This window comes from Stenotrophomonas sp. INTA L402-1, assembly GCF_059295135.1.
The window spans coordinates 1-57,671 of sequence record NZ_JCAFWP010000004.1 but is presented as its reverse complement, the minus strand read 5'-3'; the positions used below and the strand labels follow the sequence as shown (position 1 = coordinate 57,671).

45 protein-coding genes (1 of these 45 running past the window's edge) are annotated in these 57,671 nt (G+C 67.1%); 35 read left to right on the top strand and 10 right to left on the bottom strand.

All coding sequences use genetic code 11. From position 1 onward, the window contains the following. Positions 1-523 carry the 5' portion of a hypothetical protein gene (locus tag AC5O77_RS04945; RefSeq protein ID WP_010484059.1) on the bottom strand. 122 nt of this gene lie to the left of the window's left edge, so 523 of the gene's 645 nt are visible here — the first part of the coding sequence; its start codon is at positions 521-523; its stop codon lies beyond the left edge, outside the window. A 271-nt stretch (positions 524-794) separates the two neighbouring features. Then, positions 795-3,218 (bottom strand): penicillin-binding protein 1A, encoded by a 2,424-nt coding sequence (locus AC5O77_RS04940; protein WP_478057681.1) that lies wholly within the window; start codon positions 3,216-3,218, stop codon positions 795-797. A gap of 219 nt (positions 3,219-3,437) precedes the next feature. On the opposite strand from AC5O77_RS04940, the gene AC5O77_RS04935 reads away from it, so the two are divergent. From AC5O77_RS04935 to tkt, 13 genes are all read left to right on the top strand, one after another. Further along, positions 3,438-4,496 (top strand): pilus assembly protein PilM, encoded by a 1,059-nt coding sequence (locus AC5O77_RS04935; RefSeq protein ID WP_010484061.1) that lies wholly within the window; start codon positions 3,438-3,440, stop codon positions 4,494-4,496. Further along, the gene (locus tag AC5O77_RS04930) at positions 4,496-5,374 is read left to right on the top strand and encodes a PilN domain-containing protein (RefSeq protein WP_478057682.1); all 879 of its coding nucleotides are present in this window, start codon (positions 4,496-4,498) and stop codon (positions 5,372-5,374) included. The genes AC5O77_RS04935 and AC5O77_RS04930 overlap by 1 nt, the downstream gene beginning before the upstream one ends. Continuing rightward, the gene (locus tag AC5O77_RS04925) at positions 5,371-6,027 is read left to right on the top strand and encodes a type IV pilus inner membrane component PilO (protein WP_049400744.1); all 657 of its coding nucleotides are present in this window, start codon (positions 5,371-5,373) and stop codon (positions 6,025-6,027) included. The genes AC5O77_RS04930 and AC5O77_RS04925 overlap by 4 nt, the downstream gene beginning before the upstream one ends. A 26-nt stretch (positions 6,028-6,053) precedes the next feature. After that, positions 6,054-6,560 carry a pilus assembly protein PilP gene (locus tag AC5O77_RS04920; protein WP_010484064.1) on the top strand — a complete coding sequence of 169 codons (507 nt, stop codon included), beginning with the start codon at positions 6,054-6,056 and terminating at the stop codon, positions 6,558-6,560. A 21-nt stretch (positions 6,561-6,581) separates the two neighbouring features. Continuing rightward, the gene (locus tag AC5O77_RS04915; RefSeq protein ID WP_317217859.1) at positions 6,582-8,549 is read left to right on the top strand and encodes a type IV pilus secretin PilQ; all 1,968 of its coding nucleotides are present in this window, start codon (positions 6,582-6,584) and stop codon (positions 8,547-8,549) included. Between the two features lie 196 nt (positions 8,550-8,745). After that, positions 8,746-9,771, top strand: coding sequence for an AAA family ATPase (locus AC5O77_RS04910; protein WP_478057683.1), 1,026 nt, complete (start codon positions 8,746-8,748; stop codon positions 9,769-9,771). 8 nt (positions 9,772-9,779) lie between these two features. Further along, complete coding sequence (locus AC5O77_RS04905) at positions 9,780-10,709, top strand: DUF58 domain-containing protein (RefSeq protein WP_478057684.1); 930 nt, start codon at positions 9,780-9,782, stop codon at positions 10,707-10,709. Then, entirely contained in the window at positions 10,706-11,155 is a 450-nt protein-coding gene (locus AC5O77_RS04900) for a DUF4381 family protein (RefSeq protein ID WP_012511972.1), read from the top strand. The genes AC5O77_RS04905 and AC5O77_RS04900 overlap by 4 nt, the downstream gene beginning before the upstream one ends. Further along, positions 11,152-12,156: a vWA domain-containing protein gene (locus AC5O77_RS04895; RefSeq protein WP_478057685.1), complete on the top strand. Its 1,005-nt coding sequence runs from the start codon at positions 11,152-11,154 to the stop codon at positions 12,154-12,156. Before AC5O77_RS04900 ends, AC5O77_RS04895 begins: the two co-directional genes overlap by 4 nt. After that, positions 12,153-13,991, top strand: a complete 1,839-nt coding sequence (locus AC5O77_RS04890) for a tetratricopeptide repeat protein (protein ID WP_478057686.1) — start codon at positions 12,153-12,155, stop codon at positions 13,989-13,991. Before AC5O77_RS04895 ends, AC5O77_RS04890 begins: the two co-directional genes overlap by 4 nt. Continuing rightward, a complete protein-coding gene (locus tag AC5O77_RS04885; protein ID WP_494506547.1) occupies positions 13,988-15,703 on the top strand; it encodes a BatD family protein in 1,716 nt (571 codons plus the stop codon). The genes AC5O77_RS04890 and AC5O77_RS04885 overlap by 4 nt, the downstream gene beginning before the upstream one ends. Positions 15,704-15,760: 57 nt before the next feature. Beyond that, entirely contained in the window at positions 15,761-17,080 is a 1,320-nt protein-coding gene (locus AC5O77_RS04880) for a dicarboxylate/amino acid:cation symporter (protein WP_032127858.1), read from the top strand. 198 nt (positions 17,081-17,278) lie between these two features. Next, entirely contained in the window at positions 17,279-19,276 is a 1,998-nt protein-coding gene (gene tkt, locus AC5O77_RS04875) for a transketolase (RefSeq protein WP_478057688.1), read from the top strand. 127 nt (positions 19,277-19,403) lie between these two features. On the opposite strand, the gene AC5O77_RS04870 is transcribed toward tkt, so the two are convergent. Both AC5O77_RS04870 and AC5O77_RS04865 read right to left on the bottom strand, forming a co-directional pair. After that, on the bottom strand, positions 19,404-21,356 hold the full coding sequence (locus tag AC5O77_RS04870) for an acetyl-CoA hydrolase/transferase C-terminal domain-containing protein (RefSeq protein WP_478057689.1): 1,953 nt from the start codon (positions 21,354-21,356) through the stop codon (positions 19,404-19,406). 34 nt (positions 21,357-21,390) lie between these two features. Next, complete coding sequence (locus tag AC5O77_RS04865; protein WP_032127861.1) at positions 21,391-21,948, bottom strand: flavin reductase family protein; 558 nt, start codon at positions 21,946-21,948, stop codon at positions 21,391-21,393. Between the two features lie 118 nt (positions 21,949-22,066). Here AC5O77_RS04865 and AC5O77_RS04860 point away from each other — a divergent pair, with 118 nt between their 5' ends. The 3 genes from AC5O77_RS04860 to AC5O77_RS04850 are packed head-to-tail and all read left to right on the top strand — an operon-like array spanning position 22,067 to position 24,226. Beyond that, positions 22,067-22,432, top strand: coding sequence for a BlaI/MecI/CopY family transcriptional regulator (locus tag AC5O77_RS04860; RefSeq protein WP_014648244.1), 366 nt, complete (start codon positions 22,067-22,069; stop codon positions 22,430-22,432). Beyond that, positions 22,425-23,666, top strand: coding sequence for a M56 family metallopeptidase (locus AC5O77_RS04855; protein ID WP_478057690.1), 1,242 nt, complete (start codon positions 22,425-22,427; stop codon positions 23,664-23,666). Before AC5O77_RS04860 ends, AC5O77_RS04855 begins: the two co-directional genes overlap by 8 nt. After that, complete coding sequence (locus tag AC5O77_RS04850) at positions 23,663-24,226, top strand: hypothetical protein (protein WP_032127863.1); 564 nt, start codon at positions 23,663-23,665, stop codon at positions 24,224-24,226. Before AC5O77_RS04855 ends, AC5O77_RS04850 begins: the two co-directional genes overlap by 4 nt. 57 nt (positions 24,227-24,283) lie before the next feature. Here AC5O77_RS04850 and AC5O77_RS04845 read toward each other — a convergent pair whose 3' ends face one another. The 3 genes from AC5O77_RS04845 to AC5O77_RS04835 all read right to left on the bottom strand — a co-directional run bounded on the left by AC5O77_RS04845 (position 24,284) and on the right by AC5O77_RS04835 (position 27,091). Further along, positions 24,284-25,084, bottom strand: coding sequence for an MBL fold metallo-hydrolase (locus AC5O77_RS04845; RefSeq protein WP_478057691.1), 801 nt, complete (start codon positions 25,082-25,084; stop codon positions 24,284-24,286). Between the two features lie 11 nt (positions 25,085-25,095). Further along, entirely contained in the window at positions 25,096-25,914 is an 819-nt protein-coding gene (locus AC5O77_RS04840) for a S1/P1 nuclease (protein ID WP_049437097.1), read from the bottom strand. A gap of 547 nt (positions 25,915-26,461) precedes the next feature. Further along, positions 26,462-27,091 carry an OmpW/AlkL family protein gene (locus AC5O77_RS04835; RefSeq protein WP_478057692.1) on the bottom strand — a complete coding sequence of 210 codons (630 nt, stop codon included), beginning with the start codon at positions 27,089-27,091 and terminating at the stop codon, positions 26,462-26,464. 193 nt (positions 27,092-27,284) lie between these two features. Here AC5O77_RS04835 and gap point away from each other — a divergent pair, with 193 nt between their 5' ends. The 8 genes from gap (at position 27,285) to AC5O77_RS04795 (ending at position 39,123) form a co-directional block, all read left to right on the top strand. Then, positions 27,285-28,289, top strand: coding sequence for a type I glyceraldehyde-3-phosphate dehydrogenase (gene gap, locus AC5O77_RS04830; RefSeq protein WP_032127866.1), 1,005 nt, complete (start codon positions 27,285-27,287; stop codon positions 28,287-28,289). Between the two features lie 125 nt (positions 28,290-28,414). Then, on the top strand, positions 28,415-31,090 hold the full coding sequence (locus AC5O77_RS04825) for a DUF2339 domain-containing protein (RefSeq protein ID WP_494506546.1): 2,676 nt from the start codon (positions 28,415-28,417) through the stop codon (positions 31,088-31,090). Then, on the top strand, positions 31,087-32,463 hold the full coding sequence (locus AC5O77_RS04820) for a DUF3999 domain-containing protein (RefSeq protein WP_049422663.1): 1,377 nt from the start codon (positions 31,087-31,089) through the stop codon (positions 32,461-32,463). Before AC5O77_RS04825 ends, AC5O77_RS04820 begins: the two co-directional genes overlap by 4 nt. 673 nt (positions 32,464-33,136) lie before the next feature. Further along, positions 33,137-34,312: a phosphoglycerate kinase gene (locus AC5O77_RS04815; protein WP_032127869.1), complete on the top strand. Its 1,176-nt coding sequence runs from the start codon at positions 33,137-33,139 to the stop codon at positions 34,310-34,312. Next, positions 34,309-34,962, top strand: coding sequence for an HAD-IA family hydrolase (locus AC5O77_RS04810; protein ID WP_478057694.1), 654 nt, complete (start codon positions 34,309-34,311; stop codon positions 34,960-34,962). The genes AC5O77_RS04815 and AC5O77_RS04810 overlap by 4 nt, the downstream gene beginning before the upstream one ends. 215 nt (positions 34,963-35,177) lie before the next feature. Continuing rightward, positions 35,178-36,644 (top strand): pyruvate kinase, encoded by a 1,467-nt coding sequence (gene pyk / locus AC5O77_RS04805; protein WP_032127871.1) that lies wholly within the window; start codon positions 35,178-35,180, stop codon positions 36,642-36,644. Between the two features lie 196 nt (positions 36,645-36,840). After that, positions 36,841-37,845, top strand: coding sequence for a class I fructose-bisphosphate aldolase (locus AC5O77_RS04800; RefSeq protein ID WP_010481439.1), 1,005 nt, complete (start codon positions 36,841-36,843; stop codon positions 37,843-37,845). A 129-nt stretch (positions 37,846-37,974) separates the two neighbouring features. Next, entirely contained in the window at positions 37,975-39,123 is a 1,149-nt protein-coding gene (locus AC5O77_RS04795; RefSeq protein WP_049400593.1) for a hypothetical protein, read from the top strand. 91 nt (positions 39,124-39,214) lie between these two features. On the opposite strand, the gene AC5O77_RS04790 is transcribed toward AC5O77_RS04795, so the two are convergent. Next, positions 39,215-39,814 carry an O-acetyl-ADP-ribose deacetylase gene (locus AC5O77_RS04790; protein ID WP_032127873.1) on the bottom strand — a complete coding sequence of 200 codons (600 nt, stop codon included), beginning with the start codon at positions 39,812-39,814 and terminating at the stop codon, positions 39,215-39,217. 275 nt (positions 39,815-40,089) lie between these two features. Further along, positions 40,090-41,049, bottom strand: coding sequence for a cysteine synthase A (cysK, locus tag AC5O77_RS04785; protein ID WP_014038293.1), 960 nt, complete (start codon positions 41,047-41,049; stop codon positions 40,090-40,092). 207 nt (positions 41,050-41,256) lie between these two features. Here cysK and AC5O77_RS04780 point away from each other — a divergent pair, with 207 nt between their 5' ends. The 10 genes from AC5O77_RS04780 (at position 41,257) to AC5O77_RS04735 (ending at position 55,694) form a co-directional block, all read left to right on the top strand. Next, positions 41,257-42,240: a LysR family transcriptional regulator gene (locus AC5O77_RS04780; RefSeq protein WP_043403003.1), complete on the top strand. Its 984-nt coding sequence runs from the start codon at positions 41,257-41,259 to the stop codon at positions 42,238-42,240. A 629-nt stretch (positions 42,241-42,869) separates the two neighbouring features. Further along, the gene (locus AC5O77_RS04775; protein WP_494506545.1) at positions 42,870-43,301 is read left to right on the top strand and encodes a DUF2946 domain-containing protein; all 432 of its coding nucleotides are present in this window, start codon (positions 42,870-42,872) and stop codon (positions 43,299-43,301) included. Positions 43,302-43,373: 72 nt separating this feature from the next. After that, on the top strand, positions 43,374-45,437 hold the full coding sequence (locus AC5O77_RS04770; protein ID WP_494506544.1) for a TonB-dependent copper receptor: 2,064 nt from the start codon (positions 43,374-43,376) through the stop codon (positions 45,435-45,437). Positions 45,438-45,713: 276 nt separating this feature from the next. Beyond that, positions 45,714-46,820 (top strand): efflux RND transporter periplasmic adaptor subunit, encoded by a 1,107-nt coding sequence (locus AC5O77_RS04765; RefSeq protein WP_032130214.1) that lies wholly within the window; start codon positions 45,714-45,716, stop codon positions 46,818-46,820. Beyond that, complete coding sequence (locus AC5O77_RS04760) at positions 46,817-49,942, top strand: efflux RND transporter permease subunit (RefSeq protein ID WP_478057697.1); 3,126 nt, start codon at positions 46,817-46,819, stop codon at positions 49,940-49,942. The genes AC5O77_RS04765 and AC5O77_RS04760 overlap by 4 nt, the downstream gene beginning before the upstream one ends. Continuing rightward, positions 49,935-50,474, top strand: a complete 540-nt coding sequence (locus AC5O77_RS04755; protein ID WP_121504476.1) for a GNAT family N-acetyltransferase — start codon at positions 49,935-49,937, stop codon at positions 50,472-50,474. The genes AC5O77_RS04760 and AC5O77_RS04755 overlap by 8 nt, the downstream gene beginning before the upstream one ends. Positions 50,475-50,652: 178 nt before the next feature. Beyond that, on the top strand, positions 50,653-52,173 hold the full coding sequence (locus AC5O77_RS04750) for an alanine/glycine:cation symporter family protein (protein ID WP_478057698.1): 1,521 nt from the start codon (positions 50,653-50,655) through the stop codon (positions 52,171-52,173). Then, the gene (locus AC5O77_RS04745; protein WP_494506543.1) at positions 52,166-53,002 is read left to right on the top strand and encodes a TrmH family RNA methyltransferase; all 837 of its coding nucleotides are present in this window, start codon (positions 52,166-52,168) and stop codon (positions 53,000-53,002) included. Before AC5O77_RS04750 ends, AC5O77_RS04745 begins: the two co-directional genes overlap by 8 nt. A gap of 237 nt (positions 53,003-53,239) precedes the next feature. Next, positions 53,240-54,232 (top strand): hypothetical protein, encoded by a 993-nt coding sequence (locus tag AC5O77_RS04740; RefSeq protein WP_478057699.1) that lies wholly within the window; start codon positions 53,240-53,242, stop codon positions 54,230-54,232. A 10-nt stretch (positions 54,233-54,242) separates the two neighbouring features. Beyond that, entirely contained in the window at positions 54,243-55,694 is a 1,452-nt protein-coding gene (locus AC5O77_RS04735; protein WP_049399972.1) for an alanine/glycine:cation symporter family protein, read from the top strand. A gap of 163 nt (positions 55,695-55,857) precedes the next feature. Here the strand turns inward: AC5O77_RS04735 and AC5O77_RS04730 are convergent, their stop codons facing one another. Further along, positions 55,858-57,279 (bottom strand): M28 family peptidase, encoded by a 1,422-nt coding sequence (locus tag AC5O77_RS04730; protein WP_478057701.1) that lies wholly within the window; start codon positions 57,277-57,279, stop codon positions 55,858-55,860. A gap of 204 nt (positions 57,280-57,483) precedes the next feature. Here AC5O77_RS04730 and AC5O77_RS04725 point away from each other — a divergent pair. Continuing rightward, positions 57,484-57,671, top strand: a 188-nt coding sequence (locus tag AC5O77_RS04725; RefSeq protein ID WP_494506555.1) for a transposase domain-containing protein, incomplete at its 3' end; no start/stop codon positions are given.

Below are 57,671 nucleotides of genomic sequence, written 5' to 3'. Positions count from 1 at the left end.
ACGGCAACACCGCCAGGTCGAAGGTCAGCTCCTCGGCACTGAACACCCACACCGGCACATCCAGGCAGCGTTCGCGGTCCATGCGCAGGCGGCGCGTCCGCGACTCGGCGGGGATGCCGTGTTCGTCCAGGAAGCGGTGCACGGCTTCCGGGTCGTCACTGTGCAGGTGCAGCTGCACGGGGCTGTTGGCGTCGGCGGTGCCGTCCAGCACGGGACCGGCCAGGCGCGGGGAGAAGCCGTGCAGGAACTCCAGCGCGCGCATCGCGGCTTCACGGCGGCGCTGCAGTTCGTTGCCGTGCTGGGGCCCGGAGAACAGCCGCTGGTACTCGCGCAGGGCGTCTTCGATCTCGGTATTGCGGGGCAGGGAGGCATCGTCGTGAATGCCGAGCCGGCTGGCGGCCTTCAACTTGGCCTGGTGGTAGTCGCGGATGCCGCCTTCGGCCATCAGGCGGGCGGCTTCGTGGGCGAGGCGGTGGCGCCGCTCGCGGGTCTGGCTGGCAGCATGCTGACGGGCGCGATGCATGCGATGACTCCCTGTTGCGACCTGGCTACAGACTAGCGCACGGATGTGACATCTGCGTGGGTATGGCGGATGCAACCGCTTTGGTGGGTGCCGACCTTGGTCGGCACGGGGTGCCAACCGAGGTTGGCGGCTACCAGGGCAGCATCGGTGCCAACCAAGGTTGGCAGCTACCAGAGCCGCATCGGTGCCAACCGAGGTTGGCGGCTACCAGGGCAGCATCGGTGCCAACCAAGGTTGGCATCTACCAGAGCGGCACCTACCGAACCCTTCCTCAGAAGATATCGAACGCGGCGGCGTCGGCCTGCGGGGTATTGAGGTTCAGGTCGTAGTCGGTCAGGCGGTCCATGTCTTCCACCTTCACCCACTCGGTGGCACCGTTGAGGGTGGCCTGGACCATGCCGCTGGGCGGTTCGTTCTGCGCGATCGGGGTGTCCTTCAGCGCGGTGCGCATGTAGTCGATCCAGATCGGCAGGGCGGCCTTGCCACCGTATTCGCGGTAGCCCAGCGAACGGAAGTCGTCGCGGCCCACCCACACGGTGGTCACGTACGGGCCGCCGAAGCCGGAGAACCAGGCGTCACGGTGGTCGTTGGTGGAGCCGGTCTTGCCGCCCACGTCCTCGCGGCCGAGCACCTTGGCCTGGGCACCGGTACCGCGCTGGACCACGTCGCGCATCATCGACACCAGCTGGTAGGCGGTGCGGGCGTCGATTGCGCGCGGGGCGGTGCGGGCATCGGGGTTGACCGGCGCGGCCGGGGTCTCGGTCTTGGCTTCGGCCTTGGCCGGAGCAGCCGGGTCCACCTTCGGGGCCGGGGCACCGAAGTTGAAGCCGTCCACCACCTGGTTGACCGGCTGGTCGCTGCTGCCGGCGCAGTCGCGGCAGGCCAGCGCCGGGTTTTCCTTGAACACCAGGTTGCCGTCGCGGTCGTTCACCTGGTCGATCAGCCACGTATCCACGCGCGAGCCGCCGTTGGCGAACACGGCGTAGCCGCGGGCCACCGACAGCGGGGTCAGCGAGGCGGTACCCAGCGACATCGACAGGTTCGGCGGCAGTTCCGATTCGGCAAAGCCAAACTCGCTGATGTACTTGCGCGCATAGTCCACGCCCATGCCATCGAGCAGGCGCACCGAGACCAGGTTGCGCGACTGCACCAGCGCTTCACGCAGGCGCATCGGGCCGCGGAAGCCGCCACCGTCGTTCTGCGGGGCCCAGGTCTTGCCGCGGCGGTCGCGGAACACGACCGGGGCGTCGAGCACGATCGAGGCCGGGTTGTAACCCTTGTCGAAGGCGGCGGCGTAGACGAACGGCTTGAAGCTCGACCCCGGCTGTCGACGGGCCTGGGTGGCGCGGTTGAACTTGTTGCCGGAGAAGCTGAAGCCACCGACCAGCGCCTTCAACGCGCCGTTGTGGGCATCCAGCGAGACCAGTGCGGACTGGCCGCGCGGGATCTGATCCAGCAGCCACTCACCTTCCTTGGCCCCGGCGCGCACGCGCACGATGTCGCCACGCTGCACCAGCTTGCCCGGGGTCTTGTTGGTCCACTTGGCGGCGCTGGCCGGCAGCACGATCTCGCTGCGGTTGGCCAGCACCACCGTTGCGCTGCCATCGGCACCGGTGCTGGCGACGATGGCCGGCAGCAGGCCGGCCTGGCCGTACATGCCACGCAGGTGCTCGGCCAGGGCAGCGGCGTCTTCGCCGGCACCCACCTGCACCTGCTTCTCCACGCCGTGCCAGCCGTGGCGGTGGTCGTACAGCAGCAGGCCGTCGCGCACCGACTGGTTGGCGGCGGTCTGCAGGGTGGCATCGATGGTGGTGGTGACGTGGTAACCCTTGTTGACCACATCGCCGCCGAAGCGGGCGATCATTTCCTGGCGCACCAGCTCGGCCACGTAGGGGGCATCGACCTGCACCGGCGGTTCATGCGCGGTGGCGTGCATCGGCACGGCCTTGGCCGCATCGGCCTCGGCCTGGCTGACGAACTTCAGGTCGGCCATGCGCTGCAGCACGTAGTTGTCGCGGCGCTGGCGGGCACGTTCCGGGTTGGAGATCGGGTTGCCCGAAGACGGGAACTTGGGGATGCCGGCCAGCGAGGCCATTTCATCCAGGTCCAGCTCGTTCAGCTTCTTGCCGTAGTAGAACTCGGCGGCGGCGGCCACGCCGTAGGCGCGGTTGCCGAAGAAACTCTTGTTCAGGTACAGCTCGAAGATCTCGTCCTTGCTCAGCTCGGACTCGATCTTCCGCGCCAGCAGGATCTCGGCCAGCTTGCGGGTGTAGCTGTACTCGGAGCTGAGGAAGAACTGGCGGGCCACCTGCTGGGTGATGGTGGAGCCACCCGGCACGCGCTTGTCGTTGGTGGTGGCCAGCAGCCACACCGCTCGGCCGATGCCCATGTAGTCCACACCGCCATGCTCGTAGAAGCGGGCATCCTCGGTGGCCAGGAACGCCTGCTTCAGGCGCTCGGGCACGTCCTTCATGGTGATGGGGGTACGGCGGGTCTCGCCGAACACCGCCATCAGTTTGCCGTCGGCGGCATAGACGTACATGGGCTCCTGCATTTCCACGTCGCGCAGGGTCTGCACGTCGGGAAGCTTGGAGGACACGGCGTAGTACAGACCGCCCACGGCGGCCGCGCCGATCAGCGCCAGGACCAGGACAATCAGGAAGATCCAGCGCAGCCAGCGGCGGAGTCGAGTCATCGGGTTCAGATTCCGATTGCGAATTTCGTGGTCGCAGAGTATAGATTACGCAAGGTGGCGGCTGGGGTCGGCACCGGGGAGCGCAAGGGGAACAGTCAGGGGCTGCATGGTGAATCCGTGAGGGACTTCACAGCAGGGCCGTTGCCATTTGCTAAGAATACGTTATTAATGCTCGGGCGCAGGTCTTGCGTCCAAGTGCCCGTCGGCAGGGGAGAAACCGTGGGGCTCATCCCAAAAAGTCAGTCGCCGCTTGTAGGCGTCGACATCAGTTCGACTGCGGTAAAGCTTTTGCAGCTGTCCCGCAGTGGCAATCGTTTTCGTGTGGAACATTACGCTGTGGAACCTCTTCCGCCGAATGCGGTGGTGGAGAAGAACATCGTGGAAGTGGAGGCCGTGGGTGAGGCCATCCGCCGTGCGATGAACCGCTCGGGGAGCAAGGCCAAGCTGGCCGCTGCCGCCGTCGCTGGGTCGGCGGTGATCACCAAGGTGATCCCGATGCCGGCCGAGCTCGACGAGAACGACATGGAAGCCCAGATCGAGCTGGAAGCGGTCAACTACATTCCGTACCCGATCGAGGAAGTGAACCTGGACTTCGAGGTGATCGGGGCGATCCCGAACAACCCGGAGATGGTCCAGGTGCTGCTGGCCGCGTCGCGTTCGGAGAACGTGGAACTGCGCCAGTCGGCGCTGGAGCTGGGTGGCCTGCAGGCCAAGGTGATGGACGTGGAGGCCTTCGCGGTCGAGAACGCCTATGCCCTGGTCGCCAGCGAGCTGCCGGTATCCATCGAGGGTGTGGTCGCGCTGGTCGACATCGGTGCCACCATGACCACCCTCAATGTCCTGCGCGGCGGCCGCAGCCTGTACAGCCGCGAACAGGTGTTCGGTGGCAAGCAGCTGACCGACGAGATCATGCGCCGCTACGGCCTGAGCTACGAGGAAGCCGGACTGGCCAAGCGCCAGGGCGGGCTGCCGGAAAGCTACGAGATGGAAGTGCTGGAGCCGTTCAAGGAAGCCACGGTCCAGCAGATCAGCCGCCTGCTGCAGTTCTTCTATGCGGGCAGTGAGTTCAACCGCGTTGATCACATCGTGCTGGCCGGCGGCTGCGCCGTGCTGGGCGGTCTGCCGGAAATGGTCGAGGAACAGCTGGGCGTGCCGACCGTGGTCGCCAACCCGCTGGCACAGATGACCCTGGGGCCGAAGGTGAACGCGCATGCGCTGGCCCAGGATGCCCCCGCGCTGATGATCGCAACCGGTCTGGCGCTGAGGAGCTTCGACTGATGGCACGCATCAATCTATTGCCCTGGCGCGCCGAACGGCGCAAGCAACGCCAGCGCGAGTTCTACGCAATGCTGGGCATGGCCGCGATCGGTGGCCTGCTGCTGTCGCTGGTGATCTGGTTCTACTACGACCGCCAGGTGAGCGGCCAGATGGACCGTAACGCCTATCTGGAAGCCGAGATCGAGAAGGTCAAGGAACAGAACAAGGAGATCGACCGCCTCGACGCGCAGAAGGAACGCCTGCTGGCCCGCAAGAAGGTGATCGAGGAACTGCAGGCCAAGCGCTCGCAGATGGTGCACCTGTTCGATGCGCTGGTGCGCACGATTCCCGATGGCCTGGTGCTGACCGCGCTGAAGCAGGAAGGCGACGTGCTGACCCTGGAAGGCCGTACCCAGTCCAATGCCCGTGTTTCGGCTTACATGCGCAACCTGGAGACCTCCGGTTGGATGACCAACCCGGAACTGTCGATCATCGAAGCGCGTGATCCCGAGAAGGACAAGGACGGCAAGGTGGGCCCGCTGGCCGACATCAAGGCGCTGCCCTATGTGTTCGTGGTCAAGGTGAAGCTGCCGGCACAGAGTGAGGAAGTGGCCGGTACGCCAGGCCTCAACGCCGATGGTTCGGTGGCAGCGCCGGCTCCGCCCACAGTGGCACCGCTTGCAGCCGGCCCGGATGCAGCGGCACCTGCTGCACCTGCTGCACCGGCTGCACCCGCACCCGCCGCCGCGCCGGTCAACGCACCTGCTGCCACCCCGGCCCCGGCCACGCCGAACCAGCCGGCAGCCCCGGCTGCAAAGCCTGCGCCGAAGCCCGAGGGCAGCCGCCTGGCGCAGCCGCCGCAGGCCTTCAACGCCCCGCTGCAGGGGGATCGCGCATGAGCCAGAAAATCGATCTGAAGAACCTGGATTTCAACGACATCGGCAACTGGCCGCAGAAGGCCAAGATCGTCTTCTGTTCGCTGTTGGCGCTGGTGATCATGTTCGTGGCGTGGATGCTGCTGATCAGTGGCAAGCGCGAGGAACTGGCTGGCTTGGAATCGAAGGAGGTCGAGCTGCGTTCGGAGTTCACCAAGCAGCAGGAGCGTGCGGTGAACCTGGCGCCGCTGAAGCAGCAGCTGGCACAGATGGAACAGGTGCTGCAGCAGATGCTGCGGCAGCTGCCCAGCAAGACCGAAATGCCGGACCTGATCATCGACATCTCGCAGACTGCGCTGTCCAGCGGCCTGACCAACGAGCTGTTCGAGCCGGAGCAGGAGCAGGTCAAGGAGTTCTACGCCGAGAAGCCGATCAAGCTGCGCATGGTGGGCAGTTACCACCAGTTCGGTGCCTTCGTCAGTGGCGTGGCGTCGCTGCCGCGCGTGGTCATCCTGACCATGCACGACATCAACCTCAAGCCCAAGGACAAGACCAGCGGCAACGCCCGCAGCGGTGCGCTGGAGCTGTCCGGCACGGTCAAGACCTACCGCTATCTGGATGAGACCGAGGTGCAGGCACAGCAGGCGGCTGACGCCGGCAAGGAGGAGAAGAAGTGATCCGTTCCCTCTTTGCGCGTTGTGGGATGGCCGCCGTCGTGCTGATGCTGGCCGCGTGCGGCCGCGATGTGACCAGCACGCCGGGTGATGCACCGAATCTTGAAAAGTGGGTGGAAGGCGAGCGTGCGCGACCGGCACAGCCGCTGGAGCCGCTGCCGGTGATGCAGCAGTTCGAAACCTTCGAATACTCCGCACAGGGTCTGCGCGATCCGTTCACCGATGCCTGGACCAATCCGCAGCAGGGGAATGGCGGATTGCGTCCGGATCCGAACCGGCGCAAGGAACCGCTGGAAGGCTTCCCGCTGGACGCACTGGACATGGTCGGCACCATCGGCACCGGAGCCGCCACCGTGGCGCTGGTGATGGGGCCGGACAAGGTGACCTACCGGGTACGCCCGGGCGGCTACCTGGGGCAGAGCGACGGGCGGGTCACGGCGGTCTTCGAAGACCACGTGGAGCTGATCGAACTGGTGCCGGATGGCGCGGGTGGCTGGCTGGAACGGCCGGCAACGCTCTCGCTTGAAGATCAATGATCGTTTACTGGGGATAGCACGATGACCTTTCACCAAGCCAAGGGGCTGCGTCCCATCCGGCGCTTTACCTTGAACCGTGTCAGCGCGTTGGGAGTCGCGCTGATGCTGGCCTGCGCTCCGGCGCTGGCCGCCGCACCGGCGGAAAAGCCGGTGGGCGCCACCGTGGCACCGGCGGCAGCGCCGGCCGGCCTGTCGGTGGCCAAGATCGATTTCAAGCGCGGCGATGATGGCGCCGGGCGCCTGATCGTCCAGTTCGACGGCCAGGGCGCGGTTCCGGACCTGCGTACGCAGGGCAACAGCGTGGTGGTCGATGTCGGTAACGCCCGACTGCCGGCCAACCTGCAGAAGCCGATGAACGTCATCGACTTCGCCACGCCGGTGCAGCGCATCGACGCCAAGCCGTCCGGTGCCGGTACCCAGCTGGTGCTGAGCACCGGTGGCGCGGTGGAGTCGCTGGCCTACCAGAGTGGCAACGAGTACGTGGTGGAGATCAGCCCGCGGCAGGCGCCGGCCGCCGTCGGTGCAGTCACCGCCGGCAGCGTCACCCAGGCTGCCAAGGCCGTCGGCCAGCGCGGTTTCACCGGCAAGCCGGTGACCTTCAACTTCCAGGACGTGCCGGTGCGCACCGTGCTGCAGCTGATCGCCGAGGAATCCAATCTCAACGTGGTGGCCTCCGATTCGGTACAGGGCAATGTGACCCTGCGCCTGGTCAACGTGCCGTGGGACCAGGCACTGGACATCGTGCTGCGTGCCAAGGGCCTGGACAAGCGTCGCGATGGCAGCGTGATCTGGGTCGCTCCGCAGGCTGAGCTGGCCAAGTTCGAGCAGGAGAAGGAAGACGCGCGCATCGCCATCGAGAACCGCGAAGACCTGGTCACCGATTACGTCCAGATCAACTACCACAGCGCCACGCAGATCTTCAAAGCGCTGACCGAGGCCAAGGGCATCGGTGGCGGCAGTGGTGGCGGCAATGGCGGTGGTGGCGGCTCGTCGCAGGAGGAGAGTGGCTTCCTGTCCGGGCGGGGCCGCATTGTCGCCGACGAGCGCACCAACACGCTGATGATCAGCGACATTCCGAAGAAGATCGCGCGCATGCGCGAGCTGATCAGCGTGATCGACCGCCCGGTCGACCAGGTGCTGATCGAAAGCCGCATCGTCATCGCCACCGATACCTTCGCCCGCGAGCTGGGTGCGAAGTTCGGCATCAGCGGCAGCCGCGACAACGTGTACTTCAGCGGCAACCTGGAATCCAATCGCCTGACCCGCGAATCCCAGGTCAAGGCGGCGCAGGACAATGCCAAGGCCGAGCGTGACTGGATTGCTGGCGGCCGTGTCGGTCCGCCGCCGGTACCGACGGGTTCGGCCATTACCCGTGGCCTGAACTGGAGTTTGCCGGTAGCCGCGACCAGCAATCCGGGTTCTCTGGCCTTGTCGATCCTCAACGCCGGCTACCTGCTGGACGTGGAGTTGTCGGCCATGCAGGAAGAGTCGCGAGGTGAAGTGATCTCCAACCCGCGTGTGGTCACCACCAACCAGCGTGAGGCAACGATCAAGCAGGGCAAGGAAATCGGCTACGTCACCATCAGTGGTGGCGGTGCCAGTGGTGTTGCAACGCCGAACGTGCAGTTCAAGGAAGTGGTTCTGGAGCTGAAGGTCACGCCGACCATCACCAACGACAACCGCGTCTTCCTCAATATGCAGGTGAAGAAGGACGAAGTGGACCAGCTCATACAGCTGGACGGCTACGGCACGGTGCCGTCGATCAACCGGCGCGAGGTCACTACCGCGGTGCTGGTCGAGGATGGGCAGACCGTGGTCATCGGTGGTGTGTACGAGTTCACCGACCGCAGCAGCATCAGCAAGGTGCCGTTCCTGGGCGACGTGCCGTTCCTGGGCAACCTGTTCAAGAAGCGTGGCCGCAACAAGGACAAGGCCGAGCTGCTGGTGTTCGTGACCCCGAAGGTGCTGCGCGTGGCCAAGCAGAACTGAGCCCGCGCCTCCGCGAAACGCAGAAGGGCCGCCCTGCGCGGCCCTTCTGCGTTTCCGCCCGTAGATCCACGCCGCCCATGTCCAGTAGATCCACGCCATGCGTGGATGGGCCGTTCAGCCGTTCTTGATGCCATTCGCAGGGCACCCTGCGATGATGTCGGGAACCCGTGCCGTCCCGCGCCGGTCAAAGGCCCCCATGAACCTGCCACCGCCGATGCCCGAAACCGTCTCGCCGCCGTCCGCGCCGGCCACTTCCCGCCTGCATGCCGCTTTCAGCCGGCTGCGCGACGCATTGTCGGCCGAGATCGTCGGCCAGGCCGCGCTGGTCGAACGCCTGCTGATCGCGCTGCTGGCCGATGGCCACCTGCTGGTGGAAGGCGCTCCGGGCCTGGCCAAGACCACGGCGATCCGCGCGCTGGCCTCGCGCCTGGAGGCCGACTTCGCCCGCGTGCAGTTCACCCCGGACCTGCTGCCGGCCGACCTGACCGGCACCGAAATCTGGCGCCCGCAGGAAGGGCGCTTCGAATTCGTACCCGGCCCGATCTTCCATCCGATCCTGCTGGCCGACGAAATCAACCGCGCGCCAGCCAAGGTGCAGTCGGCACTGCTGGAAGCGATGGGCGAGCGCCAGGTCACCGTGGGCCGCCACACCTACGCGCTGCCGCCGCTGTTCCTGGTGATGGCCACGCAGAACCCGATCGAGCAGGAAGGCACCTTCCCGCTGCCGGAAGCGCAGTTGGACCGTTTCCTGATGCACGTGCGCATTGGCTACCCGGACCAGGCGGCCGAATCGGAAATCCTGCGCCTGGCCCGCGAGCGCGCCCGTGGTGCGTTGGGCGAGTCGGCACCGGTACCGGAAAAGATGCCGATGCAGGATGTGTTCGATGCCCGGCGCGAAGTGCTGGACCTGCACATGGCGCCGGCGCTGGAGCGCTACCTGATCGAGCTGGTGCTGGCCTCGCGTGACCCGTCGCGCTATGACGCCGGCCTCGGCCGCCGCATCGCCTGGGGCGCCAGCCCGCGCGGCTCGATCGCGCTGGAGCGTTGTGCGCGCGCACGCGCCTGGCTGGCGGATCGCGACTTCGTCACCCCCGATGACGTTCGCGCGGTCGCTGCCGACGTGCTGCGCCATCGCGTGCTGCCCAGCTACGAAGCCACCGCTGAAGGCTGGGATGGCGAGCGCCTGGTGCAGGAACTGCTGGCCCGGGTGCCGGCACCCTGAGCCTGCGCATGACCGATCGATCCCTGGAACACGTACCCAGCGTCAGTGACGGTGACGGGCTGCGCCCACAGCTGGCCGAACTGGTGGCACTGCGGCGGCTGGCGCAGCGTCCGCCACCGCCGCGCCGTGGCCGTGCCGGCAATGCCGGGCAGGCGCCGTCGCCGCTGCGTGGGCGCGGCATGGAATATGCCGAGTCACGCGAGTACGTGGCCGGCGACGATGCACGCCATATCGACTGGCGGGTGACCGCACGGACCGGTCGTGCCCATACCAAGTTGTTCCAGGCCGAGCGCGAGCGGGTCAGCCTGATCGTGGCCGATACTTCACCGTCGCTGTACTTCGGCACCCGCGTGCGCTTCAAGTCGGTGCAGGCCGCACGCGCCGGCGCCGTCGCCGCGTGGTCGGCGCAGCGCCGTGGCGATCGCATCGGCGCCTTGCGTGGCAGCGACCGTGAACCACCGATTGCCCCCGCAGGCGGTCCGCGCGGCGTGCTGCGCGTGCTCGACGCACTGACCCGCTGGTATGCGCAGCCGCCTGCCGATGATCTGGGCCTGGAGCGCGCGCTGGACCACGCCGGCCGCGTGCTGCGCCCGGGTGCGCGCATGCTGGTGCTGGCCGATCCGCAGCAGGCCATCCGCATTCCGCCGGCACGCTGGAGCGCGCTGGCCCAGCATCACGACCTCAGCCTGGTGCTGCTGGTCGATCCGCTGGAACTGCAGCCGCCGTCGGCCCCGCTGCAGTTCCAGACCCTGCAGCAGCGCATTGGCCTCGACCTGCGCCGCAGCGAGGTGCAGGCCCATTGGCAGGCGCATTTCGTTGAACCGCTGCAGGAGCTGCGGCGTCAGCTCGGTGCGCGCAGTGTCGACGTGCAGGTGCTGTCCACCGACGCGCCCAGCGATGCCTGGCTGGCGCCATCCCCGACCGAGGTGCCGGCATGAGCGCCAACCTGCCGCTGCGTGATGTGCAGCTGCCGCCGCCACCATCCTGGTGGCCGCCGGCACCGGGCTACCTGATGATCGGTGGCGTGTTGCTGCTGGTGCTGCTGGTGGTGGCTGTGCTGTGGTGGCGCCGCCGCCGTCGTCACCAGCGCTGGTTGCAGCTGTTCGACCAGGAGTTGGCTGCCAGCCACGACGCCGTTGCGGAACTGGCGGCCATTGCGGGACTGCTGCGTCGCGCCGCCCGCCATGCGCGTCCGGGCAGCGAGTCGCTGCGCGATGAGGCCTGGTGGCAGCGCGTGGATCCGCAGGGCACATTGCCGGAAGCACGCCGTAGCCTGTTGGCCGAAGGTGCCTATCGCCCACGCGTGGACGTCAACGAGGTGGCCGCAGTACGCCGCTGGGCGCGCGAGCGCTACCTGGCGCTGCTGCTGGAGCGCCGCCGATGAACGTGCTGGCGAGTTACTGGCCGTGGCCGGACCTGCAGCTGGCATGGCCGCTGGCCCTGCTGGCGCTGCCGCTGCCGTTGCTGATGCATTGGTGGAAACGCCGTGCCGATCCGCGCGCTGCGCTGCGCGTGCCGTATGCGGCCACCGAACTGGAAGCGCTGGCCGGTGGCGGCCGCGTCGATGTGTCGTGGCTGCGCACGCTGCTGCTGTGGCTGGGCTGGTGCGCGCTGTGCGTGGCGCTGGCGCGTCCCCAGCAATTGGGTGAGGCGATCACGCCGCCGCAGGAAGGCCGGCAGATGATGCTGGCGATGGACGTGTCCGGCAGCATGGGCGAGGGCGACATGGTGCTGGGCGGGCAGGCGGTGGATCGCCTCACTGCCGCGAAGGCGGTGCTGGCCGATTTCCTTGATCGTCGTGCCGGTGATCGCATCGGCCTGCTGATCTTCGGCGACCGCGCCTACACGCTGACGCCGCTTACGGCCGATCTGGCCAGCGTGCGCGACCAGCTGCGCGACAGCGTGGTCGGCTTGGCCGGGCGCGAGACCGCCATCGGTGATGCCATCGGCCTGGCGGTGAAGCGCCTGCGCAGCCAGCCTGAAGGCCAGCGCGTGCTGATTCTGCTGACCGACGGCGTCAGCAATGCCGGCGTGCTGGAACCGCTGCGTGCCGCCGAAGTCGCGCGTGCCGAGGGCGTGCGTATCCACACCGTCGCCTTTGGCGGTGATGGCAGCATGCGCCTGTTCGGTATTCCCATTTCCGCCGACCAGGATCCGGTCGACGAGGCTACCTTGAAGAAGATCGCGAGCATGACCGGCGGCCAGTTCTTCCGCGCCCGCGACACTGCACAGCTGGCCGGCATCTATGCCGAGCTGGACCGGCTCGAGCCGATCGCTGCGAAGGGACCAAGCCTGCGACCGCGCGAGGAACGCTATGCATGGGCGCTGGGCCTGGCCTTGCTGCTGGGCGCATTGGCCTGGCTGTGGCCGGAGCGTCGCCGATGATCGCGTTGGTTTCGAATCTTCCCGACTGGAACGCGCTGCACTTCCTGCGTCCGGAATGGCTGTGGGCGTTGCTGGCGCTGCCGTTGATCATCGCTGTGGCGTTGTATCGGCAGCGGCGCAGCGACGTGTGGCGAACAGCGGTGGATGCCCACCTGTTGCCGCATCTGCTGGCTGCGGGCACGCGCCGCCGTGCACGCCTGCCCTGGGCCGTGCTGCTGGGCTGGACCCTGGCAGCGCTGGCCATGGCCGGGCCGAGTTGGCGGCAGCAGGCACAACCGATGTTCCAGGCCAGCGCGCCGCTGCTGGTCGTGCTGGATCTGTCCAGCCGGATCAATGCTACCGATCTGCCGCCGTCGCGCCTGCTGCAGGCTCGGGCGAAAGTGGGCGAGCTGCTGCGTGCCCGCCAGGGTGGCCAGGTGGGCCTGGTGGTCTATGCCGAGGATGCCTACACCGTGGCACCGCTGACCGATGACGGCAGCAACGTCGCGCTGTATCTGGACGCGCTGTCGCCGGATGTGATGCCGCGCGACGGACAACGCGCCGACCGTGGCATCGACTGGGCGACGCGGTTGATGCGCCAGATCGGGGCATTGCGGGGGCAGATCCTGCTGGTCAGCGATCAGGCGGATGATGAAGCGGCACTGGCCGCAGCGCAGGCGCGCAGCCTCGGCATGCAGGTGTCGGTACTGGGGCTGGGCACATCTGCCGGTGCGGCGTACCGGGATGGCACTGGGCAGATCCGCCAGGCCGCGCTGGATGAAGGCAGCCTGCGTGCGGTGGCGACCGCAGGCGGAGGCCGCTATGCCCGCATCGCCACCGATGACAGTGATCTGCGTGCGCTGGGCGTACTTGATGCACGCGAGGGTACTGCAGCGCAGCGACCCGGCGAGGGCAAGCAATGGCGTGATGAAGGGTTCTGGCTGCTGCCACCGGTGATGCTGCTGGCGCTGCTGGCTTTCCGTCGCCGCGCGCTGCTGGCGGCGGTGCTGGCGGTGGGCCTGCTGCCATGGATGAGTGATGTGCAGGCGCAGGCGCCTGCGGTGCCGGCCGCACCGCCGGCGCAGGGCACGCTGTGGAAGCGCGCCGACCAGGTGCAGCACCAGCGTCTGGCCGAAGGTGCGCAGGCTTACCGCAACGGTGATTTCGCCAGTGCCCGCAAGCAGTTCGAGGGCATCGACAGCGATGCGGGCTGGTACAACCTGGCCAATACGCTGGCTCGCCAGGGCAACTACGACGAAGCCATTGCCGCCTACGACCGCGCGCTGGCACTGCATCCCGGCATGGCCGATGCGGTCGCCAACCGTGCCGTGGTCGATGCCGCGCGCAAGCGCAAGCCGTCGGGTGGCAAAGGCCAGGATCAGCAGAAGCCACCGCAGAACGGGCAGCAGAAGCAGCAGAACGATTCACAGGGCCAGCAGAATCCGCAGGGCCAGCAGCCGCAACAGGGCCAGCAGAATCCTGGTCAGGGACAGCCACAGTCGGGTCAGCAGGGCCAGCCCAATCCCGGTGACGACAAGAACCAGTCGAGCCCGCAGCCCGGCGAGCGCGGCCGCGATGGACAGCAGGCGCCGCCACAGGTGGAGGATGCCAAGGCGCAGGCCCAGGCTGATGAGCAGCAGCGCCAGCGCATGCAGCAGGCCATTCAGCAGGCAGGTGAGGGCAAAGGCGATCAGGATGGCAAGCCCGTGCCAGGCAGCGACGGCACCACCCCACGCCAACGCGAGGAGCAGCAGGCGGTGGAGGCGTGGATGCGGCGTGTGCCGGATGATCCGGGCGCATTGCTGCGGGCCAAGTTCCAGCTGGAAAACGAACGCAGGAAGAGGGAAGGGCGATGACGCGGGCGATCAACATGCACGGGCGCTGGCCACTACAGGTACTGGCGGCACTGCTGCTGTGGCTGCCACTCCTCGCCTGGGCGCAGCCGCGCGCGTGGCTGGACCGCGACCGCATCGCGATGGGCGACACGGTCACGCTCAATGTCGAGAGCGACCAGGGTGCCCCGGACTTCGCGCCATTGCGTACCGACTTCGACCTGAGCGGGCAGACCAGCAGCCGCCAGGTGGAGTGGAGCAATGGCAGCATGCAGCAGCGCAATCTGTATGGCGTGGCGCTCACGCCGCGGCGCAGCGGTGCGCTGGTGGTGCCGGGGCTGCAGGTGGGCAGTGTGCGCACCGCGCCGCTGACGCTGCAGGTGGATGCGGCTGCCGTGGCCGGGCCGGACAGCAATGCGATGGCCTTCATCGAAACTGTTGTCGATGACGATACGCCGTACGTGCAGCAGAGCGTGGGCGTGGTGGTGCGCCTGTATTTCGCCTCGCAGCTGGCCTCCGGCGAACTGGTGCTGGATACACCGGCCGGTGCGTCGTTGCAGCGGGTGGGCGATGACCGCACCGATGTGCGACAGGTCAACGGCCGCCGCTACAACGTGGTCGAGCGGCGCTTCCTGCTGATCCCCGAGCGCAGCGGTGCGCTTCGGCTTGCCGGTGCGCGCTTCAGCGGGCGCAGTGCCGGTGGCTTCTTTGACGACTTCTTCGGCGGCGGCGACGGGCGCATGAATGCCACCGGCGCCGATCGCACGTTGCAGGTGCAGGCGCAACCGGCACAGGCGCCGCAGCCATGGCTGCCGCTGCAGGGCCTGCAGCTGCGCTACACCAGTGCACCGACCAGCGCCCGTACCGGCGAGGCGGCCAACGTGGTGGTGGAGGCGATTGCCGAAGGTGCCACCCGCGCGCAGTTCACCGATCTGCCGGTGCCCGACGTCGGTAACGCCGCGCAGGTGTTCGCCGAACCTGCGCAGTACGAAGAGACCTTCAATGGCAGTACGCCGCGGCTGAAGATCACCCGCCGCTATTCGATCGTGCCGCGCCAGCCGGGTTCGCTGGTGGTGCCGGGGCCGCGCCTGCCGTGGTGGGACGTGCGCAATGGCAAGGCACAGGAAGCGAAGCTGCCGGACCTGACGCTGGCCGTGGTGGCCGGTAACGGGGGGGGCAGTGCGTCACCTGCACCGCTGCCGCCGATCGACACCGATGCGGCGCTGCCGGATGGCGATGGCCAGGACAGCCGTATCGCGGCGACCGATCCGCGCGCCAGTGGTTTGTCCGAGCGGCCATGGCCGTGGATGGGCGCCGCCATCGGCCTGGCGTTGCTGTGGCTGCTGACGCTGTTGTGGGGCTGGCAGCGAGGCCGTCGCCCGCGCGTGGCGGCGCCCGTGGCGGCCAAGGGCGCTGTGCCGGCTGTGGCGACTGGACGTGCCGGCGTGGCCGAACTGCGCCGCGCGCTGGATGGTGAAGGGTTTGATCAGGTCGAAGCGCAGCTGTGTGCAATGGCCGGTGTCGAACGTATCGAGCAGGTCATCGACCGCCTGGCTGACCCCGGACAGCGACAGGTGCTGCAGGACCTGCAGCAGGCGCGCTGGGGTGGGCAGGGCGACCTGGCGCCGCTGCGCACGCGCCTGCGCGAGGTCTTCCGTGACGGACCGCACTGGTCGGCGGCAGCAAAGACCGCTGACACTGGCCTGGCGCCGCTATATCCGCCGCGGCGAACCTGAACCGGCGCCGCTTGCGCGCTTTGTTAGAGTGCATTCATTTTTCGAGGAAACCCGCGCATGACAGCAGCTGCTGCCGACAAGAAGAAGTTGCCCCTGCATTGGAAGATGGGCATCGGCTTTGCGATCGGCCTGATCCTGGGACTGATCGTGCACGCCCTGGGCGGCAGCGTCGATGGTCTGCAGGCCGGTGCCAAGTGGGTAATGGACTACATCACCACCCCGGCGTCGGGCCTGTTCCTCAACCTGATCTTCATGCTGATCGTGCCGCTGATCTTCTCGGCGCTGATCATGGGTGTGTCGGAGATGGGCGACATCCGCGCCCTTGGCCGCATCGGCTGGAAGACCCTGGCCTATACCGTGCTGCTGTCCGGCATTGCCGTGGGCATCGGGCTGGTGCTGGTGAACCTGCTCAAGCCGGGTGTCGGCGTCGACCCGCAGGTCGCTGCGATGATGCTGTCGGAGAACGCCGAGCGCAGCAAGGAGATTGTCGCGGGCATCCACGGCACGCCGAAGGGCATGGACATGCTGCTGTCGATCGTGCCGAGCAACGTGCTGCAGGCCGCGTCTGACAACGGCGCGATCCTGTCGCTGATGTTCTTCGCGCTGATGTTCGGCATCGGCATGGTGCTGACCGACAACGAGAAGGTCGCGCCGCTGCGCCGCGCCATCGAAGGCGTGTTCGAAATTTCGATGACCCTGATCAACCTGGTCATCCGCCTGGCCCCGTATGCGGTGGCCTGCTTCATGTTCAACCTGGCCGCGCTGTTCGGCTTCGAGCTGATCATCCGCCTCGGTGCCTACGTGGGCGTGGTGGTGTTGGCACTCGGCCTGCACATGGTGGTGAGCTACGGTACGGCCGTATGGCTGTCCGGTCGTTCGCCGCTGTCGTTCTTCCGCGATACCCAGGAAGCGACGGTGATGGCGTTCTCCACCGCCTCCAGCAACGCCACCCTGCCGACCGCGCTGCGCGTGGCCGACCAGATGGGCCTGCCGCAGCGCGTGTCGCGCTTCGTGCTGACCGTGGGCGCCACCGCCAACCAGAACGGCACCGCGCTGTTCGAGGGCGTGACCGTGATCTTCCTGGCCCAGTTCTTCGGCGTGGACCTGAGCATCGGCCAGCAGATCATGGTGATGGCGGTCTGCATCCTCGGTGGCATCGGCACGGCCGGCGTGCCGTCGGGCTCGCTGCCGGTGGTGGCGATGATCTGCGCGATGGTGGGCGTGAACCCGCTGGGCATCGGCCTGATCCTGGGCGTGAACCACTTCCTGGATATGTGCCGTACCGCGCTGAACGTGACCGGCGACCTGGCCCTGACCACCCTGGTGGCCAAGGGCGAGTCCCACGACGGCCCGGCGCTGGGCCCGCAGCAGGACTGAGACCGGATTCCCGCCCCCGGACTCCGGGGGTGGTAGTGCCGGCCGCTGGCCGGCAACTTCATGATCTTCATTGAATTCTGCGCAACTGCCGGCCAGCGGCCAGCACGACCGGGCAAGGTGAACCGACCCCCCGCCCGGCGACTATGGGACAATAGGCCGCCCGCACGTCCGCGGCCGCCTCCCGATTCCGACAGAACCATGACGCAGCCTACCCGTCGCCAGTTGGCCAACGCCATCCGCTTCCTTGCCGCCGATGCGGTTGAAACCGCAAAGTCCGGCCACCCCGGCATGCCCATGGGCATGGCCGACATCGCCGAAGTCCTCTGGAACGACTATCTCCGCCATAACCCGAGCAACCCGCACTGGTTCAACCGCGACCGTTTCGTGCTGTCCAACGGCCACGGTTCGATGCTGCAGTACGCGCTGCTGCACCTGAGCGGTTACGACCTGCCGATCGAGCAGCTGAAGCTGTTCCGCCAGCTGGGCAGCCACACCGCCGGCCACCCGGAACGCCACGAGACCCCGGGCGTGGAAACCACCACCGGCCCGCTGGGCCAGGGTTTCGCCAATGCCGTGGGCTTCGCCCTGGCCGAGAAGCTGCTGGCACAGCGCTTCAACCGCCCGGAGCTGGAAGTGGTCGACCATCGCACCTGGGTGTTCATGGGCGATGGCTGCCTGATGGAAGGCGTGTCGCATGAAGCCGCTTCGCTGGCCGGTACCTGGGGCCTGCACAAGCTGGTCTGCTTCTGGGACAACAACCACATCTCCATCGACGGCAACGTCGAGGGCTGGTTCACCGACAATACCCCGGAGCGTTTCGAGGCCTATGGCTGGAACGTCGTGCGCGATGTTGATGGCCACGACCCGGAAAGCATCAAGGCCGGCATCGAGGCCGCGCTGTCGCAGAGCGACAAGCCGACCCTGATCTGCTGCCGCACCACCATTGGTTTCGGTTCGCCGAACAAGGCGGGCAAGGAATCCAGCCACGGCGCTCCGCTGGGCAAGGACGAGCTGGAAGCCACCCGCAAGCAGCTGGGCTGGGAATACGGTCCGTTCGAGATCCCGCAGGCGATCTACGACGGCTGGCGCGCCAATGGTGCCGGTACGCTGCGCCAGGCCGAGTGGGAACAGCTGTTCGACAAGTACGCCAGCCAGTACCCGGATGAAGCGTCCGAGCTGACCCGCCGTTCGCACGGCGAGCTGCCGGCCGACTTCGTTGCCAAGGCCGATGCCTACATCGCCCAGGTGGCCGCTGAAGGCCCGACGATCGCCTCGCGCAAGGCCTCGCAGCTGGCCATCGAAGCCTACGCCCCGCTGCTGCCGGAAATCGTCGGTGGCTCGGCCGACCTGGCGCACTCCAACCTGACCCTGTGGAAGGGCAGCAAGTCGGTTGCCAGCGACGACGCCAACGCCAACTACGTGTACTACGGCGTGCGCGAGTTCGGCATGACCGCCATTGCCAACGGCCTGGCCCTGCATGGCGGCTTCATTCCGTTCGACGCTACCTTCCTGGTGTTCAGCGATTACGCCCGCAACGGCGTGCGCATGAGCGCGCTGATTCCGGCCCACGCCATCCACGTCTACACCCACGACTCGATCGGCCTGGGCGAAGACGGCCCGACCCACCAGCCGGTGGAGCACCTGGCCTCGCTGCGTTACATCCCGAACAACGACGTGTGGCGTCCGTGCGATGCGGTCGAGTCGGCGGTGAGCTGGAAGGCCGCGATCACCCGTCAGGATGGTCCGAGCTGCCTGGTGTTCAGCCGCCAGAACCTGCCGCACCAGCCGCGCAGCGCCGAGCAGATCGCCCAGATCGAGCGCGGTGGCTACGTGCTGGCCGATGCCGCCGGTACCCCGGACGTGATCCTGATCGCCACCGGTTCGGAAGTTTCGCTGGCGACCGAAGCCAAGGCCCAGCTGGACGCGGCTGGGCTCAAGACCCGCGTGGTCTCGATGCCGTCCACCGACGTGTTCCTGCGCCAGGATGCGGCCTACCGTGAATCGGTGCTGCCGAACGCCGTGCGCAAACGCGTTGCGGTGGAAGCCGGCGTCACCGGTTTCTGGCGCCAGTTCGTCGGCCTGGACGGTGCGGTGATCGGTATCGACACCTTCGGTGCCTCGGCCCCGGCCGACCAGCTGTACAAGCACTTCGGCATCACCACCGCCCACGTGGTGGAAGCCGCCAAGGCGCTGTAAGCAGCCTCTCGGCGCAGCAAAGGAAAGGCCGGCGCAAGCCGGCCTTTCTCGTTGCCGGAAGAAAAAGGGGACGGAGGGGATTAAGTCGTATGTGCACATACGACTTAATCCCCTCCGTCCCCTTTTCTCAGGCGGTGCGCGCCAGTGCGAGGCGCAGCAGTCGCGCGTCCAGGCGCTCTGCGAAATCCTTCGGTGCCTGCAGGCCCATGCGCTGCAGGTACACCGCATCGCCATCGCCGGCAGGTTGCCGCAGCGCTGCCCAGACGGTACGCAGCTTGTCGCCGCGGGTCTGCGTGTTGGCCTTCAACCAGCCCAGCGCTTTCACCAGCACCTGCTCGATCTCGTTGAAGTCGCTGCCCAACGGATAGTCGGGCAGGCTGCCATCGACGCGGAACGGTGCCAGTGCCGCGGACAGTGCCTGCGGCGTGTTGCGCTGCTGGCGCTCCGGATCCGGTTGCGTGGCCGCCAGCAGCTTGCGCGAGGCGTGTGCCTGCTGCAGCAGGCCGCCCTGGAACGGGGCCTCGGTGATCGCGATCATCGCATGCACGCAGTCCTCGTCGGTCAGGCCGCGCAGGTCGGCGATGCCGTATTCGTTGAGGTAGATGTCGCGCAGGTGGCGTGGGATGGTGGTGTGCCCGTAGTTCCAGCGCACGTTGGATTCGCGCTGGCCCTTGTCATCTCGCGCGGCGCGGAACATCAGCACGCTGCGCGCTTCCGGCAGCGCATGTGCCATCGCCACGAAGTTGTACTGGCCACCCACGCCGGACACCACACGTCCATCATCCAGCGCATCCGACACCGCCGCGCCCAGCGCGGTGGCCATCATGCAGGAGTTGAAGAAGCGCGCGTGCCGGCGCTGCAGGCGTTCCAGTGTCTCGTTGCCACCGTACAGCTGGTTGATCTCGCTGATGCGGCGCATGCCGATCGCACGGCATTCGTCTTCCGGCAGCGTGCGCAACCACTCGTAGAACTCCGGCGAGCCCAGGTAGAAGGCGCCATGCAGGTACTCGCCTTCGGCAGCCAGGGTGGCATGGTCGATGGACAGGGTGCTGCCGTTCTCGATGCGCTGCATCAGCGCCAGATCGTCGTGCACCTTGCGCTTGATCACGCCGGTCTGTACCAGCCGGCGGAAGCCCTCGTTGAGCATCTCGCTGCAGCCGTACAGGCCCACTTCGAACGGGTCCACGCCGCCGATCTCCTGCACCAGCGGATGGCTGACCAGCTGCGGATCCAGCGCGTGCAGTACACGGCGGTAGCGCGCGTTGTCGGTGTGGCGCAGCACCAGCGCATGGCTGAGTGCATCAGCCAGCGTGCCGATGCCGATCTGCAGGGTGCCGCCGTCGCGCACCAGCGTGCTGGCATACAGGCCAATGGCGTAGTCGGCATCGCCGACCGGCTGCCGCGGCAGGCCGAACAGCGCCGGATACGGCGGTGGCGGGGTGATCACCAGATCGAAGAACGACACATCGACCGTAGCCGAGCCGCCCATATAGGGCAGCTGCGGATCGATCTCGGCGATCAGCAGCGGGCGAGGCAGCCCGCGAGCGGTCATCGCATCCAGCGTGTCCTGGGTGATGTCGTTGTTGCACGACAGCGAGAGCCGGCGGTCGTTCGGCCGCATCGCCACCTTCTGCACGATCACCTGCGGCGCGCGCTGCGCCACCGCATCGGCGGCGTGGGTGTAGTTCAGGCTGGTATAGCTGGACTGCGCCTGCCGCGAGCCGAGCAGGGCGCCGGACTGCATGTAGAACTCTTCCACCTGCACATGTGCCGGCAACGCGTCGCGCGCGATCGCATCGGCATAGGCCAGGCGTGGGAAATCGTCGCCGAAATGGCGCTGCGCGAACGGCGCCATGAAGCGCGCTTCCAGGCCGTTGCCGCGCGCCTTCGGCGGGTTCAGCGACAACGCGGTATACAGCTGCAGTGGCCGCGACGGATCGTGCTCGACGCGTGCGTAAAGGGCATTGAGCAGCCGATGCGGCTTGCCCAGTGCCAGCGGTGCTCCGATCCGCAGCGGCCCGTCCACGCGCGCAAACAACCAGTCGACGGCGGCGTCCAGGTCGGTGAGGTGTTCGGTCATGCGGGGCGGTCCTGCGTGTGGGGGAGTGCGGGCATTACAGCATGTCGGGCTTGAACCGCCGTCGACGCGAGACTTCGGCGCCAGACACCATGAACTGCCCATCGCCCCGGTAATGCATCGTGCGCGGTAGTTTCGGCCGGGGCGCAACATGGGCGCGCACGATTTCCCAGATGAACAGGTTGTTCGACGCCACCTGGCTGTCGTCGTACAAGCGGCATTCGAAGCACGAATGGCATTGGCCGACCAGCGGCGCGCCGACCTCGCGCGCGGGCAGCGCATCAAGCTCGAAACGGGCGAACTTGTCGACCTCGCGGCCGCTGCAGTTGCCGATGTCCACCACGGTATCGAGCAGTTCCACACCCGGCACATTGATCACGCACTCGCCGCTGCCACGCGCCAGCGCATGGCTGTGGTTTGCGTCCCACAGGTAGGTGGCGACCAGCGAAGGCGAGAAGCCCATCACCATGTGCCAGCCCATCGTCATCAGGTTGCGCTGGCCGCGCCAGGCGGTGCTGACCAGCACGACCGGCCCGGGTTCGAGGAAGCGGCGGGCCTGCTCGACCGGGAATTCCTTCTTGGGCAGCGCTTTCATCCGGGGCCTGGGGCGGGAGGAATCGATGCTGGCGCAGCCGGGATGAACCTGGAGTCGAGGGGCTTGACAGACGATTCGATTACGCGCGTAATCAGGCCGTCGATTACGGATGTAAACCATGACCCCGATCAGCGAAGCCGAAGCCGTTGTGATGGAGGTGCTATGGCAGCAGGCACCGCGTAGCGCCGATGACGTGGTCGCCGCACTGGCCCACCGCGACTGGGCCGAGCCGACCATCAAGACCCTGCTCAACCGCCTGCTGACCAAGGGCGCGATTACTGCCGAGCGCGATGGCCGGCGCTACCTGTACCGGCCGCTGCTGCAGCGGCAGGCCTGGGTGGAGGCGCAGAGCCAGGACTTCATTGGTCGTGTCTTCGAAGGGCGCGTTGCGCCGCTGGTTGCGCACTTCAGCGAACGGGGCCAGTTGAGTGCGCAGGACATCGCCGAACTGAAGAAACTGATCCAGGAGCTGGACCATGACTGAGCTGCTCGATGGGCTGTGGCAGGCCAGCCTGTGGCTGGCGGTGGGTGTGGTCGTGCTGGCGGTGCTGCGACCCTTGCTGGTGCGGCTGGGGGGCGTGGCGTTGGCCTACCGCAGCTGGTGGTTGCTGCCGTTGCTGCTGCTGGCACTGATGCTGCCGTTGCCGCAGGTGGCACTTCTGGAGCATGTGCCAACGCTGCCGCTGAAAGTGGTACCCGGCGCCGTCGAAGGCATGGCAGGGCAGTCGTTGCCGTGGGCCGGGCTGTTGCTGCTGGCATGGATGGTGGGAGCGGTCCTTTGTCTGCTACGCGATCTACGTGCGCAGCGGCGCTTTGAACGTGGCATGGGCCAACTGTGTGCACGCGCCGATGGCAGCTGGCAGGCCAGCGCCGACCCGGGCCTGCCCGCGCTGGTCGGCCTGTGGCGTCCGCGCATCGTGGTAGGCCCGGATTTCGACCAGCAGTTCACCGCACAGGAGCAGGGCCTGATCCTGCAGCACGAGCGCAGCCACCGTCGCAATGGCGATCACTGGGCCAATGGGGCGCTGCTGATGGCACGCGCGGTGTTCTGGTTCCATCCGCTTCTGCCGTGGGCGGCCCGCCGATTCCTGCGTGACCAGGAGCTGGCCTGCGATGCCCGCACCATTGCCCCGCAGCCTGCGCTGCGCGGTCTCTACGCCAGCACGCTGCTGAAGGCGCAGCTGGTCCATCCGGTTGCGCCCGCGGTCTGCCATTGGCGCAGCCAACCCGTGTTGAAGGAGCGTATCGCCATGTTGAAGCAGTCCAAGCGGAAGGCATTGCCGTGGGTGTCGGGGCAGGTGCTGGTGGTCGGGTTGTGCCTGGGAATGGGAGCGGTGGCGTGGGCCAGCCAGGGTGGCGCGACGGGCGTGCCGTCGATCAGCGTCGAGCCGTTCGAACATGCTGAAGAAGATGCGGCCAAGGCGGGGCTGGACCGTCCGATCCAGGTCGACAAGATGCCGCCACCGTCCTATCCGAAGTCCGCCATCGAACAGCGCCAGGTGGGCGTGGTGAACCTGCGCGTGGACGTGGATGCCAACGGCCATCCGACTGACGTCCAGGTGCTCAGTGCAACCAATCCGGGTGTGTTCGATGCGGTGTCGATCGCCGCTGCGCGGAGCTGGACCTATCGTCCGGCGATGAAGAACGGAAAGCCCGTTGCAGGGGCTGTGAAGATTCCGATCACCTATGCCATGGACAACACCGAGGACTCCCAGTGAAGACCGCGCCGCTGTTGATGATGGCGGCGCTGTTGGCAGGATGCGCGACCCAGGATCGCCTGACCACCGTTGATACCCGCAGCGAGAATGTCGGCCATCAGCGCCTGCAGCCGCAGGCCGGTGGCGGCAGCGGGCAAGTGCAGACGTATTCGCTGGGCGCGAGCGAGGGCTACCGGATGCCGCAGTTGTACGCGGCGCCGGATCCGGAGGTCGGTGATCGTGACCCGCGTGCGGAGCTGGCACCGACCACCATCTGCCTGCAGGTGGTGGTTGATGCACAGGGCAGTGTCGAACGCAGCGTGCCGCTGACCGATCGCCCTGAGTGCGCGGCAGGTGCTGCAGGCGAGAATGCGCCCCTGCTGCAGGCGGCGCAGGAAGCCGTGGCGATGTGGAAGTACTCGTCCGCAGCGGTCTGCCACTTCGCGGCTGGCAAGGTGCCTGCCGACCGTGGCGACTGTCGCGGCGCCGAGCGCGTCGAGCCGGTGGCGGTCACCCTGCAGTATGCCTTCACCTTCGAGATCGTGAAGGGACAGCACGTGGTGCGTACGCAGGGAAAATGACCGCTTGCGATGACCGGGGCAGCGCCGGGCCATGCCCGGCGAGCGCAGCGGCGTGGATCAGGCCCCGCCCTGGATGTTGGCCTTCACCGCGGGCTGCATCAGCTTGGGTTCTTCCAGCGTCGCATCGCGTGCCTGGCGTACGCTGACGAACTCCGCCTCGGCCACGCCGTCATGCACGTGGATGTTGTGTGCGCGCTGTTCGCCGATGGTGGTTTCGTTGGCGAATGCACGACCACCCGGACCGTAGTCGTGGCAGACGAACACGCGGGTCGCATCGGGCAGGGCCAGCAGGCGCTGGATCGAACGGTACAGCTGCGCGGCATCGCCACCCGGGAAATCGCAGCGGGCGGTACCGCCGTCGGGCATGAACAGCGAGTCACCGGTGAACAGCGCATCGTCGATCAGGTAGGCGATGCTGTCGCTGGTATGGCCGGGCACGGCGATCACCTGACAGCGCAGTTCGCCCAGAGTAAAGGTTTCGCCATCGCTGAACAGGTGATCGAAGATGTCATCGGCCGCAGGAAGCTGCAGGCCGTAGCGCGGTGCGAAGGTGGCCTGCACCGCGCGGATGCCTTCGCCGATGGCCAGCGTGGCCTGCGGGAAGCGCTCCTTCAGGCGGCGCCCAGCTGACACATGGTCGGCGTGGGCATGGGTTTCCAGCAGCCAGCGCAGCTGCAGGCCCTGTTGTTCGATGGCCTGCAACGCGGCGTGCAGCGGCGCTTCACTGCTGGCATCGGTATCCGGGTCGTAGTCCAGGACCGGGTCGATCAGCGCTGCCTCGCCGCTGGCCGGGTCGCTGACCAGATAGCTGAAGGTGTTGCTGTCACGGTGGAAGAACGACTGCACCTGGACCGGCATCGGAACTCTCCTCAGCGCGTGCCGAGCACGCGGTTCAGCAACTGCGCCAGGTTCTCACCGGCCAGTCGCAGCTGCGCTTCGGCCAGCGGCCGGTAGCGCTCGGTGTATTCGTCACCGATTTTACGCGTGGCCGGATAAACGCCAGCTTGCATGGAAATGCGGCAGCTGGCCTCGGCCCACGTCTGCGGGTCGCGCTGCGGGTTGGACTGGCGCGCCAGCTTCGGCGCGCGCTGGCTCTGCAGCAGCGGGAGATAGCCGGCGTCGTCCAGCTTGCGGGTGTTGAGCATGCCGCTGTCCCACAGCGAGTGCAGGTTGGTACCGCGGTTGCCGAACTGCAGCTGGAAGTCGTTGCCGCCCTTGTCGTGGGCGTAACCGGCATGCATCGGCTGGTGGATGTCGCCGACCAGGTGCACGACGAACTTCAGCGCCTGCAGGCGCTCGCCGTCGGTCAGGCTTCGGTCGCCGAGGATGGCGCTCTGTGCCTTCAGGGCCTCGACGATGCAGTTGCCGTTCTTGCAGTGCTTCGGTGCTTCGTAGTGGCAGTTGTCTTCGGCGATGTTGACGTAGTGCCAGCCGGCCGAGCGACGGCCCAGGCCCGGGTCTTTGGCGCGCAGCTGGTCGGCCCACGGTGCGATGCTGGCCAGGGTGGCATCCGGTTCGGTGGCCAGCAGGCGGTCCACTTCGGCGCGGGCGGCGGGGTTGAGGCGGGCGTCGGCGACTTCGGCGACCAGACGGTGGCCTTGCGCGCCCCAGGCATGGGCGGGGGCGGAGACGGACAGCAGGGCCGGCGCCAGGGCGGCGGCGAGGAACAGGGAGTGCAGGGCTTTCATGCGCACATTCTAGCGGGGGCAGGTGGATTGAAGAGCGGCGCGTTCCTGTCTGCTTGGGGCTGGCTGCAGGGGCAGGCGCTGCGGGACACGCTGCAAGTACGTCCCTGTAAGCTCGGCCGCGGCATCCATGCCGCGGACGGTCCCGCAGCGCCTGCCCCTGCAGCCCCCATCCAACATGGCCGCGGAGGCGGATGCAAACGTCAAAGGCAACATCAAAAACAAATGCAGGATCAGAATCGGCCTCCTGCAATTACAGGCAATCATTGCGCCTCGGATGCACGGGTTCTGCTCTTGCCTTTGCTTGAGCTGGCACGCGCGCAGTGATGGGAAGGGACGAGGCGGGGAGCAGAGCCGGGACCGTTGGCGCCATGGATGGCGCCATCGAGCCCCCATGGATGGGTTAACGGCGTGTCCCGCCTCGCCCCAGCTCCGAAACCGCTTCAGTCCCAGGAGCAAAAAAGCCCCGGCAATCACCGGGGCAACATGCTGCGAGGGTTTTGCGTGTAGCGGGGGAGCGGGGGCGAAGCCCCCGCGCTCAACACACCGCTTAGAACTTGAAGACGTACGAAGCGCCGTAGACCAGCGGATCGATGTTGACCGTGCCGATCTTCTCGCCGTTCAACTTCACCTTGCTGTCGATGTCGATCCAGCGCATGTCCACGCGCAGTGCGCCCTTCTCGCCGATCGCGAAGTCCACGCCCGCATGCGCGGCCAGGCCCCACGAATCCTGCAGCTTCAGGCGGCTGTCCTTCAGCGCACCGGTGGTGTCTTCGCTGAAGAAGGTCGTGTAGTTCACGCCCGCACCGATGAACGGCGACACCTTGCCCTTGCTGTTGAAGTGGTACTGCACGGTCACCACCGGCGGCAGCTGCTTGGTGCTGCCCACGCGGCCGAGCCCGTTGATGTTGATGTCGTGCTTGAACGGCAGCGCGGCCAGCACTTCGATGCCCAGATTGTCGGCGATGAAGTATTCACCGGTAATGGTCGGCTTGACGTCGTTGTCGACATCGACCTTCAGGGTGCCGTTGGCCAGCCAGCCGTTGTTCGACTTCGGTGCCACCTGGTGGATACCGGCCGAAACGGTCCAGTCGCCCTTGGACTGGGCCATGGCCGGGGCGGCGGCGAGGGACAGGGCGGCGGCCAGGCTGGCCACGATCAGGGGGGAGGTCTTGCGCATGGGGGTGATCTCGTTGCTGGGTGGATGCAGCCAGTCTCGGCCTCACATCGCGCTAACGCTTTGATCCGGATCAAATCCTGTCCGCCGGCCTGCTGCCTGCCGGGGCTGGCCGGCGGTGGCCAGCCCCGGTTTGCTAGACTTGTGGGCCCTATCCATCCCGCCGCACCCGTCGCGGCCGCAGGAGCTTGAGAACATGGCAATCAAGGTTGGTATCAACGGTTTCGGTCGCATCGGGCGTAACGTCCTGCGCTCGGCGGTGCTGAACTTCGGCGACGACATCGAAATCGTGGCCATCAACGATCTGCTGGAGCCGGACTATCTGGCGTACATGCTCAAGTACGACTCCGTGCACGGCCGTTTCAAGGCTGACGTGGCGGTGCAGGGCAACGACCTGCTGGTCAACGGCAAGAAGATCCGCCTGACCCAGGAACGCGACCCGGCCAACCTGAAGTGGAACGAAGTGGACGTGGACGTGGTGATTGAATCCACCGGCCTGTTCCTGACCAAGGAAACCGCGCAGAAGCACATCGATGCCGGCGCCAAGAAGGTCATCATGTCGGCTCCGTCGAAGGACGACACGCCGATGTTCGTCTACGGCGTGAACGACAAGACCTACGCCGGCCAGGCGATCGTCTCCAACGCGTCGTGCACCACCAACTGCCTGGCCCCGCTGGCCAAGGTCATCAACGACAAGTGGGGCATCAAGCGTGGCCTGATGACCACCGTGCATGCGGCTACCGCTACCCAGAAGACCGTCGATGGCCCGTCCAACAAGGACTGGCGTGGTGGCCGCGGCATCCTGGAAAACATCATTCCGTCGTCCACCGGTGCGGCCAAGGCCGTCGGCGTGGTCATCCCGGAACTGAACAAGAAGCTGACCGGCATGAGCTTCCGTGTCCCGACCTCGGACGTGTCGGTGGTCGACCTGACCGTCGAGCTGGAAAAGGAAGCCACCTACGCCGAGATCTGCGCTGAAGTGAAGGCACAGAGCGAAGGCCCGCTGAAGGGCATCCTGGGTTACACCGAAGACAAGGTCGTGGCCACCGATTTCCGCGGCGAGACCTGCACCTCGGTGTTCGACGCCGAAGCCGGTATCGCCCTGGACGGCACCTTCGTCAAGCTGGTCACCTGGTACGACAACGAGTGGGGTTACTCGAACAAGTGCCTGGAAATGGCCAAGGTCGTCGCCGCCAAGTAAGGCCGGCCAAGATCGCGCACGGACCCCGGCCTGGCCGGGGTTCGTCGTTTATGGGGCCAGCCCTGTCGTAGCATGGGGCGGTCGACCGCTGCCGCTGGGGCGCGGGATTGCAATGGAAGCATGCAATGGAAGCATTGATAGCCCTGGTGGTACTGGTTCTGCTGGCCATCCCGCTGCTGCTGGTGGTGGCGCTGGTGATGATTGCCGGCCTGCGCCGCCGAGTGGCCGCGCTGGAAGGTGCCTTGGCCGCCGCGCCGGCCGCCCGCCCGGCTGCAGCCGAGCCTGCGCCGGAACGGGCTGCGCCCATGCCTGCGGCTGGCGCCGATCCGCCGTTCCTGCGGCCGGTGGCGGCTGCCGCGCCGCCTCCCCCCCAGCCAACGCCGCCGCCGGTGCACGAACCGGTGCCTGCGGCAGCGGAGGCGTCGCGCCCGGTCGCACCACCGCCGGTGCCACCCGTGCCAGTGCAGCCGCCGTTGCCTTCCGAACCGACGCTGCCGAACTTCATCGAGCGCGGCATCGGAGCGGTCAAACGCTGGTTCACCGAGGGCAACGTGCCGGTCAAGATCGGCATGCTGGTGCTGCTGGCCGGTGTTGCCGCGCTGTTGAAGTACGTCAGTGACCAAGGCTGGCTGGTGCTGCCGATCGAGCTGCGCCTGGCCGGTGTCACCGTGGGTGCGCTGGGCCTGCTGGCGTTCGGTTGGCATCAGCGCGAGCGCCGGCGCTTGTTCGCACTGGCGCTGCAGGGCGGTGCCATCGGCGTGCTGCTGCTGACCATCTTCGCCGCGTTCAAGCGGTTCGAGCTGCTCAACCCCGGGTTTGCCTTCGCCAGTTCGATCGCGCTGGTGGCCGGGCTGTGCGTGCTGGCGGTGGTGCAGAACTCGCGCACGCTGGCGGTGCTGGGCATCCTCGCAGGCTTCATGGCACCGCTGTGGCTGTCCACCGGCAGCGGCAACCACGTGGGGTTGTTCAGCTACTACGCGGTGCTCAACGCCGGCATCTTCGCCATTGCCTGGTTCCGGCCGTGGCGCGCGCTGAACCTGCTGGGCTTCGCCTTCACCTTCGGCATCGGTACGTTCTGGGGCGTGCTGCAGTACGCGCCGGACAAGTTCAGCAGCACCGAGCCGTTCCTGCTGCTGTTCTTCGCCTTCTACCTGCTGATCCCGCTGCTGTACGCACGCCGGCAGCCCGCCGGGCGGCGTGACCTGGTCGACGGCAGCCTGGTGTTCGGTACGCCCTTGGTCGCCTTCTCGCTGCAGGCCGGCATGCTGCACGAGCAGCCGATGACGCTGGCGCTGTGCGCACTGGGCCTGGCGGCGATCTACGCCGTACTGGCGCGGGCACTGATTGCGCGCGCGTCGTACACCGTGCTGGCGCAGTCGCATGCGGTGCTGGCGGTGGGCTTCGCCACGCTGGCGGTGCCGCTGGCCTTGTCGGCGCGTGCCACCGGCGCGGTGTTCGCGCTGGAAGGTGCAGGCCTGGCCTGGCTGGGCCTGCGCCAGAAGCGCTGGCTGCCGCAGGTGTCCGGTGCGTTGTTGCAGATGGGCGCGGCGTTCGCTTTCGTGGCCGGTGGCGATCACTGGCATGAGGACCTGCGCTTCCTGCTCAACCCGACCGCGATCGGTGCATTGCTGCTGGCCGTTGCCGGCTTCGCGTCGGCCTGGAGCTACCAGCGCAGGCAGCGCCACGAGATTGCCCTGGTCTACTACCTGTGGGGCCTGCTGTGGTGGCTGGGTGGTCTGGTGCACGAGATCACCCGTTTCTTCCCGTACCGCACCGAAGTGGATGCACTGCTGGTGCTGGCTGCCGTTACCGCATGGCTGGCCGCCGAAGTACAGCGGCGCCAGCCGGCGCGTGCGCTGGGGGTGACCGCACTCGCGATGCTGGCGCTGGGCTTCCCACTGGCGCTGATACAGAGCGACGCGCACCATCAGCCGTTCGCCGGCTACGGCGCGCTGGCCTGGGCGGTGTTCGCGGTGCTGGGCGTGCGCACGCTGCTGTGCCTGCGCCAGGGCGGCAATACCGTGGCACGCATCGCGCAGTTCCTGTGGTGGCTGCTGTGGCCGTCGCTGCTTTCGCTGCTGGCCCTGTGGGGCGGTGGTGAAGCCGGGCTGGCACAGGGCTGGACCACGTTGCTGGTGACGCTGCCGTGGCTGCTGATGGCGGCGCTGTCGCTGTGGCGCTGGAATGCGCTGCGCTGGCCGCTGGGTGCAGCGTTCGACCGCGTGCGCCAGCCGCTGCAGTGCGTGCTGTTCGGCCTGTTGTCGATCGGCTGGCTGTCCGGCCAGCTGCTGCCGGGCGATGCTGCGCCGCTGCTGTGGCTGCCGGTGCTGAATCCGGCGGAGATCGGGCAGTGGCTGAGCCTGCTGCTGCTGGCGCGTTGGCTGTACAGCGATCAGGCGCCGCAGGCGCTGCTGGGTATCCGCATGCCGCTGCTGTCACTGGCAACCTTCGTCGCGTTGACCAGCGTTGTGCTGCATGGCGTGCATCAGTGGGGCGGCCTGTCCTGGAACGCGTCGATGATGCGCTTCAGCCTGGCGCAGACCAGCCTGACCGTGCTGTGGAGCGTGCTCGGCGTGATTGCCTGGGTGTGGGGCTCGCGCCGTGGCCAGCGCGTGTTGTGGATGGTGGGTGCGGTGCTGATGGGCGTGGTGCTGGCCAAGCTGGTCATCGTCGATCGCCAGCACCTGGGCAACCTGCTGGGCATCGCATCGTTCATCGCCTACGGCCTGCTGTGCACGGTCGTGGGTTATCTGGCACCGGCACCGCCGAGCGCGGCGCCGACCGTGGAGGAAAAACAATGAAGACGTGGAGCAGGGCGCTGCTGCCGGCGATGTTCGGCATGCTGGCCGCCGTCACCGCACAGGCCGCCGATTACCGTACCCAGTACGCCGAGCAGTGGCCGCTTACGTTGTCCAGCGCACAATCGGGTGCCTACCGTGTCGTGCTGGAACCGGCGATCTACCGTCGCGCCGGTAGTGCGGACCTGGGCGATGTGCAGGTGTTCAATGCCGCCGGCCAATCGTTGCCGTCGGCATTGCTGGCGCCGGACCAGCCGCTGGCACAGCCGCCGGTGCAGCGTGAGCTGCCGTGGTTCGCGTTGCCGCCGCTGGCCGAAGCGCAGCGCAACGACCTGCAGTTGCTGACCGAGCGCGATACCGATGGTCGCGTACGCCGGGTCGAGGCGCGTGTGGGTGGTGGTGCGGTAGCGAACGGGCAGGGCGGTTGGCTGATCGATGCCAGCGTGCTCGGCCAGCAACCATTGGCGGCACTGGTGCTGGATTGGGCGGATAGTGGCCAGCCGTTGCAGGCACAGGTGCAGCTGGACGTCAGCGACGACCTGCAGCACTGGCGTGCGATTGGCCGCGACATTCCGCTGGTGGATCTGCAGCGCGCCGGCAAGCGCCTGCTGCAGCGCCGTCTGCAGGTGGATGGTGAAGCGCGCTATCTGCGTGTGCTGGCGCAGGGCGATGCCCGTCTGCCAACGCTGCGCAGCGTACTGGCCGAGTTGCCGCCGGCACCGGCCACACTGCCGTGGGAGTGGCTGTCGCTGGAACCGACCTCGAAGCGCAAGGGCGAATACACCTTCGAGATGGATGGCCGCTTCCCGGCGGCGCGTGCCGACGTGGCCAGCACCGACAACAGCCTGGTGCAGTGGACATTGTTCAGCCGCGATGACGAGAGCGCGGAATGGCAGCGCCGTAGTGCACCGTGGATTGCCTATCAGCTGCAGCAGGGCGCGCAGGGCCAGCGTCAGCAATCGGCTGCGCAGCCGCTGGGCGGTGTGCATCGGGATCGTTACTGGAAGCTGGTAGCGAATCCGGCTGAAACGGCGACGGCTCCAACCCTGCGTCTGGGTTATCAGCCGGAAGTGTTGGTGTTCCTGAGCCAGGGCGCGGCGCCGTATGCGCTGGCGGTGGGCAGCTCGACTGCGCGCCGGATGGAGGCGCCGATCGGTGTGCTGATCGAGGAGCTGCGGCAGCGCAATGATCCGTCGTGGCAGCCGACGCTGGCGCGCCTGGAGGGCAGCCCGGAGCCGCTGGCCGGTGAGTCGGCACTGAAGCCGCAGCACGACTGGAAGTCGTGGCTGCTGTGGGCGTTGCTGGGGCTGGGTGTGTTGGTTGTTGGCGGCCTGGCGGTCAGCCTGCTTCGGCAGAAACCTGCGCCTTCGGCGTAGGTTCCGGCGAACGGCGCAGCCCCTCGTGGGTGGGGTTGGTCGTGTAAAGCAACAGCCGTGCTTGGCCGGGCGGGTGGGCTGGGCAGGGGACGCCGTGAATCCGTCCTTGGAGGCTTAGCCGCGCCATCCATGGCGCGGATACCCCTGCCCAGCCCACGCGCCCGGCCTCTGACAATTTCCGGGTGCGTCCACCCACGGAAGAAAAAAATGAAGAGCAAAAGCAAAAGCAGCTTGGCTGCGCGCTTCTTGTAGAGCCGAGCCCACGCTCGGCTGCTCTTCGCGAAACGTCCAGCCGAGCATCGGCTCGGCTCTACATTTTTCTCCGACAGCAGAAGTCGCTCTTGCTTCCGCCTTTGCCATCCGCTCCGCCACATGAACCTGTCGAGGCCGGGGTGGTGTGGGCTGGCAGGGGTGTGAGCGGCATGGATGCCGCGACCAAGCCCCCATGGATGGGTCTACGGCGTCCCCTGCCAGCCCACACCACCCCGGCCCATCCACAGCACCACGAAGCGCCAGCGCTTTGGCTTCGGCCGTTGCTGTTGCTGTTGCCGTTGCTGTCGCTGTCGCCCTGCGCCTCTGCCTGCCGCAGGCATCGGCCCTCCCACCACCCGCACCCGATACAATGGCCGTCTGCCGTAGCCCGGCATCCCGTCCCTGAGCCAAAGAGTTGCCCATGTCCATCGTCCGCATGACCGACCTCGACCTCTCCGGCAAGCGCGTGCTGATCCGCCAGGATCTGAACGTGCCGATCGAGAATGGCCGCATCACCTCCGAACAGCGCATCACCGCTTCGCTGCCGACGCTCAAGCGCGCGCTGGAGCAGGGCGCGGCGGTGATGGTCACCTCACACCTGGGGCGCCCGAAGGAAGGCGTGTGGAGCGAAGCCGATTCGCTGGCGCCGGTGGCCCAGCGCCTGTCCGAGCTGCTCGGTCGCGAGGTTCCGCTGGTGCGCGACTGGGTCGACGGTGTCGACGTGCAGCCGGGCCAGCTGGTGCTGCTGGAAAACTGCCGCATGAACGTCGGCGAGGGCAAGGACGATGAAGCCCTGTCGAAGAAGTACGCCGCCCTGTGCGATGTGTTCGTGATGGATGCCTTCGGCACCGCGCACCGTGCGCAGGCCTCGACCCATGGCGTCATCCGCTTCGCCCCGGTCGCTGCCGGTGGCCCGCTGCTGATGGCCGAACTGGACGCGCTGGCGCAGGCGCTGGATGCACCGGCCAAGCCGCTGCTGGCCATCGTCGCCGGCAGCAAGGTCAGCACCAAGCTGGAACTGCTGGCCAACCTGGTCGGCAAAGTCGATCAGCTGATCGTCGGTGGTGGCATCGCCAACACCTTCATCGCTGCCGCCGGCTACAACGTCGGCAAGTCGCTGTACGAGCCGGACCTGCTGGACACCGCGAAGAAGATCGTGGCCGATGCCAAGGCGCGTGGCGCCGATATCCCGCTGCCGGTGGACGTGGTCACCGCCAAGCAGTTCATGCCGGACGCGGTTGCCGAAGTGAAGGCGGTCGACGCCGTTGCCGAAGACGACCTGATCCTGGACATCGGCCCGCAGACCGCGGCGCAGTACGCGCAGCTGATCGGGAAGGCCGGTACCGTGGTCTGGAACGGTCCGGTCGGTGTGTTCGAATTCGAGGCCTTCAGCAAGGGCACCGAAGCGCTGGCCCGTGCCATCGCCAGTTCGCCGGCATTCTCCATCGCCGGTGGTGGCGACACCCTGGCCGCGGTCGACAAGTTCGATATCGCTCAGCAGGTCAGCTACATCTCCACCGGTGGCGGCGCGTTCCTGGAGTTCCTGGAAGGCAAGACCCTGCCAGCGGTGGCAGCACTCGACGCGCGCGGCGCATGAGTGCCGACCGCAGCAAGGATGTCCTGTTCTTCGACCTCGACGGCACGCTGATCGATTCGCAGGTGGGTATCACCGCCTGCATCGCCTATGCGCTGCAGAAGATGGACCATCCGGTGCCACCGCAGGAGACCCTGCTGGGCTGGATCGGTCCGTCACTGCGCACCACCTTCGCGCCGCTGTTCGGTGAGCCGGCGCGGGTGGAACAGGCGGTGGGCTACTACCGTGAGCGCTTCGACGTCGAGGGCTGGCGCGAGCACACGGTGTACCCGCAGGTGGAAGACACCCTTCGCACGCTGCATGGTCGTGGTCATCGCCTGGCGGTGGTCACTGCCAAGAACGAGCCGCACGCGCGCCGTATCCTTGCCCACCTGCCGTTCGGCGGGCTGTTCGAGGAGATCGTCGGCTCGACCCTGGATGGCTCGCGCAGCCACAAGCCGGAACTGGTCGGCGAAGCGCTGCGCCGGTTGCAGGTGCAGCCGGCGCACTGCTGGATGATCGGCGACCGCCGCATGGACATCGAAGGCGCGCGTCACCACGGCCTGCGCAGCGTCGGTGTGTTGTGGGGCTTTGGCGGTGAGGCCGAACTCACCGAAGCCGGTGCCGGGCAGCTGGCCCGTGAACCGGCGCAGCTGGAAGCGCTGCTGGCGTGATGCGCCGTTGATCGGTAAAGCCGGGCCACGCCCGGCGGCTTAACCCCAGCACCCGCCGGGCATGCCCTGGCGCTACCACGACCCTGCGCCAGCGTATGTCCGGCCGATGTCCGTTCGATGACCCGCGAAGTCAGGCAGCACAAGGCTGTAACCGTATACATGCGGCGTGAAGGATGTGCTAATTTCCGTTCTTTATCGGGAGAGGCCCATTCACCATGTTCGAGCGTCAGCGTCGCACCAAGATCCTTGCCACCCTCGGTCCGGCCACTGATCCGCCGGGCGTGCTGGAGGATCTGTTCCGCGCCGGCGTCAACGTGGTGCGCCTGAACTTCAGCCATGGCGATCCCTCCGGCCAGGCCAAGCGTGCTGCCGAAGTGCGCGCTGCCGCGGCCCGCGTGGGCGTGGAAGTCGGCATCCTGGCCGACCTGCCGGGCCCGAAGATCCGCATCGAGCGCTTCGCTGAAGGCAAGGTGCAGCTGAAGGCGGGCAACCGCTTCGACCTGATCGCCAGCACCAGCGCCGGCCCGGGTGACGCCACCCAGGTGGGCGTGAGCTACCTCGGCCTGCCGCAGGACGTGGGTCCGGGCGATGTGCTGCTGCTCGACGACGGCCTGATGCAGCTGCAGGTGGTGGAAGTGCAGGGCGAACGCATCATCAACACCGTACTGAACGACGGTGTGCTGTCCGACCGCAAGGGCCTGAACAAGCAGGGCGGCGGCCTGTCGCTGGGCGCGCTGACCGAGCGCGACAAGGAACTGATCGGCATCGTGGCCAAGATCGGTGTCGACTTCATCGCCGTGTCGTTCTGCCGCAATGCGCAGGACATGAACGACGCGCGTGAGATCGCCCGCTCGCACGGCTGCGATGCCGCGCTGGTGTCGAAGATCGAGCGCACCGAGGCGATCGAGAACCTGGAAGAGATCGTCGAGGCCAGCGACGTGGTGATGGTGGCCCGTGGCGACCTCGGCGTGGAAATCGGCGATGCCGAACTGCCGGGGCTGCAGAAGAAGATCATCAAGGCCTCGCTGGCGCAGAACAAGGTGGTCATCACCGCCACGCAGATGCTGCAGTCGATGGTCGAAAGCCCGATCCCGACCCGTGCCGAAGTGCTGGACGTGGCCAACTCGGTCATCGACGGTACCGACGCGGTGATGCTGTCGGCCGAGACCGCTGCCGGTGCCTGGCCGGTCAAGGCCGTGGAAGCGATGGCGCGCATCTGCCTGGGGGCCGAGCGCCAGTTCCAGACCGAGACCGACTTCAACGCTTCGCCGCGCAACCTGGAACGTGCCGACCAGGCCATTGCCATGGCCACCATGTTCCTGTCGCAGCACGTGGGCGTGCGCGCGATCGTGGCGATGACCGAATCCGGTGGCACTGCTCGCTACCTGTCGCGTTTCCGCGCCAAGGCGCCGGTGTTCGCGGTCACCCGCCACGACGGTGCACGCCGCCAGATGGCGCTGATGCGCGATGTCTACCCGATCAACTTCGACAGCCGTGGCCTGACCCCGCGTGAAGCCGCACGCGGCAGCATCCGTCTGCTGGTGGAAGCCGAACTGCTGCAGGCCGGTGACCGCGTCGTGTTCACCAGCGGTGAGCACATGGAAACCCTGGGTGCGACCAACACCCTGCGTCTGCTGGAAGTGGGCGAAGACGGCCGCGCCAGCGGCCTGGGCGATCTGTAAACCCAGGCGGCCCTGGGTCGGAGCCGCTGCGCGGGTCCGACCCGGGGTCAGATCCCCGAAGGGGTCGTGACCCGGCGCAACAGGACATCGCCTGTCCGGTGCGGACATTGGAATCGTTTCCAGACTGCCCTGCACGTCGGTGCAACGGGCGGCGGGGCTATACTTACGTTTTTCCCGCACCCGCCACAGGAAGTACATGAGCATCGAACAGCTGGCTGAAACCGCCCAGGCCATGGTTGCCCCGGGCAAGGGCATCATCGCGATCGACGAATCCACCGCTACCATCGCCAAGCGTTTCGCAGGCGTCGGTATCGAGAACACCGAGGAGAACCGTCGTGCCTACCGCGAACTGCTGCTGACCACGCCGAAGCTCAACGAGCACATTTCCGGCGCCATCCTGTTTGACGAAACCATCCGTCAGTCGACCAAGGACGGCGTGCCGTTCGCCAAGTACATGGCCGACCACGGCATGATTCCGGGCATCAAGGTGGACAAGGGTGCGCACCCGCTGGCCGGCTGCCCGGGCGAGCTGGTGACCGAAGGCCTGGACGGCCTGCGCGAGCGCCTGCAGGAGTACTACAAGCTGGGTGCGCGCTTCGCCAAGTGGCGTGCGGTCATCAACATCGGCGAGAGCATCCCGTCGGGTACCTGCATCGAGTCCAACGCCCATGCGCTGGCCCGCTATGCCGCCCTGTGCCAGGAATGCGGCCTGGTGCCGATGGTCGAGCCGGAAGTGATCATGGACGGCGACCACGACATCGAGACCTGCTATGAAGTCACCGAAGCCACCCTGCGTTCGCTGTTCGATGCCCTGTACCAGCAGAACGTGCTGCTGGAAGGCACCATCCTGAAGGCCTCGATGGTCATCTCCGGCAAGGGCTGCGATGAGCAGGCCGACGTCGAGGAAGTGGCCGAGTCGACCGTGATGTGCCTGAAGAGCACCGTGCCGGCCATCCTGCCGGGCGTGGTGTTCCTGTCCGGTGGCCAGAGCGACGAGCAGTCCACCGAGCATCTGAACGCGATGAACCAGCTGGGCAACCTGCCGTGGCCGCTGAGCTTCTCCTACGGCCGCGCCATGCAGCAGGCCGCGCTGAAGCTGTGGGCCAAGGACATGAAGGGCAACTACGCTGCCGCCCAGAAGACCGTGTACGAGCGCGCCAAGGACAACGGCCTGGCCGCGCTGGGCAAGTGGAACGGTTGATCCGTCCCATCGCAGGATGAACAGGGCAACGCCGGCATCACGCCGGCGTTTGCTTTTGCGGGTATCTTTTCCGCCCCCACGCACCGGGCCGGTGTGCGGGACATACATGGAAGGCCAAGGAGAAAAAACATGCGTTTGGCAGCAATCACACTGGCCGTCGCCACGGTCCTGATCGCCGGCGGTTGCAACCGCATCGGTGGCGGTGGTGACGCAGGCAAGGCCGCGTCACTCGATTTCGACAAGCCGGTGTCCGGCGAGATCACCTCGCGCAGCGGCATCAACTTCAACGACGGCAGCCATCACCAGCTGTACCAGATCAAGCTGGAAGACAGGGAACTGGTCGGCCTGAAGCTCACCGGCGCACTGACCGGTTCGATTGCCGTGTTCAACAACGGCAGCCTGGTGTCCACCAGCAATACCGGTTACGAACGCGAAGGCGATGTCTCGCTGGCCTTCCGTGCCAACGGTGGCGGCACCTACCAGGTGGCGGTCAACGCCAACGGTCCCAGCGCCTTTGGTCCGTACCGCCTGCGCGCCGAGAAGCTGAAGCCGTACGACGGCAAGCCGCTGGTGGGCAGTGGTGAGATCGTCGACATGCTGGCCAGCAACTCGCAGGACTACACCCTGCAGGTGGAGAAGGCGGGCCTGTACGAGATCCGCCTGGTCTCGGATGTCTTCGATCCGGTGCTGAAGCTGTCCGGCCAGGGCGTGGATGCCGAGAACGATGATGGCGGCGACAGCACCAACTCGCGCCTGAACCTCTCGCTGAAGCCGGGCAAGTACACCCTGACTGCACGCGGCCTCGGCGACGGCGTCAATGGCATGTTCACCCTGTCGGCCACCCGCATTGAACTGCCAGGCAACCTGGTGGATCGCGATGGCACGGCACTGCCGAAGTCGGGCAGCGCGTACACCATGCTCGATAACGAAGGCCGCCGCCGCTTCCTGCTGACCCTGGATCGTCCGGCCGACGTGCGCCTGGATGCGATTTCCAGCCAGGTCGATACCGTGCTGCGCGTGGTCGGCGGCGACGTCGAGCTGACCGACGACGACGGTGGCAATGGCACCAATGCACGCCTGGAAGAGACGCTGCCGGCCGGTCACTACACCGTCGACGTGTCCAGCCTGAACAACGGTGCGGGCCTGGTGGAAGTGCGCGTGCAGGTCGAAGGTGCCAGCGCCGACGGTGCTGCCGCCTCGGCCGCACGCGCCGCTGCGGATGCCGCTGCTGCCGTGGCCGATGACGCCGCTGCTGCGGTGGAAGCAGCCAGCCGTTGAGGTGATCCACACGTAGCGTGGATGACCTCAAGGCCGCAACGGGAAAGGCCGGGCAATGCCCGGCCTTTCCTTTTACCGGAAGCGCTGCGGTTCAGTGCGCAGCGGCGAAGCCCGCATCGCCCAGAGGCGGCAGCATCGACCCGCGCGGTTCGTTGTCCGTGCTTTGTCCCGCGGCGCTCAATGCCTGCTGGTAGGCCTTCGCCGTAGCAGTGTTGAACGCCACCAGCACGATGCGCATCGGCTGTGCATGGCTGCGCTGCCACGCCAGTGTTTCCGTCACTGCGATCTGCGCGGCCTGGTACAGCGGATAGCCATACACACCGCAGCTGATCGCCGGGAACGCGATCGACTTCACGCCCAGCGACTCGGCCAACTGCAGCGATTTCCAGTAGCAGTTGGCCAGCAATGCCGGTTCGTCGCGCTGGCCGTCGTGCCAGACCGGGCCCACCGTGTGCAGTACATGCCGCGCAGGCAATGCGTAAGCGTCGGTGGCGCGCACTTCACCGGTCGGGCAACGCACGCCCGGACGCAGTTCCGGCAACTGCTCGCACTCGGCCAGCAATGCCGGCCCGGCCGCGCGATGGATCGCGCCGTCGACGCCGCCGCCGCCGAGCAGTGTTTCATTGGCCGCGTTGACGATCGCATCCACCGCCAGGGTCGTGATATCGCCCTGCCAAACTTCGATCTTCATGCGTCCGTCTCCTGCCTGTGAGGTGTTCCGCGCAGCATCTGCGCCGGCTGTTCCCACGGTAGGGGACAGGGCATCGATACTGCGTCATGACCGTCTCACGCGCTGCGATCCGACGGCCTTCACGCACGATGGCGGGCGACGCCTTCACGCAGGCTGAAGCAGAAAGGGCTCAGAGCTTTTTCCCGCACGGAAAAGGCTCTGACCCCTGCGATCCATGGTTCTGGCAAACCGGGTCAGAGCCCTTTCCCTGCAGGAAAGGGATCCGACCCAATGCATCACGGCAGGCCGGCCAGCCAGTCGTCGTCGGAACCCTCATTCACATCGGCGAACAGCGGTGTGGAGAAATAGCGCTCGCCGGTATCGGGCAGCATTGCCAGGATCACCGAGCCCGGTTCAGCGCGGGCGGCCACGTCCAGCGCGCTGGCCACGGTGGCGCCGGCGGAGATGCCGACGAAGATGCCTTCCTCCGCAGCCAGGCGACGCGCGGTGGCGATCGCGCGGTCATCTTCGACCGAGACCAGTTCGTCCACCACATCGCGGTTGAGCACGTCCGGCACGAAGTCCGGGGTCCAGCCCTGGATCTTGTGCGGCTTCCAGTCATCGCCCTTCAGCAGCGCGGCACCGGCCGGTTCGGTGGCGATGATACGGGTCTGCGGGCGCGCGACCTTCAGCACTTCGCCCACGCCGGTAAGCGTGCCGCCCGTGCCCCAGCCGCTGACGAAGTAGTCCAGCCGCTTGCCGGCGAAGTCGCGCAGGATCTCGGCGGCGGTGGTGTTGCGGTGGTAGGCCGGGTTGGCCGGGTTGGCGAACTGGCTGGCCAGGAACCAGCCGTGCTGCTCGGCCAGTTCGGCCGCCTTGCGCACCATGCCGCTGCCGCGCTCGGCGGCCGGGGTCAGGATCACCTTGGCACCGTAAGCGCGCATCAGCTTGCGGCGCTCCACCGAGAAGGTCTCGACCATGGTGGCCACGAACTTGTAGCCGCGCGCGGCGGCGACCATCGCCAGTGCCACGCCAGTGTTGCCTGAAGTGGCTTCGACAATGGTGTCGCCCGGCTTGAGCAGGCCGCGTGCCTCGGCGTCGAGGATGATCGCCAGCGCCAGACGGTCCTTCACCGAACCGCCCGGGTTGAACGACTCGACCTTGGCGTAGACGCTGACCTGCGGGGGCGCCAGGCGCTGCAGCCTGACGATGGGGGTGTTGCCGACGGTATCGAGGATGGAGTCGTACAGGGCCATGGAAGCGCTCCGGAAACGGGGCCGCGCCGGGCTTCGGCGGGCGAAGGGGGAGGGCTGGCTGTTCAGGCCAGCGGCTGCCGGCTGACCGTAGCGCCGGCATATGACGCCCGGAAATGACCAGATACCTTTCTTAAACAACCTTTGGTTATAAGCTGGTGACGGCAATTGACCCTAGAGTGGACCTCCGCCCCACGCCGCCTGCCTCCCATGACGCTGACCCAGCTGCGCTACCTGGTTGCCATCGCCGACGCCGAGCTGAACATCACGCTGGCCGCCTCGCGCGTGCACGCCACCCAGCCCGGCCTGTCCAAGCAGCTCAAGCAGCTGGAGGACGAGCTGGGTTTCCTGTTGTTCGTGCGCAAGGGCCGCAGCCTGGAGTCGGTCACCCCGGCCGGCACCGAGGTCATCGCCCGCGCTCGTGCGGTGCTGGCCGAGGCCAACAACATCCGCACCTACGCGGCCAACCAGCGCCGCGAGAGCCAGGGCCAGCTGATCCTGACCACCACCCACACCCAGGCGCGCTTCGTGCTGCCGCCGGCGGTGGCAGCGATCAAGCAGGCCTATCCCCAGGTGAGCGTGCACCTGCAGCAGGCCGGTGAAGCCGACGCGCTGGACCGCTTGAACCAGGGTGATGCCGATATTGCGATCATCAGCACCGCTGGCGGTGAGCCCACCGACGGCATCGCGGTGCCGCTGTTCCGCTGGCGACGTCTGGTGGTGGTACCGAAGGGCCACCCGCTGGACCGCGCCGGCCGCGCCCCAGACCTGGCCGCGCTTGCCCGCCAGCCATTGATCAGCTACGAATCCTCGACCCGGCCGAATTCCTCGTTGCAGCGCGCCTTCGCTGCGAACGGCCTGGTGCCGGATCTGGCGCTGACCGCGCTCGATGCCGACCTGATCAAAACCTACGTGCGTACCGGTCTGGGCGTGGGCCTGCTGGCGGAGATGGCGGTCAGTTCCAACGACGAAGACCTGAGGTCGTGGCCGGCCCCGGAGCCGATCACTGAGTGCATTGCCTGGGCGGTGCTGCCTCGCGATCGCGTGCTGCGCGATTACGCGCTGGAGCTGGTGCACGTGCTGGCACCGCAGATCGATCCGCGTGATCTGCGCAGGGTGCTGGATGGCAACCAGGCGGCGGCGTGGCCGGTGCCACCGACGTGGGAGTCACTGACCCAGACCATCACGGTGTGAGGTGGGTCGAGCAGGGCGTGCCGCCCTGCACCCGCGGTAGTGCCGGCCGCTGGCCGGCAACCTCAGAAGCAACAGCAACAGCAACAGCAACAGCAGAAGCTGGCATTGCGTGGGGTGGCGGGGCGGTGTCGGAGTGCGGGGACGCCGCAAGTACGTCCCTGTAGGCTTGGCAGCCGCATCCATGCGGCTGACACCCCGCACTCCCACACCGCCCCACCTCTGACAGATTCTGGCGGCTGTTGGTAGGTGTCGACCTTGGTCGACACGGTAGATCCACGCCATGCGTGGATGCATTTCGATTCCAATTCGAAATGTTCGATTCCGATGGAGATTCATCCACGCATGGCGTGGATCTACTGCAGATCGCAGAAATCTGTCGAAGGCGGGGTGGGTCCGGTTGCGGGGGCGTGAGCCGCATGGATGCGGCGACCGAGCTTACATGGACGTACTTGCAGCGGCCCCCGCAACCGGACCCGCCCCGCCTACCCACAGGAAGCCAGCTTTAGATGTTGCTTCGGCTCTTGCCGTGGACGTAGCCTCTGCGGGTGCAGGGCGCAGCCCTGCCGAAAAACCCCTCCTGCGACGGTTCGTCGCACGGGCAACCCTGGACCCGGCTCTACACTAGCGGGGTGACCCGCCCGTCCCGCCCGCAGCGCCTCCTGCTCCAGCTCGCCGTCCTGGCGACGCTGTTGATGGTGCTTGCGCCACTGGTCAGCCGCGCGCTGCAGGCGCAGCCGATGGAGCATGCCGCGATGGCAGGCATGGACCACGCCGCCATGGGCCATGACATGCACGACATGGCCATGGCCGGGCACGATCAGCACGGCGCCGCGCCGGCCGCGCCCAGCCGCCCGCCCGACCCCCACGCCATGCACGGCGAAGCCTGCGAATACTGCGTGCTGGCGATGCGCCTGCTGCCGTGGCTGGCGGTGCTGGTACTGCTGTTGCCGCTGCTGTGGCGACCGCGGCTGGTATTTCCCTGGTCACAACAGGTACCGCCTGCGCTGCGCTGGCCGGCGCATGCCGCGCGCGGGCCACCGCGCTTCTCCTTCGTCCGCTGATATCCCTATCGAATCTGCCGCACGACGCCTGACCCGGCGCCGTGCGCGCGTGCGTACTTTGGAGCTGTTCCGATGAAAATGACTTCCCGCCCCGCGGGCGCCTGCGCGCGCCTGCCGGTTGCCCTTGGCCTGGCCGTGGCTGCGTCACTGGCCCACGCTGCGCCTGCCGAAGAGGCACGTACCCTCGACACGATGGTGGTCACCGCCGCCGCACCGTCGTCCCCGTTGCACTGGGTGACCGACCCGCGCCTGCCGCGGCAGCCGGTGCCGGCCAGCGACGGTGCCGATTACCTGAAGACCGTTCCCGGTTTTTCCGCCATCCGCAACGGCGGCACCAACGGTGACCCGGTGCTGCGCGGCATGTTCGGTTCGCGCCTGAACATCCTCAGCAACGATGGCAACCTGATCGGTGCCTGCCCGTCGCGGATGGACAATCCGCTGTCCTACATCGCGCCGGAAAGCTTCGACCGGCTGACCATCATCAAGGGCCCGCAGAGCGTGCGCTGGGGGGCGGGCGCGTCGGCCGGCACCGTGCGTTTCGAGCGCGATACGCCGCGCTTCGAGGAGCCGGGCCTGCGTGCCGATGCCAGTGCGCTGGTCGGTTCGCGCAACCGCAACGACCAGGTGCTGGACCTGACCCTGGGCAATCCGACCGGTTACGTGCGTGCAAGCGGCAACCGTTCCGAAGCCGATGACTACAAGGACGGCAATGGCGACGTGGTGCCGTCGAAGTGGCGCAAGTGGAACGGCGACGTGGCCATCGGCTGGACGCCGGATGCCGACACGCTGCTGGAAATCTCCGCCGGTGCCGGCGATGCGATCGCGCGCTACGCGGGCCGTGGCATGGACGGTGCCGCGTTCGAGCGCACCAGCTACGCGGCGCGCTTCGAGAAGCGCAACCTGCCGGGTGCGTGGGACACGCTGCAGGCCAATGTGTACTACAACGAGGCCGATCACGTGATGGACAACTACACGCTGCGCACGCCGAACCCGCACAGCATGATGCCGATGCCGATGGCCTCGAACGTGGACCGCCGCACCCAGGGCGGGCGGGTCAGTTCCGAGTGGCGCTGGCAGGATGTGCAGCTGGTGGCCGGTGTGGATGGCGAGGACAGTCGTCACCGCGGCCGCATGGGCATGGGCCGCGACGCCTACCGGCAGGCGGCGTGGGAGACCGATGCCAACTTCCGCCGCTATGGTGTATTTACTGAGTTGACCCTCGGCGCCGGCACCGAACAGCGCTGGATCAGCGGGCTGCGCATCGATCGCGCCAGCGTCCGCGATGAGCGGCAGTCGGTGCGCGGGATGATGGGCAACCGGCCGAACCCGACCGCTGGCCTGCAGCGCAAGGAATGGCTGGGCAGTGGATTCCTGCGCTACGAGCAGGATCTGGCCGACGGCCTGACCTGGTACGCAGGCCTCGGCCACAGTGAACGCATGCCCGACTACTGGGAGCTGTTCTCGCCCAACCACGGCCCGGCCGGTGCGGTGAACGCGTTCACCGGCGTGCAGCCCGAGCGCACCACCCAGCTTGATGTGGGCATGCAATACAAGGGGCCCCGTGTGCAGGCGTGGGTGTCGGCGTACGCTGGGCAGATCCAGGACTACATCCTGTTCACCTACCACGGCAGCGGCATGATGGGCATGAGCCAGGCCCGCAACGTTGATGCACGTATCGCTGGTGCCGAGGCGGGCCTGGAAGTGAGCGTGGCCGAGCAGTGGAAGCTGGGCGGCACGCTGGCCTATGCCTGGGGCGAGAACCGCGACCAGCATCGCCCGTTGCCGCAGATGCCACCACTGGAAGCACGCCTGAGCGCGAACTGGGAAGGCCAGCGCTGGAGTGCCGGTGCGCTGCTGCGCGTGGTGACCCACCAGCATCGTGTCGCAAATGGCCAAGGCAATGTGGTCGCGCAGGACCTGGGGCCGAGTGCCGGCTTCGCCACCTTCGCGCTCAACGCTGCTTACCGCTTCAGTTCGCAGCTGCAGCTCAGCGCGGGCGTCGACAACCTGTTCGACCGTGCCTACAGCGAGCACCTGAATCTGGCCGGCAGCGCCGACTTCGGTTTTCCGGCTGACCCGGTGCGCATCAACGAGCCGGGCCGCAGCCTGTGGATGAAGGTGAACTACCGGTACTGATCCGCCGGGTGTAAAAAAAAACCGGGGCCGGATCCCCGCCAGGATCCGCCCCCGCCCGACGCCCTCTGCCGGGCAGCTTCGACTCTACGATGGCAACGCCTGCGGTGCACGGCTGGATACACCTCGACACATGCCGACACCGCTGCGGTCAGCCTTGCACGGAACGGGTTCACGGCGCTATCGCGACGCCGGTTCCACGCCAGTAAACGCTTGGCACATATCGCTTCTGTGGGCGCTTGCCTACACTCGGCGGCCGTGGATCACTCAGGACCGTTCATGTTGGCTCGCATCGCTTCGACCCTGGCCCTTGGCCTCAGCCTGGCCGTGCTGGCCGGGTGCGCGGGCAAACAGGAGGCCGCCGCCCGTCGGCAGGGAGAAGCGGTGCCGGTCACCGCGCAGGTCGTGCAGTCCACGCAGTGGAATGACACGCTGCAGGCACTGGGTACGGCCAAGGCGCGCGAATCGATCAGCGTCACCGCCAAGGTCAGCGAGATCGTCGAGAAGGTGCACTTCGAAAGCGGCCAGCATGTTGCCGCTGGTGCGCCGATCGTGACCCTGCGCGGGCAGGCCCAGGAGGCCGCGCTGGTGCAGGCGCAGGCCACCTTCCATGAGGCCGACCAGCTGTACAGGCGCCAGCGCGAGCTGGCCACGCAGCGGCTGGTGTCCAGCGCCACGCTGGATACGCAGAAATCGATCCGCGATGCCGCCGAGGCGCGTGTGGCGCAGATGCAGTCGGACATCGGTGACCGCCGCGTGCGTGCACCGTTCGCCGGTGTGCTCGGCATCCGCCAGGTCAGCCCGGGCACGTTGCTGACGCCGACCACGGTGATCGCCACGCTCGACGACATCGAACACATGCACATCGATTTCCAGGTGCCGGAAGTGGAACTGGCCGCGCTCGGCGTCGGTGACAAGGTCAGTGCCACCAGCGTGGCGTGGCCGGGCCGTACCTTCGAGGGCGTGGTCAGTACCGTCGACGCACGCATCGATCCGGCCACCCGTGCGGTGACCGTACGGGCCGACTTCGCCAATGGTGACCATGCCCTGCGCCCGGGCATGCTGCTGGACGTGCGCCTGTTCCACCCTGAGCGCCCGGCGCTGGTGATTCCGGAAATCGCCGTGGTGCAGGTCGGTCGCGATACCTTCGTGTACCGCATCACCGCCGACGACAGCGTCGAGCGCGTGGATGTGGTCACCGGCGCGCGCCGTGCCGGCGTGGTCGAGATCAGGCAGGGCCTGGAAGCGGGCCAGCGCATCGTGGTCGATGGCACCGGCAAGCTGCGCCCGGGCCTGAAGGTCGCGGCCAAGGACGCCGCACCGGTCACGGGTGCGAAGCCGGCTGATGCACCGGCGCCGGTCGCGGCCGAGGGCCACGGCGGATGAAGCTGTCCGACATCTCCATCCAGCGGCCGGTGTTCGCCGTGGTGATGAGCCTGTTGCTGCTGGTGCTGGGCGTGATGTCCTTCACCCGCCTGACCCTGCGCGAACTGCCCGCCATCGATCCGCCGATCGTTTCGGTATCGGTGGATTACACCGGCGCTTCGGCCGCGGTCATCGAAAGCCGCATTACCCAGGTGCTGGAAGATGCGCTGGCCGGCATCGAAGGCATCGATACGATCAACGCGCGCAGCACCAACGGCCGCTCGCAGGTCAGCATCGAGTTCACCTCCAACCGCGATATCGAAGCGGCGGCCAACGATGTGCGCGATGCGGTCAGCCGCGTCGCCGACCGCATGCCGGAAGAGGCGCGGCCGCCGGAAATCGCCAAGGTCGAGAGCGATGCCGACCCGATCATCTGGTTCAACATGGTCTCCTCGACCATGGACACGCTGGAGCTGAGCGACTACGCCGACCGCTACGTGGTCGATCGTTTCTCCAGCCTCGACGGCGTGGCCCAGGTCCGCATCGGCGGCCGCCAGCGCTATGCGATGCGGATCTGGCTGGACCGCGACCAGCTGGCGGCGCGCGGGCTGACCACCGGCGACGTGGAAACCGCGCTGCGCAACGAGAACGTGGAACTGCCGGCCGGCCGCATCGAGTCGACCGACCGCGATTTCACCCTGCGCGTGGAGCGCAACTACATCAAGCCCGAAGACTTCGCGACCATCCCGCTGGGCAAGGGTCGCGATGGTTACGTGGTGCGCATGGGCGATGTGGCGAAGATCGAGCTGGCCTCGGCCGAGCGCCGCGCGTACTACCGCAGCAACGGCGAGCCGGGCATCGGCCTGGGCATCGTCAAGACCTCCACCGCCAACTCGCTGGACGTGGCGCGTACTGCGCGCGCTGAAGCCGAACGGGTCGCGCTGACCCTGCCCAAGGGCACGCAGATCTTCGTTGCCTTCGACAACACCACCTTCATCGAAGCCGCGGTGGACCGCGTCTACGCCACGCTGGTGGAGGCGATGATTCTGGTGCTGGCAGTGATCTGGCTGTTCCTCGGCAGCTTCCGCGCTGCGCTGATTCCGGCGGTGACGGTGCCGGTCTGCCTGGTCGCGGCATTCATCGCGCTGTATGCGTTCGACTTCTCGATCAACCTGCTGACCCTGCTTGCCCTGGTGCTGTGCATCGGCCTGGTGGTGGACGATGCGATCGTGGTGGTGGAAAACGTGCAGCGCCGCATCGACCTGGGCGAACCCCCGCTGGTCGCCTCCAAACGCGGTACCACGCAGGTCGCCTTTGCGGTGATCGCCACCACCGCGGTGCTGGTGGCGGTGTTCCTGCCGGTCGGGTTCCTGGAAGGCAATACCGGGCGCCTGTTCCGCGAACTGGCAGTGGCGCTGGCGGCGGCGGTGGCGTTGTCCGCCTTTGTGGCGCTGACGCTGACGCCGATGATGGCCTCCAAATTGCTCAAGCCGCATACCGGGCAGGCACCGCGTGGCCTGCATGGCTTCATCAACCGCAACCTGGAACGCCTGGCCGGGGCCTATGGGCGGGTGCTCGACCACCACGTGGACCGCACCTGGATCTACCTGCTGGTGATGGTGGCCGCACTGGCCGCCAGCTGGGGCCTGCTCAAGCTGCTGCCGTCGGAACTGGCGCCGGCCGAAGACCGCGGTTCGTTCCAGATCATGATCGACGGCCCGGAAGGCGCCGGCTACGACTACACCGTGCAGCAGGTGCAGCAGGTGGAATCGATGCTGGCACCGCATGTTGGCCCGGACAAACCGATCGTGCGCGCCAATCCACGCGTGCCCGGTGGTTGGGGTGCCAGCGAGGAAATGCACACCGGCCGCGTCAGCATCTTCCTGCAGCCGTGGCGCCAGCGCAGCGAAGGCACGCCGGAAGTGGCCAACGAACTGCAGAAGGAACTGGACACCATCCGCGGCGTGCGCGTGCGTACGCAGGTGGGCGGTGGCCTGGTGCGCAGCGGCGGGCAGCCGTTCCAGATCGTGCTGGGCGGCCCGGAATATGCCGAGATCGCGCAGTGGCGCGACCGTATCCTGCTGCGCATGGCCGACAACCCCGGCCTGGTCGGCCCGGACTCGGATTACAAGGAAACGCGGCCGCAGATGCGGGTCAACATCGACCGCCAGCGTGCGGCCGACCTGGGCGTGCCGGTCACCGCGATCGGTTCGGCACTGGAAACCATGATGGGCTCGCGCCGCGTCACCACCTTCGTCGACAACGGCGAAGAGTACGACGTGCTGGTGCAGGCCGGTCGCGATGGCCGTGCCAGCCCGGCCGACCTGGCCGCCATCCGCGTGCGCGCCACCTCCGGCGAACTGGTGCCGCTGTCCAACCTGGTCACGCTGAGTGAGGTGGCCGAGGCCGGCACCCTGAACCGCTTCAACCGCCTGCGCTCGATCACCATCAACGCGGGCCTGGCGCCGGGCTATCCGCTGGGTGAAGCCATTGCCTGGGCGCAGCAGGTCACGCGCGAGGAGCTGCCGCAGTACGCACAGGTGAACTGGAAGGGCGAATCGCGCGAATACCAGAGTGCCGGTGGCGCGGTGCTGCTGACCTTCGCCATGGCGCTGCTGGTGGTCTACCTGGTGCTGGCCGCGCAGTTCGAGAGCTTCATCCACCCGCTCACCATCATGCTGACCGTGCCGCTGGGCGTGCTCGGCGCGCTGGTCGGGTTGTGGGTGAGTGGCGGTACCGTGAACCTGTTCAGCCAGATCGGCATCGTCATGCTGGTCGGCCTGGCCGCGAAGAACGGCATCCTCATTGTTGAATTCGCCAACCAGCTGCGTGACGACGGAAGAACCGTGCGCGAGGCGATCATCGAATCGGCGATGGTGCGCCTGCGCCCGATCCTGATGACCTCGATCGCCACCGTGGTCGGTGCGGTCCCGCTGGTGGTGGCCGGCGGCCCCGGTTCGGCCAGCCGTGGCACCATCGGCATCGTGATCATCTTCGGTGTGACCCTCTCGACGTTCCTGTCGCTGTTCGTGGTGCCGGCGTTCTACGCGCGGCTGGCGCCCTACACCCGCTCGCCGGAAGCGGTGAAGCGCGAGTTGGAGAAGCAGGAGGCGGAGTCGCCCTCGGTGGGTGGTCATGCCTGATCCGACCACCGTGCTGCGAGGCGACGGCTTCCAACTGCGCCCCTGGCGCCCGGATGATCTGGAATCGCTGCTGCGCCATGCCAACGACGCCGAGGTATCGCGGGGCCTGCGTGATCGTTTCCCTTACCCGTACACGCGCGAGGATGGCGAGGCCTTCCTCGCCGGTCGCGTGCTGGCCCCTGGCACCCTGAACCTGGCCATCGAGATCGACGGCCAGGCCTGCGGCAGCGTCGGGGCCCAGCAGGGCACTGCCGAGCGCGGGCACATGGCGGAACTGGGCTACTGGCTGGGCCAGGCCTACTGGGGCCAAGGGCTGATGACCCGGGTGGTCGGCCTGTTCGCACCCTGGGTGATGGACGAGCTGCGCCTGTTCAGGCTGCAGGCCGGGGTGGTCGACTTCAACCTCGGCTCGGCCCGGGTGCTGGAAAAGAACGGTTTCCAGGAAGAAGGCGTGGACCGCTGCGCGGTCTACAAGCGCGGGGTGCTGCACGACCTGCGCCGCTTCGCCCGGGTGCGCACGCAGCTGCCCTGAACACGCGGGCCGGCCGCGGTAGAGCCGAGGCCGTGCTCGGCCGCCGTCATCACCACGCCGAGCATGGGCTCGGCTCTACAACACAGCGCTACCGCAGCGGCCTTCGATCAGGGAGAATCGACCGGTCCCCTCCAGCCGACGGGACGTCCTCACAACCCGCCGACTGGAGAGAGCGCGCGTGGAAGCTACCGTACATTTCATCAACAGCATCATCTGGAGCAAGGCACTGATCTTCGCGTGCCTGGGCGCCGGCCTGTTCTTCAGCCTGCGCACGCGCTTCATGCAGATCCGCGGCTTCCTCGAGATGTGCCGCCTCACCGTCAAGGGTGAGAAATCAGACGCCGGTGTGTCGTCCTTCCAGGCCCTGGCCATGTCGATGGCCGGGCGCATGGGTATCGGCAACATCGCCGGCGTGGCCACCGCCATCGCCTTCGGCGGCCCCGGTGCGATCTTCTGGATGTGGGTGATGGGCTTCCTCGGCGCATCCACCTCGTACGTGGAATGTACGCTGGCACAGATCTACAAGACCAAGGACGCCGAAGGCCGTTACCGTGGTGGCCCGGCGTACTACATCGAAAAGGCCATGGGCCTGAAGTGGTACGCGCTGGTCTTCGCCATTGCCACGATCATTGCCGCCGGTTTCCTGATGCCGGGCGTGCAGGCCAACGCCATCGCCGACAGCATCATCAACGCCTGCCGTGGCACCGCACTGTGCGGCCCGCTGGATGGCCAGACGATGGGCATGGAGTCGGTGCAGGCGCTGAAGCTGGGCATCGGCATCGTGGTGGCGCTGCTGCTGGGCGTAGTGATCTTCGGCGGCGTCAAGCGCATCGCCAACTTCGCCGAAGTGGTGGTGCCGTTCATGGCGGCAGCCTTCATCCTGACCGCCATCGTCATCATGATCATCAACTACGATCGCGTGCCGGAGATGTTCGGCATCATCTTCAGCAGCGCCTTCGGCACCCACGCCGCGTTCGGCGCGATGATGGGCCTGGCGGTGGAGTGGGGCATCAAGCGCGGCATCTACGCAAACGAAGCCGGCCAGGGCTCGGGCCCGCACGCGGCAGCCGCCTCGGAAGTCTCGCACCCGGCCAAGCAGGGCTACGTGCAGGCCTTCGCCATCTACTTCGACACCATGATGGTGTGCACCGCCACCGCGTTCCTGATCCTGGCCAGCGGCACCTACAACGTGTACTCGCCGGCAGGTGCCGGCGCCCCGCCGATCTTCCAGGGCCTGGCCGGCATTCCGGAAGGCGCGGGCTACGCCCAGGCGGGTGTGGAAGCCGTGCTGCCGGGCTGGGGCTCGGCGTTCGTGTCGATCGCGATCTTCTTCTTCGCCTTCACCACGATCATGGCCTATTACTACATGGCCGAAACCAACTTGACCTACGTCAACCACAACAAGAAGCGCCCGCTGACCGTGCTGGTGCTGCGCCTGGGCATCATCGGCATGGTGGTGTTCGGCGCGTTCCATAATGCAACCCTGGCCTGGGCGCTGGGTGACATCGGCGTGGGCCTGATGGCCTGGCTGAACATCATTGCCATCCTCATCATCCAGAAGCCGGCCATGCTGGCCCTGCGCGATTACGAGCGGCAGAAGAAGCTGGGCCTGGATCCGATTTTCGACCCCGATGCCCTGGGCATCAAGAACGCCGATTTCTGGCGTCAACGCAAGCTGGAGTTGTCCCGTAGTGAATGATCCCTGGAAGAACGCCCGCCGCCCGTCGTCGCGACCGCCGCGGGCCACCCCGCTGCCACCGCGTGAGGGCGGCACCCCGCCACCGCCGGGGCGTGGCAATGACGAACTGCGCCTGTATGGCTGGAACGCCGTGCAGGCCCTGTTCGCCAAGCGCCCGCAGGCGCTGCGCAAGCTGTACCTGGTGGACGCGCTGATTCCGCGCATGCAGCCGGTGTTGAAGTGGTGCGTGGCCAACCGTGTGGGCTACCGCGTGGTGGAGGAGGGCGACCTCAACAAACTGGCCGCTACCACGCACCACGAAGGCCTGGTGGCCGACGTGCTGCGTGCGCCCGTCGTACCGCTGGCGCAGTGGCTGGAGGATCTGGGCGAAGGCCCGGCGCTGGCGTTGTGGCTGGACGGTGTCGGCAATCCCCACAACTTCGGCGCAATCCTGCGCTCGGCCGCGCACTTCGGTGTCAAGGCGCTGCTGCTGCCGGCCGGCAGCACGCTGGCGCTGTCTGGTGCCGCTGCGCGCGTGGCCGAAGGTGGCGCCGAATCGGTACCGCTGGTGCAGTTGCCGGACAACGCACAGGCCATGGCACAGCTGCGAGCGGCCGGTTTCGGGCTGGCCGCGACCCTCGTTGATGGTGGCGACGACGTGTTCCGTGCGTCGCTGCCGGAACGGTTGGTGTACGTGATGGGTGCTGAAGGCGAGGGCATGGACCGCGGCCTGGCCAGCGAATGCGACCTGCAGGTCTCGATTCCCGGCAGCGGCGCGGTGGAGAGCCTAAACGTGGCCTCGGCCACGGCCGTGTTGCTGGCACAGTGGGCGAGCCGCCGCCACGGCTGATTCTGTCGTGCTGATGCTGTGTTGATCTCCTGACCCGGCCCTTGCGGCCGGGTTTTCTTTTGCGCGGCGCAAGAGCGAAAACGATGCACGCGCAGCAAACTGGGTCATCCGCGTCAGCTTGCGTTGCTTCAAACACGCTTGATGGACAGGCAAGCAATTTTAGTATTTGTCTCATTGCTGGGCCGTTTCCTGCGTCGCACGGTGGAGTTCCTTCCAACGTCGTACAGGAGTGGTTCCATGCATCGAATCCAACGCCGCACACGTCGCACTTGCCTGGTGCTGGCACTCGCTGCGCTTGCCGCACCATCGCTACAGGCCGCGGAACGCAGTCTCGATGGTGTCAATTTCACCGGCCCGTTGATCACGCCGAATCCGGCCGGCCTGCCGCAGGGCAACTGGTACATCGAGCCCTATCTGGTGCGGGTCGACAGCCGCGACCACTACGACAACAACGGTGATCGTCGCCGCAGTGCCGAGCACAGTGGCGCCTGGGCCACGGTGGTGCCGATCATCTATGGCTTCAGTGACCGGGTGATGGGCCAGGTCAATCTCAGTGCCTCGCGCTCCGAATCCGGCAGTGCGCGCAGCAGCGGCTTCCGCGCCGGTGACACCACCGCACGCCTGCAGTACCTGCTGCAGGCGCCGAATGCCGATGGCACCCGTCCGGCCATCTCGGTCGCGCTGGTGCAGCGTTTCAGCACCGGCAGCCATGACCGTATCACCGGCAATCCGCTGGATGCACAGGGCGACGGCGTTCAGCGCACCACCGCGGCGCTGGGCGTGCAGCAGGTGGTGTGGCTGGGCAATGACCGCCCCGTGCGCTGGCGCGCCCAGCTCAGCGCCGGGCCGGCACCGTCGCGCACTGCCATTTCCGGCACCAGCGTGTACGGCACCGATGACACCTTCCAGGGGCACATTTCGCGCGGCTCGGTACTGGGCCTGTCGGTAGGCGCCGAGTACAGCTTCAATTCGCGCTGGGTGGGGGTGATGGAAATGGCCGCCAGCCGCGAGACCGGCCAGCGTCTGAGCGGCTTCGCACGTAACGGCAGTGGTGCGATCGAGCGGATTGAAGAGCACCGTCCGGCCAGCCGCAACGTCAGCCTGGCGCCGGCGGTGGAGTATCACTTCAGCCCGTCGCTGGGCCTGATCGCCGGCGTCGAATTCACCGTGGCCGGGCGCAACACCGGCCGCATCATCAGCCCCCAGGTCGCCCTGGGCATGTTCTTCTGAGGGGCTGCCGATGAACATCGAATCCATCGTCAACACCATCCTCGGCATCGTCTGGAGCCCGTACCTGGTGGTGCTCTGCCTGCTCGCCGGCCTGTACTTCAGCGTGCGTACCCGCTTCATCCAGCTGCGCGCGCTGCCGGAGATGCTGCGCCTGATGTTCCGGCACGAGCGCTCCGAAGCCGGTGTGTCACCGTTCCAGGCCCTGTCGCTGTCGTTGTCCAGCCGCGTCGGCGTCGGCAACATCGCCGGCGTTGCCATGGCCATCGCCTTTGGTGGCCCGGGCGCGATCTTCTGGATGTGGATCGTCGCCTTCCTCGGCGCCTCCAGCGCCTTCATCGAATCCACGCTGGCACAGATCTACAAGGACCGCGATGCCAAGGGCCAGTACCGCGGTGGCCCCGCGTACTACATCGAAAAAGGCCTGGGCCAGCGCTGGTATGCAGTGCTGTTTGCGCTGGTCACCGTGCTGGCCGGTGCGATGCTGGCCGGCACCCAGTCCAATGCGATCACCAGTGCGGTGAACGAAGCCTGGGACGTGCCGGTGATGACCACCACGGCGGTGCTGCTGGTGGTGCTGGGCGCGATCCTGATCGGCGGTGTGCGCCGCATCGCGCGGGTGGCCGAGTGGGTGGTGCCGTTGATGGCTGTGGCGTATCTGCTGGTGGCGGCACTGGTGATGGTGCTCAATGCAGAGAAAGTGCCGGAGGTGATCATGCTGGTGCTGCGCAGTGCATTCGGTGTGGATGCAGCGTTCGGTGCAATGATCGGCACCGCCATCCAGTGGGGCGTGCGCCGTGGCGTGTTGTCCAACGAGGCCGGCATGGGCAGCGGTGCGCATCCAGCCGCCGCCGCCGAAGTCACCCACCCGGTCAAGCAGGGCCTGGTGCAGTCATTTTCGGTCTACATCGACACGATGGTGGTGTGCAGTGCTACCGCCTTCCTGATCCTGTCCACGGGCCTGTACAACGTTTACGACCCGGCTGTGAACGGCATTCCGGATGAGGCGCGCCTGCTGCTGGGCAATCTGCCCGGCGTCGAAGCCGGGCCGCGCTTCGTGCAGCACGCGGTGGAGTCCGCGCTGCCGGGCTTCGGCCGCTCGTTCGTGGCGCTGGCGATCCTGCCGTTCGCGTTCACCACCATCCTGGCGCTGTACTACATGGCCGAGACCAATATCAGCTACCTGTGCCGTGATCGTCCCGCGCCGTGGGTGATGGGCGGGTTCCAGCTGCTGTTCCTGGCCGCGACCGGCTACTCAGCGGTGAACAGTGCCACGATCGCGTGGTCGCTGGGCGACATCGGCGTCGGCCTGATGAGCTGGCTGAACATCATCGCCATCCTGCTGCTGCAGAAGCCAGCGCTGGCGGCGCTGCGCGACTACGAACAGCATCGCCAGGCGGGCAAGGATCCGCTGTTCAACCCGAAGCTGCTGGGTGTGCGCAACACCAGCGTGTGGGAGGGCTGACAGGATCGGGTCAGATCCCTCGCCAGCGCGAGGGCGCTGACCCACGCCATCGCCCGGTGGGTGCGCCATTACTCGGTGGATGCGCCCTTACCCGGTGGGTGCGAACCTTGGTTCGCACCGCTCTCGCCGCTGCTTTCGCCGGGCATGGCCCGGCGCTACCACGTCACTCGTTCGGCGGCGTGGTCGCCTTGGCCTCGCTGCCGAAGCTGCCATCGGCTTCTGCGGCCAGGTACGCGAACACGGTGTACGCGGCCACGTTCTGCGCCAGCGCCTTCGGGTCGATCTTGTCCAGCGTGTCGTCGGCGGTGTGGTGCAGGTGGAAGTAGTCCGAGCCGTCCTGCGCCAGCCATGCCCACGCGCCACCCTTGGCGGCCAACGGGCCGACGTCCGGGCCCGGGCCACCCTTGTCGGCCTGGTACTCGATGCCCAGCGGCTTCATCACTTCGGCAATCTGCTTCGTCGCTTCGCGCGAGCCTTCCGGGTTCGGCGAACCGGTATTGAAGGCATAGATGCGGCCGGCACCGAAGTCACTCTCGGCCGCCAGCTGGTGCAGGGCCACGTCCTTGGCATGCGCCTCGGCGTAGGCCTTGCCGCCGTAGAGACCCTGCTCCTCGTTGGCGAACGCGATCACACGGATGGTGCGCTTCGGCGCCTGCTTGAGCTGGCCGATCAGATGGCCCGCAGCCATGGTGATGCCCACGCCCGCGCCGTCATCCACCGCGCCGGTGCCCAGATCCCATGAATCCAGGTGACCGCCGATCACCACCACTTCCTTCGGCAGGCTGCGGCCGGTGATCTCACCGATCACGTTGTACGAGGTGGCGGTGCCATCCCAACCGCAGTCCAGCGCCACCTTCACCGTGGTGCTGCCGCGGGCCAGCAGGCGGGCCAGCTGGTCGGCGTCGGGCACCGACAGTGCTGCAGACGGCACCGGGGTCAGGCCGTCGTCGAAACGGGTGATGCCGGTGTGCGGCACGCGGTGCGAGTCGGTACCGGCCGAGCGCATCAGGAAACCGACCGCGCCCTTGCGGATCGCTTCGGACGGGCCCTTGCTGCGGATCGCGCCACCACGGCCATAGTCGCGGCCATCGCGGAACGGCAGCATCTGGTAATCAACGAACGCGATCTTGCCCTTCAGCGAACCGGCCGGTGCGGCCTGCAGTGCGCTCAGGTCGGCGAAGCGGACTACTTCGGCTTCAACGGTGCCGCCCGGGCTGCCACCCAGCGCCGTGATCTGCAGCGGCTGCGGGTTCCTGCCGGTCACCGCGGCGTGTTCACTGCGGCGCTCCCACTTCGGGAACGTCACCGGTTCCTTCCACACCTTGTCGAAGCCGAGGGCCTTGAACTTGGCTTCGGCCCAGGCCACGGCGCGGGCGTCGGCCTCGCTGCCGGCGATGCGCGGGCCGATTTCGGTGGTGAGCGATTCAACCACTTTCCAGCCGGTGTCATCGGCCAGCGCCTGGTCGCGCAGCTGCGCGGCGGTGGCCAGCGACGCCGGGGGCAGGGTGGTGGTGTGCGGCGCCGCGAAGGCCGGGGCGGCCAGCAGGGCGAGGGAGGATGCGATGGCAAGGACGCGGCGACGCATGGACAGCTCCGGGAAGGGACCAAGCCTTGGAGCTTAACAGTCGTTCAGCCCGGCGCATGGGCGGGAGGTCATGGCTGGCGCGAACGCTGTTTTCCGCCATGACCGGCAAAGCGAAAGCCCCGCCAGGGCGTAATGCTGTTCACTTAAGCAGCTGAGCCAATCAGAATCCGATGCCAGTCTTCTGGCATCGGATTTTTTGTGCCCATCCAACAGCAACTGCTCGACCTTGGTGACCTGTTCAATTTCTCCGACCTGAGCACCTTCACCCAGAACATCCCGGTGGAATGGGTGTCCAGCGCGCTGGAACTCTCCTCGCAGGCCTCCATCCGCAGGCGCAGATTACCCAGCGATCAGGTGTTGTGGCTGGTGCTGGGCATGGCCCTGTTCCGCGA

Coding starts and splice junctions, on each gene's coding strand:
- AC5O77_RS04770 (WP_494506544.1), top strand. CDS start 43,374: ATGAAAATGACTTCCCGCCCCGCGGGCGCCTGCGCGCGCCTGCCGGTT.
- AC5O77_RS04940 (WP_478057681.1), bottom strand. CDS start 3,218: ATGACTCGACTCCGCCGCTGGCTGCGCTGGATCTTCCTGATTGTCCTG.
- pyk (WP_032127871.1), top strand. CDS start 35,178: ATGTTCGAGCGTCAGCGTCGCACCAAGATCCTTGCCACCCTCGGTCCG.
- AC5O77_RS04900 (WP_012511972.1), top strand. CDS start 10,706: ATGAGCGCCAACCTGCCGCTGCGTGATGTGCAGCTGCCGCCGCCACCA.
- AC5O77_RS04740 (WP_478057699.1), top strand. CDS start 53,240: ATGCATCGAATCCAACGCCGCACACGTCGCACTTGCCTGGTGCTGGCA.
- AC5O77_RS04855 (WP_478057690.1), top strand. CDS start 22,425: ATGACTGAGCTGCTCGATGGGCTGTGGCAGGCCAGCCTGTGGCTGGCG.
- AC5O77_RS04760 (WP_478057697.1), top strand. CDS start 46,817: ATGAAGCTGTCCGACATCTCCATCCAGCGGCCGGTGTTCGCCGTGGTG.
- AC5O77_RS04905 (WP_478057684.1), top strand. CDS start 9,780: ATGACCGATCGATCCCTGGAACACGTACCCAGCGTCAGTGACGGTGAC.
- AC5O77_RS04845 (WP_478057691.1), bottom strand. CDS start 25,084: ATGCCGGTCCAGGTGCAGTCGTTCTTCCACCGTGACAGCAACACCTTC.
- AC5O77_RS04795 (WP_049400593.1), top strand. CDS start 37,975: ATGCGTTTGGCAGCAATCACACTGGCCGTCGCCACGGTCCTGATCGCC.
- AC5O77_RS04870 (WP_478057689.1), bottom strand. CDS start 21,356: ATGACCGAACACCTCACCGACCTGGACGCCGCCGTCGACTGGTTGTTT.
- AC5O77_RS04840 (WP_049437097.1), bottom strand. CDS start 25,914: ATGAAAGCCCTGCACTCCCTGTTCCTCGCCGCCGCCCTGGCGCCGGCC.
- AC5O77_RS04755 (WP_121504476.1), top strand. CDS start 49,935: ATGCCTGATCCGACCACCGTGCTGCGAGGCGACGGCTTCCAACTGCGC.
- AC5O77_RS04920 (WP_010484064.1), top strand. CDS start 6,054: ATGGCCGCCGTCGTGCTGATGCTGGCCGCGTGCGGCCGCGATGTGACC.
- AC5O77_RS04800 (WP_010481439.1), top strand. CDS start 36,841: ATGAGCATCGAACAGCTGGCTGAAACCGCCCAGGCCATGGTTGCCCCG.
- AC5O77_RS04890 (WP_478057686.1), top strand. CDS start 12,153: ATGATCGCGTTGGTTTCGAATCTTCCCGACTGGAACGCGCTGCACTTC.
- AC5O77_RS04815 (WP_032127869.1), top strand. CDS start 33,137: ATGTCCATCGTCCGCATGACCGACCTCGACCTCTCCGGCAAGCGCGTG.
- AC5O77_RS04810 (WP_478057694.1), top strand. CDS start 34,309: ATGAGTGCCGACCGCAGCAAGGATGTCCTGTTCTTCGACCTCGACGGC.
- AC5O77_RS04865 (WP_032127861.1), bottom strand. CDS start 21,948: ATGAAAGCGCTGCCCAAGAAGGAATTCCCGGTCGAGCAGGCCCGCCGC.
- AC5O77_RS04820 (WP_049422663.1), top strand. CDS start 31,087: ATGAAGACGTGGAGCAGGGCGCTGCTGCCGGCGATGTTCGGCATGCTG.
- AC5O77_RS04765 (WP_032130214.1), top strand. CDS start 45,714: ATGTTGGCTCGCATCGCTTCGACCCTGGCCCTTGGCCTCAGCCTGGCC.
- AC5O77_RS04930 (WP_478057682.1), top strand. CDS start 4,496: ATGGCACGCATCAATCTATTGCCCTGGCGCGCCGAACGGCGCAAGCAA.
- AC5O77_RS04835 (WP_478057692.1), bottom strand. CDS start 27,091: ATGCGCAAGACCTCCCCCCTGATCGTGGCCAGCCTGGCCGCCGCCCTG.
- AC5O77_RS04915 (WP_317217859.1), top strand. CDS start 6,582: ATGACCTTTCACCAAGCCAAGGGGCTGCGTCCCATCCGGCGCTTTACC.
- AC5O77_RS04910 (WP_478057683.1), top strand. CDS start 8,746: ATGAACCTGCCACCGCCGATGCCCGAAACCGTCTCGCCGCCGTCCGCG.
- cysK (WP_014038293.1), bottom strand. CDS start 41,049: ATGGCCCTGTACGACTCCATCCTCGATACCGTCGGCAACACCCCCATC.
- AC5O77_RS04895 (WP_478057685.1), top strand. CDS start 11,152: ATGAACGTGCTGGCGAGTTACTGGCCGTGGCCGGACCTGCAGCTGGCA.
- AC5O77_RS04730 (WP_478057701.1), bottom strand. CDS start 57,279: ATGCGTCGCCGCGTCCTTGCCATCGCATCCTCCCTCGCCCTGCTGGCC.
- AC5O77_RS04780 (WP_043403003.1), top strand. CDS start 41,257: ATGACGCTGACCCAGCTGCGCTACCTGGTTGCCATCGCCGACGCCGAG.
- AC5O77_RS04880 (WP_032127858.1), top strand. CDS start 15,761: ATGACAGCAGCTGCTGCCGACAAGAAGAAGTTGCCCCTGCATTGGAAG.
- gap (WP_032127866.1), top strand. CDS start 27,285: ATGGCAATCAAGGTTGGTATCAACGGTTTCGGTCGCATCGGGCGTAAC.
- AC5O77_RS04735 (WP_049399972.1), top strand. CDS start 54,243: ATGAACATCGAATCCATCGTCAACACCATCCTCGGCATCGTCTGGAGC.
- tkt (WP_478057688.1), top strand. CDS start 17,279: ATGACGCAGCCTACCCGTCGCCAGTTGGCCAACGCCATCCGCTTCCTT.
- AC5O77_RS04860 (WP_014648244.1), top strand. CDS start 22,067: ATGACCCCGATCAGCGAAGCCGAAGCCGTTGTGATGGAGGTGCTATGG.
- AC5O77_RS04925 (WP_049400744.1), top strand. CDS start 5,371: ATGAGCCAGAAAATCGATCTGAAGAACCTGGATTTCAACGACATCGGC.
- AC5O77_RS04885 (WP_494506547.1), top strand. CDS start 13,988: ATGACGCGGGCGATCAACATGCACGGGCGCTGGCCACTACAGGTACTG.
- AC5O77_RS04790 (WP_032127873.1), bottom strand. CDS start 39,814: ATGAAGATCGAAGTTTGGCAGGGCGATATCACGACCCTGGCGGTGGAT.
- AC5O77_RS04825 (WP_494506546.1), top strand. CDS start 28,415: ATGGAAGCATTGATAGCCCTGGTGGTACTGGTTCTGCTGGCCATCCCG.